Consider the following 57,671-nt stretch of genomic DNA (forward strand, 5'->3'; position numbering starts at 1 on the left):
GCGTGCATGTTCGGGATCGGAGTGCCGATCACGCTGCCGATCGTGGTCGTGTCGAGCGGCCGGTAGGTGACGTGCACGGTCGTCTCGGTGATGCCGTACATGTTCACCAGCCGCGGTTGCCGGTCACCGTGGCGTGCGTACCACCCGCTGAGCGTGCGTGGATCGAGCGCCTCCCCGCCGAAGACCACGAGCCGCAGCGCGAGATCGTCCGGGACATCCGCGTCCGCCTCGGCCAGCTGCTGGAATGCCGACGGTGTCTGGTTGAGCACGGTGACGCCTTCGGCGGCCAGCAGCCGCCGGAAGTCCCGGGGGGAGCGGCTGGTCTCGTGGGACACGACGACGAGCCGCCCGCCGTGCAGCAGCGGGCCCCAGATCTCCCAGACGGAGAAGTCGAAGGACGGTGAGTGGAACAACGTCCAGACGTCGTCCGGACCGAAGTGGAACCACGACTCGGTGGCGGCGAACAGGCGCGTCACGTTCGCGTGCGGAACGACTACGCCTTTGGGAGCCCCGGTCGACCCGGAGGTGTAGATGAGGTATGCGGGCTGGTCGCCGTGGCGGGGCGGGACCGCGACCCCTCCGCCGCGTTCGTCGGGCGATATCCGGGGGTGCCCGGTCGCGGGCAGGTCGGCCTCCGGGCGGGTGATCACCAGGACCGGGTCGGCGTCGTCGAGCATGAAGGCGATCCGCTCCGCCGGGTATCCGGGGTCCACAGGTACGTAGGCTGCCCCCGTCTTCAGCACCGCCAGCACCGAGACCACGAGGTCGATCGACCGTGGGAGCGCCACGGCCACGAACCGCTCCTCGCCCGCACCCCGTGCGGCCAGCGCCTGTGCGAGGCCGCTTGCGCGCCGGTCCAGTTCCGCGTACGAGACGGTGACGCCGTCGCACACCAGCGCCGTCGCATCGGGCGTCGCGCTCGCCTGCTCGGCGAACAACGACACGAGGGTGGCGTCCGGGACCGGTGCCGTCGTGTCCTCGCGCGCGGCCAGCCAGGACAGTTCCGCCGGGCTCAGGGTCTGTGCCACGTCCACCGGCGCGTGCGGGTCGGCCAGCACGGACCGCATGCACTCGATCAGCCGGGAACACAGTGCTGCGAGGTCGTCCCGGTCGTAGAGCGCCTCAGGGGCGTCGAACCGGATGCACAGGTCGCCCGTGACACTGGTGCCGTCGACATAGACGGAGATCATCAGTTCGTCGGTGACACCGAACGAGCTGCCCGCCAGGCGTGCCGGGCTTCCGTCGAAGTCGACCGGTTCGAGAAACGGGATGAGATTGAGAATCGCGCCGAACGGACTGCGCGGTTCGTGGCCCGAGCCGGCGTCACGCCGGATACTGGATATCTGCAATGACGAGTGGCGGTAGATCCTCCGGGTTTCGGTGGTGACCACCTCGGCCAGCTCCGCCAGTGAGATGCCGGGCCGGAACGCGACCCGTATCGGAAGGACGTTCTGGACCATCCCCGGGGTCGCCCTCGTCTCGCCGAACCGGTTGTTCACGCTGAGCGAGAACAGTGGTTCGGACTGCCGGCACATCCGCCGGAAGAACACCGCGACCGCGGCGGTGGTCAGCGATGTCATGGCAACGCCCAGGGACGCCGCGACCTCCTGCCATGCCGCGTACTCCGCGGCGGGAACGCATGCCTCGAATTCGCACATCCCGAGCCGTGCGGCTGTCGAGAGCCGAGGCGGTTCCAGTTCGGTGACGTCGGTCTTCGAGACGCCGTTCGGCAGCCGGACCACTTCGTCGGCGTCCGCTGTGTAATCCCGCCAGAACGCCGCATCGGCCGCGGAGCGGGCCGAGTCGCGATACCGCCGATCGGCCCGGTGGAAGGCTTCGGGTGCGGCGAAGGTACTCGGCGGGACCGGCAGGTTCTTGCGCAGTGCCGTGTAAATCTCGGCGATCCGCTGGGACAGGAGGTTCAGGATCCCGAAGCCGTCGGAGATCAGGTGCGGGCACACCACGACCAGCTGCAGCCGGTCGTCGGAGAGGACGATCACACCCGCGCGCAGCAGGAGGTCCGACTCGAAATCGAACGGTCGTCCCACCAGGTCCGACACGATCTCGCCCGCGGCGGCGTGCGGATCGGCGCGTCGGGAGAGGTCGATCGAGAACGGCTGCCAGTTGCCGAGTTCCCGGAACACTTGCCGCAGGCCGCCGTCGTCCTCGCGGAAGTTGACCAGCAGCGTGCGCGCTTCCGCCACGGCCCTGCGAATCGCGGAGGATAGTTCCGTGCGGGACACCTCGCCGTCGATCTGCCACAAAGCCAAACCGTTGTTCGGCACTTCGGGCGATATGGCGTGAGCCAGCCACATCCGTTCCTGGGCGGCCGAGAGGGCTAGCGATGGCATGTCCATTCACCTCAATGTGTGCTCATGGAGCGTGGGACGGCACGACATGACGTGCCGCCCGAGGACGCCGAGGTCGGCCGCCTGTTTCTGTCAGCGCTTGTCGGGCGGTCGCGACGGGGTTCAGGGCCGAAACGCCGAGCGACGGTACGGGCGTCGCGTTCCCAAAGCCGGAGTTCACCACATAACCGGCCTGTCAAAGGATCACTCTTTCCTGCTTCTTTCCGCCCGCGTTCCCGTAACGAGCCGGGTGCGTAGGTTCCACGTGGGAGATCTCGGTGGCGAGGAGGACCGGTGCCGGAGAGCGTGGTGTACGACGTCGTGGGTGTCGGCTTCGGGCCGGCCAACCTGTCGCTCGCCGTCGCGCTGACCGGATGGACGGGTGCTTCGCCCCCGACGAGGAGGGCCGGTACCGCGTCAGCCGCGACCACCGGCTGGTCACCGCCTCGGATCTGACCGGCGGCGTCTACCTGCAGGGCGGCACCGAGCACACACACGGCCTCAGTTCGTCGCTGCTGTCGAACATCGCGATCCGCAGCGGCGAGATCGCCGACTCGATCGCGGCGGCGAAACGAGCGCGGCGCTGAGGCGGCGAGGAGTCCGTCACCGCGCGGCCGGCCCCGATTCCCGCCGCCAGCGGCACATCAGGTCGGCGACCTTGCCGCGGCGGCCGGTCGGGTCGCCTCCGAAGGACTCCCGGACGCGTTCCCTGATCTCCGGTGGCTGCTCCTGGCTCAGCTTGAACATCGCCTCCGTGCGTCGGCCGTGGATGCGGAAGGCCCCGACCGCGGGCAGGATCTTGCGGAAGTAGCCCACCGACTCGGACATGTCCCAGCCCGTGCCGAACTCGGCCTCGTAGGCGCGCACGGTCGCCTGCACGACGGCCAGCGTGGGCTCGCTCTGCGCGAGTCGCTGCACCGGGCCACGCACGTGCACGGAGGTGAAGTCCCAGGTCGGTGCTGCGGGCGTGGTCTGGTAAATCGTGGGGGAGACGTAGGAATGCGGCCCGGTGAACACCACGAGCGCCTCGCCCGCGTCCACCGCCGCCCAATGCGGATTCGCGCGGTTCATATGGCCCAGCAGGACGATCTCCGCCGGATCGTCGGCTGTCGGATCGTCGGCTGTCGGATCGCCCGCCGCCGGGTCGAGGATGACCGGTACGTGGGTGGCGTGCACACCCGGCCCCTGAGGGTCCGCGGTGACCAGCAATGCCAGCGGGTTCGACCGGATCATGTCGATGGTCCAGCTCTGATCGGGCTGACGGTAGGCTGCGGGGACGAACACGTCCGCCCCTTCCGGGTCTCTCGACGTTCGACGGGTGTCGGCATGCATCACAAGCCGCGCGCCTGGGCGTGCAGCGCTTTCTTGTCGATCTTGCCCATCGCAGTCCGCGGCAGGTCGGCCAGCGTGATGATCCGGTCAGGGATCTTGTACGTGGCGAGGCCGCGCTCGCGCAGATGGGTCTTGACGGCAGCTGACGGGACGTCAGTCCGCAGCAGGAGGAAGGCGTATGTCCGCTCACCCAGGGTGCGATCCGGGACGCCGACCACGGCCGCGTCCCGCACCGCGGGATGCGCGCACAGATGCCGCTCCACCTCCTCCGGGGAGATCTTCTCGCCCGCCCGGTTGATGACGTCCTTGATCCTTCCGAGGATCACGAGGTTTCCGTCAGGACGTCGGCAGGCCAGGTCGCCGGTGCGGTAGAACCCGTCGGGAGTGAACGATCGCACGTTCTGCTCCGGCGCCCGGTAGTACCCGCGGATGGTGCTCGGCCCGCGCACAAGCAGCTCGCCGGCCTCCCCGTCGGGCAGTGGCTCTCCGGACGGCCCCACCACCAGCATCTCGTCGGCCTTGGAAAGCGGCCGGCCCTCGGTGTTCTCGATCACCTCGTCCGGGTCGTCCAGCCTGGTGTGGGCGAGGAACCCCTCGGTCGTGCCGAACCAGCGGGTCAGCCCGCACCCCAGCACCTTGCGAGCCCGTGTCGCCAGGGCGGAGTCGAGCGGGGCGCTGCCGATCTGCACCACCAGCCGGGAGAGGTCGTGGTGCTGCCGGCCGGAGTCGGCCCACAGCCGCAGCACCGCGGGCACGAGCGAGGTGACGGTGACTTTCTCGCGCTCGATCAGTGGAAACACTTCGTCGGGCCGCACACTCGAGGTGAGTACGGCCTTGCCGCCGAGCAGCAGGCTCCCCAGCACCCCCGGACAGGCCAGGGCCGCCAAGTGCGACACCGGGTTCACCGCGAGGTAGACCAGGTCCGGGCCCGCCCCCATCGCCCGGGCGGTCGCCCGCATCAGGTGAGCGAGTTCGTCATGGGTCCGTGGGATCAGCTTGGGCGGCCCCGTCGTCCCGCTGGACAGCAGGAACAGCGCCGGGTCGGACGGATTGACCGACGGCAGCTCCCGCGGGGCACCCGCGAGCGCGTCGAGAGCGACGAATTCCTCGGCGTCGCCGCTGACGAGCACATGCCCGGAGAAGGAGACCTCGCGGGCGAGCCGCCGGAAGTCGAAGCCGCCGAACGCGTCCTTGACCGCGTACGCGACGGCGCCACTGTGCGCGCCGACGTGCGCCATCTCGACGCGCCGGTACCCGGGCAGGGCCAGGACGGGAATGGCGCCGGCGCGCAGCAGCGCCAAGATCAGCACGACAAACTCCGGGATGTTCGGCATCTGCACCACGACCCGGTCCGACGGCTTGACGCCCAGCTCCATCAGCCCGTACGTCAGCCGTTGCGCGCTGTCCCACAGCTCGGCGTAGGTCAGTTCGCGTTCACCGCAGACGACGGCCACGCGATCGGCGTGCCGCGCGCAGGACTCCTCGAACAGATCGCCGAGTGGACGACCGAGCCAGTAGCCGGCCCGACGGTACTCCTGGGCGAGTCCGTCGGGCCACGGGACCAAGCCATCGATCATGATCACTTCCCTCGTCGCCGGGACCGGTCGGCGGTCTCGCCTCGGCCCGTCCTTACCCGATCGTCGCCGCGCCGTGCCTCGCGCGGGCCGATGTCTTGCCGAGGTCTTTCCTGAGCGGCCGGGACGCGACGGCCGACTGGCACGGTGAAGACACTCCGACCCCTGTGGCTCGCCTTCTGTCACGGACCACTGTGGCCCGCGTGTGGCGGACGCGGGGCCGACCACCGACAGGAGCGTCCAGTGACCGATGTCCCCGCAGCAGTCCCCAGCGGCACCGTCGTCGATATGCTGCGGGCCAACGCGGTTCGCGATCCGGACGCGGTCGCCTTCAGCCACCTGACGTTCCCGGTCGGCGGCCCCGAGCACGGGCAGCGTGTCTCGCTCAGCCGTGCCGAGCTGGACACCCGGTGCTCCGCGCTGGCCGACGCGCTGGCCGCACACGAGCTCGCGCGACACCGCGTACTGGTGCTCGCGCCGCCGGGCCTGGACTTCATCGTCGGTCTGTTCGGCACGCTCTACGCCGGCGCGGTCGCCGTGACCTGCCCGCCACCCGTGAGCGACGAGAGCGATCCGCGCACCGAACGGGCGGTCCGGATCGCGTCCGACGCGCAGGTGTCGGCGGTGGTGACGACCCGCGAGGTCCAGGACCGGCTCGGCGAGCTGCGCCGCCGGTTCGGCGACGTGCCATGGCTCGCGGTGGACGACGTGGAACCCGCGGCGGCCGGGCGTCCCGCCGTCCCCGCCGCCGACCGGAGCGATCTGGCCTTGCTGCAATACACCTCCGGGGCAACCGGAGGGCCCAAGGGCGTGATGATCAGCCACGACAACCTGGTGCACCAGCTGTCGCAGGCGGCGACGATCTTCCAGCTCCCGCCCGGCAGCAACGTGGTCAGCTGGATATCGCCTTACCACGCGCTCGGAATCGTCGTGCACCTCATGCTGTCGCAGTACCTCGGCGGTCAGGCGGTGTTCCTGGCGCCGGAGGACTTCGTAGGGCACCCGCTGCGCTGGTTGCGCGCTATTTCGGACACGCCGGGGCCCGTGCTGTCCTGTGCGCCGAACTTCGCCTTCGGCCTCTGCACCGATCACATCAGCGAGCGGGAGCGCACGGGGCTCGACCTGTCCGGCTGGCGCACCACGCTCAACACCGCCGAGCGCGTCCAGGCGCACAGCATGGCCCGGTTCATCGAGGCCTACCAGCCGCACGGCTTCCGGACGGCCGCCATGTGCCCCGGCTTCGGCATGACCGAGGCCATGGTGCTGACCGGGCAGCGCCGGGGCCGGCCGCTCGTGCTGGACGTGGACGCGGCCGAGCTGGAACGGGGCAGAGCGGTGGTGCTCGGCGAGCCGGACCCGGCCCCGGACCCGGCTCCGGACGCAGGCACCGGCGAGGGCGAACGCAGGCTGCGTCTGGTCGGGGTCGGCCAGCCGGGTCCGTACTCCGAAGTGATCGTGGTGGACCCGGAGCGCAGGCAGCGGCTCGGAGAGCACGAGGTCGGCGAGGTGTGGATCCGCGGCCCGGTGGTGTGCCAGGGCTACTGGCGGCGTGCGGAGCTGACCGAGGAGACGTTCGGCGCGCGGCTGTCCGACGGCGAGGGCCCGTACCTCCGTTCCGGCGACATGGCCTTCCTGCACAACGGCGAGCTGGTGCTGTGCGGCCGGCGCAAGGAGATGATCATCGTGCGGGGGCGCAACCTCTACCCCCAGGACATCGAGTCGGCCGGTGAGCGGGCGCACCCCGCGCTGCGCGGAGCGCCGGCGGCGGCGTTCTCCGTGAACAGCGAGGCCGGAGAGGAGCTGGTGCTCGTCCAGTCCGTGCCGGACGCGGACGCGCTCCCCCTCCCGTTGCCGGAGCTGGCCCGGCGTATCCGCTCCGCGGTGACCGGGGCCCACGAGGTGGAGGTGCACCACCTGGTGCTGGTGCCAACCGCTCAGATCCCCAAGACGATCAGCGGCAAAATCCAACGCGGCGAGTGCCGACGCCGCTATCTCGCCGACGAGCTCGAGACACTCCTCGAACCAATCCATGGCGGCCCGCCGCCCGCGTCCGCACCGGTTCCGCCGGTGAACGGTCGATCCACCGGCGGGAGTGCCACCCTGCCCGGTCTGCTCGCGGCCCTGGAGCCGTCCCTGCGGGCCGGTGTGATATCGGCTGAGCTGCGGCGACGTCTCGGCGCTCTGCTCGACGTACCCACCGACGACGTTCCCACCGACGTGCCGCTGGTCGCTCTGGGGCTCGAATCGATACGCGCCATGGAACTGCGCGCCCTGCTGGAACGGGACGTTCAGGTGGAGCTTCCGCTGGCCACCTTCTTACGTTCGTCCGTGGGTGGGCTCACCGAGCTGATGGTCCACGGGCTCGACGGCCGGCACGCGTCGGCGGCGGCCGAGACGTCCGAGCCGTTCCACGCCGACCCGGAGCACCGGCTCGAGCCCTTCCGGCTGACCGGTCTCCAGCAGGCCTACCTCGTCGGCAGGCGCGTCGGCGACGAACGGGGCGATGTCGCGACCCACCTGTACCTGGAGATCGAGGCGGGTGACCTGGATCTGCGCCGGTTGGAGACGGCGCTGACCGTGCTGGTGTCCCGGCATGACATGCTGCGCGCGGTGGTGGCGGAGGACGGCACCCAGCGGGTGCTCCCGGAGTCGGACGCCACACCGGTCCCGTTCTCGGTCATCGACTGCTCCGCGGGGTCCGGCACGCGGACCGCCGCCGTGCGCGAGGAACTGTCCCACGAGATCAGGCCGATCGGCCAGTGGCCGATGTGGGAGGTGCGGGCGCTGATCCTGCCGGGCGGCCGGATCCGTCTGCACATCAGTATCGACCTGCTGATCGCCGACGTTGCCAGCATCAGGCTGTTCTTCGACGACTGGCGGCGGCTCTACGCCGGCGAGCGGCTGCCACCGCTGCGGACCGCCTTTCGTGACTACGTCAACGCCTACGCCGTCGATCCGGAAGAACCGGAATATGCCGCCGCCCGTGACTATTGGCTGCGACGGGTGCCCGAACTCCCCGAGGGGCCGCAGCTGCCGTGGCGGCGAGGCGCGACGGCGCCCGCACGGTGGAGCAGAAGGGCTCACCGGCTGCCGGCCCGTTCCTGGTCCCGCATCAGGCAACTGGCGCTCCGGCACGAGGTCACCCCGACGTCGGTGTTGCTCGCGGCCTTCGCCACGGTGCTCGGGCGCTGGTCCACGACCGACCGGTTCCTGCTGAACCTGCCGCTGTTCAGCCGGAACCGGGTGCATCCGGACGTCGACGCTCTGATCGGCGACTTCACCAGCGTGGTCCTGCTCGAGGTCGACCTCCGTGACCGCCCCGGCATCGCCGAACTGGCCGACCGGCTGCACCGGCAGCTGTGGCGCGACCTGGAACACAGCGCGTTCGACGGGGTGGCGGTGCAGCGTGAGCTGGCCAAGGCGCGCCCGGCCACGGGCGTCCCGCACTGCCCGGTGGTCTTCGCCAGCGCCCGCGACCAGGGCTGGGACCAGCACGGCCAGGACGCCGGCACGTTGGGCCAGAACTGGCTCGGTCGGACCACGTTCAGCATTTCGCAGACCCCGCAGGTCCTGCTGGACCACCAGGTGTACGAGAACGCCGGGGCACTGGAGTTCAACTGGGACTCGCCGCACGACGCGCTCCTGCCCGGCGTGCGGGACGAGATGTTCGACGCCTACTGCCGCTTGCTCGACGGCCTGGTCGACGCCGGGGCGTGGTCGGGCGGCGTGGACGCGTGCGGTGCCGGCCTGGACGAGTTCGTGGCCCGGGCGGGCGCGACGGACGGTGCGGTGCCGTCGGCGTCGTTGGCCGACGGGGTGATGGGCTGGGCCGCGCGCGAGCCGGACCGAGTGGCGGTGGTGACGGCCGACGGCGGCGTCCTGCGGTACGGGGAACTGGGATGGTGGGCGTCCGGGGTCGCGGAAACCCTCCTGGGCTCGGACACCGACCCGGGCGCATTGATCGCCGTGGGGATGCCGAAGTCGGCGGAGCAAGTGGTGGCTGCGCTGGGCGTCCATCTGGCGGGCCGGGCCTATCTGCCGGTGGATGTGGACCTGCCTCCGCGGCGGCGTGCCGAACTGCTCGCGGCCGCGGGCTGTTCGGTGGTCCTCGTCCGCGCCGGCGACGACCACCGGCAGTGGCCCGACACGGTTCGGCTCGTGGCCGTGGAGGACTGCCGCGACCGGGCCCGACGGCTCGCCGAATCGCCGGCGAAGGCCACGGATGTGGCTTACGTGCTCTTCACCTCCGGCTCCACCGGTGCGCCCAAGGGTGTGGCGGTCTCGCATCAGGCGGCGCTGAACACCTGTACGGACGTCTGCGGCCGGTTCGGGATCGGGGCCGACGACGCGGTGCTGGGTCTGTCGTCGCTGAGTTTCGACCTGAGCGTGTTCGATGTGTTCGGGGTGCTGGGGGCTGGCGGCCGGCTGGTGTTGCCGCGTCCGGGTGCGCAGCGGGATCCGGAACACTGGCTGGAGCTGGTGGCCGAGCACGGGGTGACGGTGTGGAACAGCGTGCCCGCGGTCGCGGAGATGGTCGTCTCTCATCTGGGAGCCGACGGGCGGCAGGGCGCCGCGCTGTCCGGTATCCGGGTGGCGTTGTGGTCCGGCGACTGGATCCCCGTCGGCCTGCCCGACCGCTGGCGCGCGTGGTCGCCCGGGTGCCGGCTGATCTCGCTGGGCGGGGCCACCGAGGCCGCCATCTGGTCCATCTCTTACGAAATCGGCGAGGTCGACCCCGAATGGGACTCCATCCCGTATGGCCGGCCGCTGACGAATCAGCGCTTCCACGTCCTCGACGACCGGTTGGCGTACTGCCCGATCTGGGTGGCCGGCGAGTTGTACATCGGCGGCCTGGGGCTGGCCGAGGGGTACTGGGGCGACCCCGTACGCACGGCGGAGCGGTTCATCACCCACCCCGTGTCCGGAGAGCGGCTTTATCGCACCGGGGATCTGGGCCGGTGGCGGCCGGACGGCACGATCGAGTTTCTGGGACGGACGGACGGCCAGGTCAAGATCGGTGGTTTCCGGATCGAGCTGGGCGAGATCGACGCCACGCTCGCCCGGCATCCGGCGGTCGCCAGGGCGGTCACCACTGCCGCCGGGACCCGCCACCACCGCTACCTCACCACGTTCGTCGTTCCGGACCGTGCGCAACGGCCGGCCCTGGCCCAGGAAGTCGGTGACGACGGTGCCGAATACCAGAGCCTGCTCGGCGCCGTGATCACTGATGCCGCCCACCGCGCGGCCGTCACCGTGGCCCAGCGTGGCCGGCGTGCCGACCTGACCTCGCCGGCGGTCGGACTGCCCGACTTCCTCGACCCGGAGCGGGCCGACCGCCGGTGGAACCGGAGGCGCAGCCACCGGCGGTTCGCGGCGACCGAGGTTCCGCTGGCCGAACTCGCCCGTCTGCTCAACTGCCTGCGGGCCGTCGGCGCCGAACACCGCCCGGTGCCGAAGTACCGGTACGGTTCGGCCGGATCGCTGTACCCGGTGCGGACCTACGTCTACGTCCGCCCGGGGCGAGTGGGCGGGCTGCCCGGCGGCACCTACTACTACGACCCACTGGCACACCAGTTGTGCACCGTGCGCAGTGGTGTCGAGTTGCCGGCGTCCATACACCTCTCGATGAACCAGGACGCCTTCTCCTCGGCCGCGTTCCTCCTGCTCCTTGTCGGCCCGATGGCCGAGGTCGAGCAGATGTACGGGCGGCGCGCGCACGACTTCTGCCTCATCGAGGCGGGCGCGATGAGCCAGCTGCTGGCCGAGTCGGCCACCGAGGGCCCGCTCGGGTTGTGCCAGATCGGACTGCTGCGGGACGAGAAGCCGTTACGTACCCTCTTCGCCCTCGACGAGGACGAAGTGCCGCTGCACAGCCTGCTCGGCGGAGTGGGGCTTGCGGAAGCGGACGAGGCCACGGACGCCGGCGTCGCGTCGCCTCGGGCGGCGGGGCCGGCCGAACTGGTCGGCCAGGTACGCGAGCTCGCGATGAACGCGCTGCCCGCGCACATGGTGCCGAACAGGATCCGGGTGATCGACGAGCTACCGCTGACCGACCAGGGCAAAGTGGACCCTCGCCGGCTGGAGGAACTGGCCGGCGAACCCGAGACCGACGTCGAGGCGGTCGAGCCGGGATCCGATACGGAGGCGCGGGTCGCGGCTGTCGTCGCCAGGACGCTCGGGCGTGACCGCGTCAGCGTCACGGAGAATCTCTTCGGCCTTGGGGCCGACTCCGTGCAGCTCATCGCCATCCGGCAGCGGCTGTCCGACGAGTTCGGCCGCGAGCTGCCCCTGGCCCGGATGTTCGAGAACGCCTCGATCCGCACGGTGGCCGCCGCTCTTGTGGCCACGCCGGGGGCTGGCGTGGGCGGAGGCTGAGGTGCTCGTGCCGGTCGGGGTGTGATCGGTGGCGTGGCCCGGCTTTGAGGCAGCAGAGTTCGGCTTGACCGCGTACGGGTCTGCGCCTCCGGCAACGCCGCGTTCAGCCATATCGGGATCATCGCCAGCGGAGTCAACACGGCGAGCGGTACCGGGAGTGGGCGGGCGCCCAACTCGACCACCACGGCACCGACCTCCCGGCCGACGCCCGACGAGCCGTGACGGCGTCGGCGGACTACCGCGTGGCCGACGTCACGGACCCCGCGGACGTGGCCGCGGCCGTCGCCGGTGACGACCCCGTAGTCGTCTACCTCGCCCTTCCCCCGGCGCTCTTCCCGGCGACGGTGATCGCGCTGCACGAGGCGGGACTGCCCCGGGGCAGCCGCATCGTCCTGGAGAAGCCTTTCGGCGAGGACCTCGACGGCGCCCAGGAACTGAACCGGCTGCTCGCCGATCTCGTGCCGGAGCACGCCGTCTTCCGGGTCGACCACTTCCTAGCCATGACGACGGTTCAGAACGTCCTCGGCAGCAGGCCGGCCAACCGGGTGCTCGAACCGATCTGGAACAGCACACACATCGCCGAGATCGAGATCGTCTGGGACGAGACCCTCGCTCTGGAGGGAAGGGCCGGCTACTACGACCACGTAGGCGCGCTGAGGGACATGGTGCAGAACCATCTGTTGCAACTGCTGTGCCTGGTCGTCCGGCCGGGTCGGCGACCACGAAGTGCCCGCCTATACCGACGAGGTCGGGGTCGACGCGCGGCGCCGGACCGAGACCTTCGCCGAGATCGTGCTGAAACTCGACAGCTGGCGCTGGGCGGGCACCCGATTCCGTCTGCGGAGCGGCAAGGCTCTCGGCAAGGACCGCAAGGAGGTCGCGGTGCGCTTCCGTTCCGTTCCCCACCTGCCCTTCGGACAGGACAAGGACGTCCGGCGCAACGTGCTGCGTTTTGGACTGGAGCCCGAGAATCTGAGCATGGACCTGACCGCAACCGGCTCGCGTGCCGAGACCCTCACGCAGCTCTCGCTGACCGCCCGGATGGATGCCCCCGATCTGCCGGCCTACGGCCGTTTGCTGCTGGACGTTCTCAACGGCGACCCCGCCCTGTCCATCCGCAGCGACGAGGTCGAGGAGGCGTGGCGCGTCGTCGAGCCGGTCCTGTCTGCCCGGGAGAGGGATCTGGTGCCCCTGGAGGAGTATCCGGCCGGCTCGGACGGGCCGCCGCTACGCCACACCAGCCCTGGGCGGCGGGACGACCTGCTGCACGAGGCCGCGGTCATGCCGACCGACTGAGGGAACCCAGAACAGCCGTGCCGCACCGGTCGACTCGTACCGGTACGGGAGGAGAGCCGATGGCCCACTGTATGGAGAGCCGTCCTCCGTGTGTCGTGATCACCGGGGTGTCCGGGGCCGGGAAGTCGACGGTCGCCCGGCAGTTGGCCGAGCGCCTGGGGGTGCCCTTCGCCGAGGCGGACGACTTCCACTCACCTGACAGCGTCCGGAAGATGGCATCGGGAGTTCCGCTGGACGATCGAGACCGCAGGTCGTGGCTGGAGTCCGTCGGGCGCTGGCTGGGCGACCGCGACGCCAACGGCAGTGGAGGAGTAGCGGCCTGTTCCGCCCTGCGGCGACGCTACCGGGACACTCTGAGGTCGGCCTGCCCGCCGTGCTCTTCCTCCAACTCACGGCCGACCGCGAGGTGCTCGCGGAGCGGCTCCGCGGACGCAGCGGCCACTTCATGCCCGAGACCCTGCTCGACTCCCAGCTCGCGACGCTCGAACCTCTCGAACCGGACGAGAGAGGAGCCTTGCTGGACGCCGCACCGGCTCCCGAGGAGATCGTCCGGACGGCCATGAAGCTGCTCACGGGACTGTGACCCGAGTCCTCGGTCCGGCATCGGCCAAGGTCGTCACCGGGAGGTCTCCATCGAGCCCGTACGAGCCGTGGCCGCGGTGCGGATTGTCTCGATGATGCGGCTCTGGGCAATGCTCGTCGTCGTGTCCGTGGGGGTGCCTGTGCGGATGGCTGTGGCGAAGTGGGTGAGGGTGTTCGCGCACTGGTCGTCCGTCGGCAGGGTGCGCAGCTCCTGGTGGTTGTGGCGGTCGACGCGGATCACCGGGCGGTGGTCCGGTGGTGTGGTGAAGGCGTGGTCCACGGTGATCTGGCCGGTGCTGCCCAGGAGTTGGTAGCGGGAGACGTAGAAGTGCTCCATGCCGAAGCTGATGTGAGCGGTGACACCGTCGGGGTGGCGGAGCAGAGCGTCGCCCGCGATGTCCACGTCGTGGGTCTCGTGCGGCTTCAGGCTTGCTCCGAGCACGGTGAGGTCGTCGCCGAGGAAGAACTGCGCGGCCCGCACCGGGTAGCCCGCGCCGTCCAGCAGGGCCCCGCCGCCGAGGTCGGAGCGGAGACGGTGATCGGTGGCGGGGCGCGGTGGGATGGTGAACGCCGCCTGGAGCGTGCGGAGTTCGCCGATCGCGCCGTCGGCCACGAGCGTCCGTACGTACTGGTGCTGGGAGTGGTGGACGAACATGTAGTTCTCCATCAGCACCAGCCCGGCCGACTCGGCGAGCGCCGTGAGGGCGGCCGTCTCCTTCGGGTCGGTGGTCAGCGGCTTCTCCGCGAAGACGTGCTTCCCCGCGTCGAGCGCCGCCCGCACCCACGGCGCGCGCAGCGCGGGCGGAAGGGGGATGTACACCGCCTCGACCTCGGGATCCGTCAGGAGTTCCGGGTAGTCGGTGACCGCGCGGGCGCCGAAGCGGACGGCCACCTCCTTGGCCCTCTCGGGCGTACGGCTGGCTACCGCGGCCAGCCGCAGCCCGCTTCCGGGAGTCGCGGCCAGGGCGGGCAGCACCTTGCGGATCGCGATGTCGGCACAGCCGAGCAGCCCCAGGCCCACGGCGTCGGTTCTCGTCCCACCGGAAGACATCCGGGATCTCCCTAGTCCGTGAGGCACGCGAGCAGTGAGCGTGCGACCACGTTGACGTGGTTGCCGTAGCGGACGAATCCGGTCAGTTGACGGCGCGTCATCCAGATGTAGTCCTCGGGCACGTCGTCCGGGAAGTCGTCCGCGACCTCGACGAGGAGATAGCGGTTCTCCGCGTGGTGGAAACGGCCGCCCTCCTCCGAGAGCACGGTGTCGAAGTGGATCCGGGACGGCGGCGCGGACAACACATGGGCGAGGAACGGCGGGCGCTGTCCCTCGGGCAGATGCGCGTAGTTCTGCGGGACGCAGTTCACCGTCGGCGACATCTCGACCACGTCGGAGGTGCCCGCCTCGCTCTGGGCGTGCACGAGCAGTTGCCAGTCCGCGTCCGGGCCGGAGCGCCGGGCCAGGAACGCGACCACTCCGCGGTCCACCGGGGCGAGCAGCGGCTGCGACCAGCGGGCGACCTCCCGGCTGCTGGCCTCCACATCGACCCCGATCACGGTGAAGAAGGTGCCCCGCTCGTGCTCGATGCGCTCGGGGCCGCGGCTCCAGCCCTTCACCTGGTTCAGCGGAATGCGCCGGCGCTCCAGTACGTGGTTGCTGCGCGCCTCGGTGAACCAGCTGAGGATCTCCGCCGTCGTGTGCGGCGCCGGGCCGCCCCGGTCCGGTTCGTCGATCAGGAAGGGCAGACCGGACAGCACCGTCCTGGAGTCCATGTTGACGACGTTGTCGAGCCGCAGCAGGTCCTTCAGGAGGGTGAGGTTCACCCAGCGGAAGTTGTCGTGCTCGGGGACCTCGGCGTCCTCGGACACCTCGACGATCATGTTCCGGTTGCGTTTGGCGAGGAACCAGGACCCCTGCTCGGACTGGAGGGAGTCGAAGACCCGGCGGCCCCGCCGGGGGTCCACGAAGTACTCCAGGTACGGGACCGCGTTCCCGCGGTGCACGCGCGTGTAGTTGCTGCGCGTCGCCTGGACCGTCGGCGACAACTGGAGCGTGTTCACATTGCCCGGCTCCATCTTCGCCTGCATCAGGCAGTACGGGACGCCGCCGAACCGCTTGACCAGGATCCCCAGGATGCCGATCTCGTCCTGGATGATGATCGGCTGCGTCCAGGCGCCGACGTCCTCGCCCAGGGACGCCTCGATCCCCTCCACGGTGAAGAAGCCGCCGCTGCGGTGTCCGAGGTTCCCGGTCACGGGGTCGAAGTGCCAGCCGTCCAGCTCGTCGAGCGGCACCGGCGTCACCCGGTAGGTGTTCGCCGCCCGCCGCTCGGCGAACCACTGCTGGAACGCGACCGGGTCCTCCAGCGCCGTACTCCTGCTCACCGCCCCGCCCTGGCTTCCGCGTACGTCTTGGCGTGCCCCAGGGTGGCCCGGCTGTTGGTGCCCAGGGCGTTGCGGAGGAACACCCGGGCCTCGGGGACGCCCGCGTCCTCGCCCAGGATTGCGTGGATGTTCTCGGTGTTGACGATCACCGTGTGCTGGGAGGTGGCGGTGGTGACGCCCCGGTCGTCCTCGACCAGTTGCCAGTACCCGGTGTGCAGGGCCATGAGCGCGGGCAGCGTGGTCTGCTTGTAGACGATGCGGTGGTGCGGGAAGCACACGCGGACGGACTCGGTCGTGTGGGACGAGCCGTCCTTGGTCAGGGTGTCCATCCGCAGCACCTGGAGGCCGGGGGTCTCCTCGCGCAGGTCCACCGAGGCGACGTGCGGCAGCCGCTCGCGCCACTGGTCGGCCTCGTTGATGAAGTCGTAGACGTCCTTGGCCGAGCCGTCGATCTCGACGCTGTCCTCGAAGGACAGCAGCAGGTCCGGCTCGCCGGTGGCCAGCTCCACATTGGTCTTCAGCGAGGCGAGTTCCAGCCGGCTGTTGCGGTCCACGGCCTGGTCGATCCACTCCAGGCCGGCGGGGTCGTCGTCGACGGCCCGGTAGTCGTGCAGCAGCCGCAGCCTGGTGCGCTCCGGCGACACCGCCTCGGCGATCCAGGTGCCGCCCATCGCGGCCACCGGCGGCGCCGACACCTCCTGGCGGAAGGTGATCCGCAGCGCCTCGGGGTCCAGGACCCGGCGGGAGGTCCAGTTCTTCGCGGTGCCGTTGGCGGTGGCCCAGATCCGGATCCGCTCCTCGTTCCCGGAGTGCTCCACACGCTCGACGAGGACGGAGGGCGGGAAGATCAGCGGCCAGTTCTCCACGTCGGCGATCAGCCGGTACACCTCCGCTGCCGGAGCCTCGACGGTGATCTCGTGCTCGACTTCGCGTACGGTCATGATCGGTGTCACCTCTTTGACGGGGTCGGAAGATGCCGGGCGGGGATCAGAAGTTGCCGAGCCCGCCACAGACGTTGAGCGCCTGCGCGGTGATGGAGGCGGCGGCGTCGGTGACCAGATAGCCGACCAGCCCGGCGACCTCCTCGGGGGTGGAGTACCGGCCCAGCGGGATCTTGGACTGGAACTTCTGGAGGATCTGCTCCTCGGTGGTGTCGTACGCGGCGGCGTATCCCGAGCGCACCCGCTGGGCCATCGGCGTCTCCACATAGCCGGGGCAGACCGCGTTGACGGTGATCCCGGTGGGGGCCAGCTCGTTGCCGAGCGCCTTGGTGAAGCCGACCACGCCGTGCTTGGAGGCCGAGTACGGGGCGCCGAGCACCACGCCCTGCTTCCCGGCGGTCGAGGCGATGTTCACGATGCGGCCCCGGTCCTTGTGCCGCATCCCGCCCGTGTTCAGGACCTCACGGGTCATCAGGAACACGCTGTTGAGATTGGTGGCGATGACGTCCAGCCACAGCTCGTCGTCGATGTCCGCGGTGACCCCGCCACCGCTGCGGCCCGCGTTGTTGACCAGGACGTCGACGGTGCCGTACCGGTCGACGGCGGCGCGCACGAAGCGCTTGACGTCCTCGGCGGACCGCACGTCGCACGGCGCGCCGTCGACGTCGAGGCCCTCGTCGCGCAGTTCCTTGACCGTGCGCAGCACGCTGTCCTCGGTACGGGCGCAGATGAAGACCCGGTGGCCCTGCCGCGCCAGCAGACGAGTGGCGGCCAGGCCGATCCCGCTGGTCGCGCCGGTCACCACGGCGGTCCGTGACTCCTGCTCCGACATACATCCTCCTGGCGGTGCTCCGAAAGGTCCGAACGACGCGGGGATGCTCACAGCCCGGGCTGGAAGGGCGCTTGAAGGGACCTCAGGGCCCTGGACGACGGTCCGTCGCACCGGACGCCGCTGTGTCCCCGCACCACTGCCGCTCCATCTGTGGTCGAGGGGGTCTTCTCAGACTGACCGCCACCGTGACGACTCAAGAGGCGGCGATGACCCGTACTGCTCGGATCACGACACGCACGGCGGCACCCGAGCGGCCCGTGGGGGCGGGCCCAAAGCTGTTCTGTTTCCCGCACGCGGGCGCCGGCACCTCCGCGTTCGGCGGCTGGCCCGCACTGCTGGGCGCCTCGGCGCGTCCGGTGCCCGTACTGCTCCCCGGACGTGACAGCAGACGCCGGGAACCCCGCGTCACCGGTGTCCGCGGGCTCTTCGCCGACCTGCTGCGGCACCACGGACCGCCGCCCGAGGAGCCGTACATCCTCTACGGGCACAGCCTGGGCGGCCTGATCGCGTACTCCGTGACCCGTGCCCTGGAGAAGGCGGGCCGCCGCGGTCCTGAGCTCGTCGTGGTGGGCGCCTGTCCGCCGCCCGACACCCGCACCGCGCTCGCGGACGCCTGCGAGCTGCCCGACGACCGGCTGCTCGACCTGCTGGAGACGTTCGGCGCGGTGGAACCGGGCACCCCGCGCGGCGGCATCTGGCAGCGCACGGCTCTGGGCGTCATCCGTGACGACCTGCGGCTCGCCCGTGAGCTGCGCCGGGCCGCCGACGGACCGCTCGCCACACCCCTGCTGACGATCGCGGGCACCGACGACCCAGTGGCCGGTCCCGAGGTGATGGACGGCTGGCGGGCGTGGGCCGACAGCATCCACGGGCGGCGCACCGTCGCCGGTGACCACTACTTCGTACGGGGCCGGGCCCTGCCGGAGTTGCTGGGCCGGCTGTGCAAGGACGTACAACGCCTCTCTCACGCGGGCGCATCCATCAACGAAGGGCAGCCGTTACTCATGAAGGGCAGCCGATGAACCGTCGTGTCGCCATCACCGGGATCGGTGTGGTCGCTCCAGGAGGGGTGGGAACGAAGGAGTTCTGGTCCCTGCTCACCTCCGGCCGGACCGCCACCCGGTCCATCACCTCGTTCGACGCCTCACAGTTCAGGTCGCGGATCGCCGCCGAGGCCGACTTCGACCCGCTGGAGCACGGCTTCAGCGCCGACGAAGCCGAACGCCTCGACCGCGCCGCCCAGTTCGCCGTCGTCAGCGCCCGGGAGGCGGTGCGCGACAGCGGTGTGGAACAGGGCCTCGACCCACTGCGCACGGGCGTCACCCTCGGCAGCGCGGTCGGCTGCACCATGGGCCTGGACGCCGAGTACAACGTCGTCAGCCAGGGCGGCAGCCGGTGGGAGGTGGACCACACCCTCGCCGTACCGCATCTCTTCGACTACTTCGTGCCCAGTTCCATGGCCGCGGAGGTCGCCTGGCGCACCGGCGCCCAGGGTCCGGTGTCCATGGTGTCCACGGGCTGCACCTCCGGTCTTGACTCCCTCGGCCACGCCGTCGAACTGATCAGGGAGGGCAGCGCGGACGTGATGATCGCGGGTGCCACCGAGGCGCCCATCTCCCCGATCACCATCGCCTGCTTCGACGCCATCAAGGCCACCTCGCCGCGCAACGACGAACCGGAGACCGCCTCCAGGCCCTTCGACGCCTCCCGCAACGGCTTCGTGCTCGGTGAGGGGTCCGCCGTACTGGTCCTGGAGGACCTGGACCGGGCGCGTCGGCGCGGCGCGCACATCTATGCGGAGATCGCCGGCTTCGCCACCCGCTGCAACGCCTACCACATGACTGGTCTCACCAATGACGGCCGGGAGATGGCCGAGGCGATCCGGGTCGCCCTCGACGAGGCGCGGCTCGACCCCACCGACGTCGAGTACGTCAACGCCCACGGCTCGGGCACCAAGCAGAACGACCGGCACGAGACGGCCGCCTTCAAGCGCAGCCTGGGCAGCCACGCCCACGACATCCCGGTCAGCTCCATCAAGTCGATGATCGGTCACTCGCTCGGCGCCATCGGCTCCCTCGAGGTCGCGGCCAGTGCCCTCGTCATCGAGCACGGTGTCATCCCGCCCACCGCGAACCTGCACACCGCCGACCCGGCCTGCGACCTGGACTACACCCCGCTGACCGCGCGGGAGCAGCGCACCGACACCGTCCTCAGCGTGGGCAGCGGATTCGGCGGCTTCCAGAGCGCGACGGTCCTCATCCGCCCCGAGAAGGGAGACGCACGATGACAGCCCGCGCCGGACGTACGGCGGCGGACACCGCGTCCCAGCCTCAGCCCACCACCACGCCCCCGGTCGTCACCGGCATCGGAGTGGCCGCGCCCAACGGCTTCGGGCGGGAGGAGTGGTGGCGTGCGACCCTGGCCGGCGAGAGCGGGATCAGGGCGATCAGCCGGTTCGAGGCCGACCAGTACCCGGCCCGTCTCGCCGGGGAGATCAGGGACTTCGACCCCACGGGGCACACCCCCGGGCGGCTGATGCCGCAGACGGACCATGTCACACGGCTGGCGCTCGCCGTCGCGGACGAGGCCCTGGCCGACGCCGACGTCGACACCTCCGCCCTGCCCGACTACGCGGCGGGCGTGGTCACCGCCAGCTCCGCGGGCGGCTTCGAGTTCGGGCAGCGCGAGCTCCAGGCGCTGTGGAGCAAGGGCGGGAAGTACGTCAGCGCCTACCAGTCCTTCGCCTGGTTCTACGCCGTCAACACCGGCCAGATCTCCATCCGGCACGGGCTGCGCGGCCCCAGCGGTGTGCTGGTCACCGAGCAGGCCGGCGGGCTCGACGCGGTCGCCCAGGCCCGTCGGCAGGTGGTGCGCAAAGGGATCCGTCTCGTGGTCACGGGCGGAGTCGAGTCCGCGCTGTGCCCCTGGGGCTGGGCCGCCCAGCTCGCCGACGGCCGCCTGAGCACGGTCGACGATCCGGGGCGCGCCTATCTCCCGTTCTCCGCCGACGCCTCGGGGCATGTCGCCGGTGAGGGCGGAGCCCTGCTGGTCGTGGAGGACGCGGCGGCCGCCCGGGAACGGGGAGCCGACACGTACGGGACGATCGCCGGGTACGCGGCCACCTTCGACCCGGCACCGGGCCGGGAAGACGGCGGCTCGCGGCTGCGGGATGCCGCGGAACTCGCCCTGTCGGACGCGGGGTTGTCCGCCGCGGACGTGGACGTCGTGTTCGCGGACGCCGCGGGCGGCATCGCCGCGGACCGTTCGGAGGCCCGGACGCTTGCCGCGCTCTTCGGTCCGAACGCCGTTCCGGTCACCGCACCCAAGACGATGACCGGCCGGCTGTCCGCGGGCGCGGCCTCGCTCGATCTGGCCGCGGCCCTCCTCTCGCTGCGGGACCAGGTGATCCCGCCGACCGTCAACGTCGACGGTCCCGCACCGGGTCTCGCCATCGACCTGGTGACCGGGAAGCCCCGTCCGGCCACGCTGCGGACCGCGCTGGTGCTGGCCCGCGGCCGGGGCGGCTTCAACGCGGCGATGGTGGTGCGTGTCCCGGGCTGAGCCCGCACCACCCGACCCGCGACCCCACATGAGAACCCGACGTAGGAGACGGAGAAACCATGCCGACTGAACTCACTCTCGACGACCTGACCACTCTGCTGCGTGAGTGCGCCGGAGAGGACGAGACGGTCAACCTGGACGGGGATGTGCTCGACAAGACGTTCACCGAACTCAACTACGACTCGCTGGCCGTGCTCCAGACCACCGGCAAGATCGAGCGCGAGTACGGTCTCACGATCGACGAGGACGCCGTGAACGACGCCCAGACCCCTCGCCAGTACCTGGCCGTGGTCAACGCGGCGTTCTCGGACGACAGGGCGGCGAGCGCCTGATCCGTACAACGGCCGGCGCGCGACAGCGTCGGCCGTTGTGTGGATCGCCTTGGCCCGCCTACCAGTTGAGTCCGCCGTTCACCTCCAGCACATGCCCGTTCACATACGAGCTCTCCGCCCCCGCGAGGAACAGTGCCGCGGCGGTGACCTCGTCCGGGGAACCCAGGCGACCCATCGCCAGCTTCGGCTCGTACAGCGCCCAGACCCGTTCGTTGTCCTTGATGGAGCGGGTCATGCCCTCGTCGATCAGGCCCGGGCACAGCGCGTTGACGGTGATGCCCTTCGGCGCGAGCTCCACCGCCGTCACCCGGGTGAACATCTCCACCGCCGCCTTGGTCGCCGCGTAGGCGGACGCGCCCGGGGCGACGCGGGTGGCGAGCGCCGAGGACAGATTGACGATCCGTCCGCCGAACTCGCTGCGCTCCAGGTACGGCACGGCGGAACGGGTGCAGTGGAAGACCCCGCCGAGGTTCGTGGCCATGGTGTCCGCGAAGTCCGCCGGGTCGAGCAGGGCGGCCGGCCCCGGACGGCTGACCCCGGCGTTGGCGACCACCACGTCGAGGTGGCCGAAGTACTCGGCGGCGGCGCGCATCAGTTCGTCCACCGACTCGGGGTCCCGTACGTCCGCCTCGTGCACGACGATGTCGCCGCCGCTCTCCACGAGGTCCGCGCCGACGCTCTTGTCCCGGCCGGCCGCGACGACCTTGCAGCCCTCGCGCGCGAACGCCTCGACGATCCGCCGGCCGAGCCCCTTGGTGCCGCCCGTGACGACCGCGACCCTTCCGTCGAGCCTCATGAGTTGTCTCCCTCCCGAGGTGGGTTGTGGTGGGGGGAAGGGTCGGGGCAACCGCTGTGTGATGAATCGAGTTCACCTTGAGAGAGCGGTGTCAGTCTCTGCCCGCAGTCGAGAAAAGGAGAAAACCTCCATGACGGCCAGCCTGTTCCAGCAGATCCAGCAGTTCTACGCCCGCCAGATGCGGCTGCTCGACAATGGTGCCGTCGAGGAGTGGGCGGACACGTTCACCGAGGACGGCGTCTTCGACCAGAACGTCGCCGAACCGCTGACCGGCCGCGTGAACATCGCCGTGGCCTCCCGGAAGCGGGTGGACCAGCTCGTGGCCGAGGGCATCACCCGCCGCCACTGGCTGGGCATGCTCGAAGTGGATCCGCAGGACGAGCAGGGCGTCGTACGGACGCGCTACTACGCCTTCTCCATGGCCACCGAGCGCGGCGGCCGGCCGCAGATCATGGCGAGCACGTACGCCGAGGACACCCTGGTTCGGCACGAGGGCCACTGGCTCATCCGGTACCGGCGGGTCACTCACGACGGCACGGCCTGATTCGTACCCCTGAAGGAGGCACACCCATGTCAACGCAGCGGGTCGCCCTGGTGACCGGTTCGACGTCCGGGATCGGCGAGGCGACCGCGAAGACCCTGGCGGCCGCGGGCTACCGGGTCGCGGTCAACTCCCGCAACTCGCCCAAGGAGGGCAAGGAACTCGCGGACTCGCTGCCCGGTGCCGTCTATGTGCAGGGCGACATCGCGGTGGAGGAGCAGGCGGACCGGATCGTCTCTACGGTGGTCGAACGGCTCGGCAGGCTCGATCTGCTCGTCAACAACGCGGGCGCCACCCGGCTCATCCCGCACGCCGACCTCGCCGCCGCCACGCCCGCGGTCTGGCGGGAGATCCTGGACGTCAACGTGGTGGGCACCTGGCAGATGAGTGTGGCGGCCATGCCCCACCTCCAGGCCGACGGCGGCGGAGCCATCGTCAACATCTCCTCGATCGCCGGCGTCAAGCCGACGGGCAGCTCGATCCCGTACGCCGTCAGCAAGGCGGCGATCAACCACCTGACCCGGCTGCTGGCCAATGTCGCCGGGCCGGACGTCCGGGTCAACGCGGTGGCCCCCGGTCTCATCGACACCTCCTGGACCGCCGACTTCACCGGCCCGCGTGAGGCCGTCACCGCGGGCGCCCCGCTGCGCCGGATCGGCACGACGGAGGACGTGGCCCAGGCGGTGCTGACACTGGCCGAGGCCGCGTACTCCACCGGTGTGGTGCTGCTGGTGGACGGCGGTATCCACAACCTCTGAGCGACACGAGAGGGCCGGTATCGCTGTCGGCCCTCTTTCGCGAGCCGGTGTCAGGAGGCCGCGAACTCCTCCAGTTCACCGACCAGTTGGGCCGGTGACGGCTGCTCCTGGACCTCGTCGGCCACCCGCCGGGCCGCCGCCCGCAGCCCCTCGTCCGTCAGCACCCGGGCCAGCGTGTCGGTGGTGACCTCGTGCGGATCCACGGAGAGCCCGAGGCCCGCTCGGTCGATCACGTCCGCGTTGACGAAGTTGTCCGCCCCATGGGGCAGCAGCAGCTGGGGCAGGCCGAAGGTGAGCGCGGTCAGGGTGGAGCCGGAGCCGCCGTGGTGCACGGTGGCGTCGCACCGCTCCAGCAGCGCGTTCAGCGGCAGCCAGCGCACGACGCGTACGTTCGGCGGTACTTGGGGCAGGTCCTGCTCGTTCATCCCCGTGACGACGAAGTCGGCGTCGGTCTCGGCGGCGGCCCCCAGCAGCTTCTCCAGACCGCCCACGCCCAGCATCCTCGGCACGATGGTGCCCAGCGAGACGGCGACCCTGGCGCGTGGACGCGCGGTGGTGAGCCACTCGGGCAGTTCGCCGCCGGCGTTGTAGGGGACGTACCGCATGGTCCAGCCCTCGCCCTCGCCCCTCATCAGGCTCGGCGGGCCGACGTGCAGCACCGCGTGGGCGGGCAGTTCCACGGGCACGCCGTGGCGTTCGAAGGACGGGGCGAGATAGGGCAGGTAGCCCTGGGCGAAGCCGCCCTCGCGCAGCATCCCGAAGCCGTGCTCCACCGCGGGGACACCGAGCCGCCGCGCGGCGAGCAGCCCCGCGCCCTGGAGCCGGCCGTGGACGACCAGATCGGGCCGCCACTCCTCGGCGATCCTCAGCGTGCCGTCCGCCATGAGGTCGCTCACCGTCGCGAACCGCTCCAGCATGGCTGGGGTGGTCGATCCGCCCGCCTTCACGATCGCCTGGCCGCGCACCTTCATCTGCTGCGCCAGCTCTGCGGGCGAGAGCTGGGGGCCGCCGCCGAAGACCCGGTCGAAGTCGGTGCCGGGGGACACGTCGACGACGGGCAGGCCCGCCTTCACCGCCGCGTCCACCGCCGTGTCGGACGAGGCGACGAGCACCTCGTGGCCCGCGGAGCGCAGCGCCCAGGCCAGCGGGATGACCGGGAAGAGATGGCCGAGGGCGGGTGGGGAGGTGAACAGCACACGCATGGTCGGTACTCCGTTCGTCGGACGGTCGGGAGAACGACCGGTGCCCCGAGACGGGGCCGGGGCTCGCTGCTCGGGGCGCCGTATCGCAGGGCTGTTACGAGGTACGGGTGGCGACGACGTCCACGGTGAAGCTGCTCACGACGTTGCCCTGGAGGTCGAGGACCTTGGAGACGCCGTGCGAGGTCCAGTGGTCGTCGTCGCTCAGGACGGCGTCCTGGTGACCCTCGACCGAGCCGTCGACATTGCCGCCCGCGTCCTTGTGCGGGTGCTTGATGTCGTACGAGAACGTGGTCCGGCCCGTGCAGTACCAGGTGTCGGTGTCGTTGCCCATGGTCCCGTCGGCGAGGAACGTGAAACTGGTCGTGCCGGAGCTGGGGATCGAGGTGGTGACCTGGGCGCTCCAGGTGCCGACCGGCGAGTAGGACTTGGCCGCCGCGGCGGTGTCCGCCTGCGCGGCGCCGGAGGCCATGAGGAGCGAGGGGACGGCCAGCGCGGTGACGGCGAGCGAGCGCAGGACGCGGCGGCGGGTTCGGGGAGATCCGGCGGATACGGCGGACATGACGGCTCCTCTTGGTGCGTGCGGTGGGGTGAGGGCTCGGAAGTGGGTCTTGCGAGGCGCAGCCTTACGGCCGCCGCTCGAAATCCGCTGACGCGGGGCTTGAGCCGTCGTCCGTCTCCGGTGGGCCGGCGTTCTCGGTGTCGCGGGGGCGGCCGGGCAGGAACAGTGCCGGGACGAGGGCCACGGCGCTGAGGCCTGCGGTCCACCAGAACGTGGTGCTGAACGCGTCGGCGACCGCTGCGGCGGACGGCTCGCCCGCGCCGTCCGCCCGGCCGAGCTGCCCCTGGAGGAGCACGGCGAGAGCGGCGGTGCCGAGGGAGCCGCCGATGCGCTGGACGATGACGAGCGCGGGGGCGGCCCGGGGCACGGCGTCCTTGGTCAGTGAGCGGTACGCGGAGGCGGTCAGCGGTGTGGCGACGGCGCCGAGGCCCAGACCGCGCAGCACCAGAGCGCCGGTCAGCAGGGCGTCATTGGTGCCGGTACCGGCGCCGGTGAAGGCGAGGGTGCCCAGGACGGTCAGCGCGATGCCGGTCAGCACGATGTAGCGCGGGCCGAAGCGGTCCACCAGCGCGCCGGCGAGGGCGAGCGCGATCACCGTGCCGGCGCCCTGCGGGGCCAGCAGGAGCCCGGCCCGCAGCGCGTCGTGCCCCTGCACCTGCTGGTAATAGAGGGGCAGCAGGAACATGGCGCCGAACAGGGTGGCGCCGAGCAGGAACAGCAGCCCGGACGCGAGGGCGAACGCCCGGTTGCCGAACAGCCGGAGATCGACGACCGGCGGCATGGCCCGCTGCCGCAGCGCACGGACGACGAACACCGCCATCAGCACCGCCCCACCGCCGACGAAGGCGAGGACCTTCCCGGAGCCGAAGCCGTCCGGGGACTCCTCCAGCACGGACAGCCCGTACAGCAGCGCGGTCAGTCCGGGGGACAGCAGCAGCAGTCCGAGCACATCGAGCCGGCCCGACTCGCCGGGGGCGGGGGTGTCCTTCTCCAGGGCGAGCCAGGCGAAGAGGACGGCGATGCCACCGAGGGGGAGATTGATGTAGTAGATCCACCGCCAGCCCAGGTCGTGGACGAGCAGACCGCCCACGCTCGGCCCGACGATCGGCGCGAGTTGCGTGGGCACGCTCACCAGCGTCATCACCCGCCCGATCCGCCGCGGCCCGGCGGCCCGCACCAGCAGGATCTGGGCGAGCGGCGGGACGAGTCCGCCGCCGAGGCCCTGCAACAGCCGGAAGGCGATCAGGCTCTCCACCGACCAGGCCGCGCCGCACAGTGCCGAGGCCCCGACGAACAGCGAGAGCGCGAACAGCCACATGCGCCGGGCGCCGAAGCGCTCCGCCGCCCAGCCGGTCACCGGGACGACCATGGCGAGCGAGAGCAGATACCCGGCCGCGACCCACTGGAGCGAGGAGAGCGGGGCGCAGAACTCACGGCCGACGCTGTCCAGTGACACCGAGACTATGGTGGCGTCCATCGCCGAAAGAAATGCGCCGCACACGATGACCGCGCCGAGTTTCACCAGCCGCGCGTCCAGTTTTTCGGCGTTTTCAGCCATGGTTCTCTCCCGTTTTCAAGACGCGCCCCGAGCGTCTCAACTGCCCAGCATCGTAGGGTGTTTGAGGAGCGAAGGGTTCGTCCGAGAGCTTCTCAAGCACCTCTTGAAAAATGCTCGAACGTGTATCGGGAGGAAAACCACATGGCAATGGCAATCGCGTTCTCCGAATACGGAGGTCCCGAAGTTCTGAGCCCGCTGGAGATTGCCGAACCGGTCGCGGGACCCGGCGAGGTACGCGTCCGGGTGCGCGCCGCCGGGGTCAACCCGGTCGATGTGAAGCTGCGGCGCGGAGACTTCGCGGGCATGGTTCCCGTCACGTTCCCGCAGCGGCTCGGCAATGAGTTCGCCGGGGTGATCGACCAGGTCGGCGCGGACGTCAGCGCCTTCGCCGAGGGGGACGAGGTGCTCGGCTTCACGGCGATGGCGGCCTACGCCGAGGTCCTGACGGTCCCCGCCGACTCGGTCACCGCCAAACCGGACGCCCTGCCCTGGGAGGTGGCTGGCGCGCTCTCCGCCGTCGGCCAAACCGCCGCCAACGCGCTGCGGGAGCTGAAGGTCGGGGCCGGCGAGACCCTGCTGGTGCACGCCGCCGCCGGCGGAGTCGGCACCGTCGCGGTGCAGCTCGCCCGACGCCTCGGCGCGCGGGTCATCGGCACGGCGAGCGAGCGCAACCACGACTATCTGCGTTCCCTGGGAGCGGAACCCGTCCGCTACGGCGCCGGACTCGTCGAGCGGGTGCGGGCGCTGGCCCCCGGAGGCGTGGACGTCGTCCTCGACGCGGTCGGCGGTGAAGCCGTGGACGCGTCCCTGGAACTCGTCGCCGACCGCGCCCGGATCGGCACCACGGTGGACCAGAAGGCGGCCGACGAGCACGGCATCGTACGGCTGCGGGGCGCACGCTCCGCCGAGCTCCTCGCCGAGCTGGCCGGCCTCGCCGCCGGTGGCGAGCTGGTGCTGCCCATCGCCGCCGCCCATCCGCTCACAGCGGCCGCCGAGGCGCACCGCGAGGTCGAGACCGGCCATGTGCGCGGCAAGGTGGTGCTCACCACGGGCTGACCGCCCGACGGCGGGGAGGGCGCCGGGTTCCGGTGTCCTCACCCGCCGTGCCGTCGCCGCTCGGCGAACTCCTTCGCCCGCGCCAGCACTTCCCGGCTGCTGGTGCTCAGCGCCTGCTCGGTGAAGGCACGGGCCTGCGTCACGTCCGCACCTTCGCCCAGCACCTTCGCGATACCGGACTCCGAGAGGACCACGGTGTGCCGGGAGACGACGAGCGCCCCGTCCCCGTCCCCGGTCACGGTGTAACTGCCGGTGTGCACGGCGGCCAGCGGCGGCACGAGGAGATGCCGGTACACGATCCGGTCCGGCGGGAAGCACACGCGGACGACCTTGGAAGGGTGGTCCACACCGCGTTCGGTATGGGTGACCCAGTCCAGCAACTGCACATTGTCGCCGCCCTCGCGCGCGTCCACCGACACGATGTGCGCAATGCGCTCGGGCCAGGACGCGGCGTCGGCCAGGAACTCGTACACGTCCGCGACCGATCCGTCGACGCGCGCCGTGTCCTCTATCTCGGTCACCAACCGCTCGTCGGCGGCCTCCCGTTCGGCGGCCTCCTTGAGCGCGGCGAGCTCGGCGGTGCTGTTGCGGTCCAGGGTCTCGGCGATGAAGTCCAGGACGTCCGGCTCGGCGGAGGCCGGGCGGCAGTCGTGCAGCAGCCGTACCAGGCACGCTCGCTCCGAGACCGGCTCGACGATCCATGAGCCGCCCATGTCGGCGACCGGTGCCTGGGTGGTCTCCTGCCGGTAGTCGACCCGCAGGTCGTCGGGGCGCAGGGTGCGCAGCGCCACCCAGGGGAACACCCGGTCGCCCGAGGTCAGCCAGACGCCGACGCGTTCGTTCATGCCGTCGCCCGAGAAGCGTTCCATGTGGACGATGTTCGGGAAGAGCCGGGGCCCGTGGGTGACGTCGGAGAGCAGTCGGTACACCAGCTCGGCCGGCGCGGCGACCTCGGCCCGGTGCTCCACCTCGTGCACCTCGGTCTTCGCGGGGGCGCTCATGCGGGTGCTCCCTTCACGGCCTTCGCGTCCAGGGACGCGGTGAAGCGTCGGCACACGTCGTAGTCCGGCAACAGGCCTTCCTGGCCGAGCTGTTTCAGGGTCGGCGCACCGGCGTCGCGCTCGGACAGCAGCGGCTCGCCGAGCGCCGGCCAGTCGATGTCCAGGTCGGGGTCCATGGGGTGCACGGCGCGTTCCCGCTCGGGGGCGTAGACCGCGGAGCAGAGGTAGGCGACGGTGGCCGACTCGGTCAGCGCGCAGTAGCCGTGTCCCAGACCCTCCGAGATGTACACCGCCTTGCGGGTGTCACCGTCCAGCCGGACCGCCTCCCATCGCCCGAAGGTCGGTGAGCCCTCCCGCATGTCGACGATCACGTCGAGGACCGCTCCGGCCGGGCAGGTCACGAACTTGGCCTGGCCGGGCGGCACATCGGCGAAGTGGATGCCGCGCACCACGCCCAGCGAGGAGACCGCGAGGTTCGCCTGCCGCAGGTCCAGCGGATGCCCCACCGACTCGGCGAGCCGGTCGAAGCGGTACCACTCCATGAACCGGCCCCGGGCGTCCAGGTGCTGCTGGGGAGTCACCTCCCACAGACCCTCGATCGACAGAGCTCTGATCTGCACGGTGCCTCCTACTGGTCGGCTGTGGCAGGGGGAGCGGCGGCACCGGGGGCGTCGAACGGGGCGGTCGGCCGGAGGAGTTCGAGCAGATACGCGCCGTATCCGCTCTGCAGGAGCGGCTCGGCGAGCTCGGCGAGCCGCTCGTCGTCGATGAGCCCGGCACGCCAGGCGGCCTCCTCCACACAGCCGATCATCAGCCGCTGCCGCGCCTCCAGGACGCGGACGAACTCGCCCGCCTCCACGAGGGAGGTGAAGGTGCCCGTGTCAAGCCAGGCGGTGCCCCGCTCCAGCACGGTGACATGCAGTCGGCCGCGCCGGATGTACTCCGCGTTGACGTCGGAGATCTCCAGCTCGCCCCGGGCGGAGGGGCGCAGCTTGCGGGCGATGTCGACGACGTCGTTGTCGTAGAAGTACAACCCCGGTACCGCGTAAGGGGACTTGGGCTGCTTCGGCTTCTCCTCGATGGAGGTCACCCTGCCCTGGTCGTCGAACTCGATCACTCCGTACGCGGTGGGGTCCTTCACCTGGTGGGCGAAGATCCAGCCGCCCGTGATGTCCCGCCTGGCCCGCAACTGTGTGCCGAGTCCGACGCCGTGGAAGATGTTGTCGCCGAGGATCAGGGCGACCGGGTCGTCGCCGATGAACTCGGCCCCGATCAGGAAGGCCTGCGCGATCCCTTCGGGGCGGTCCTGAGTGGCGTACTCCAGCCGGAGCCCCCATTGCGAACCGTCGCCCAGAAGCCGCTGGAACTGTTCCTTCTCATGGGGCGTCGTGATGATCAGTATCTCCTGAACACCCGCATTGATGAGGGTGGTCAACGGGTAATAGATCATCGGTTTGTTGAACACTGGCATGAGCTGCTTGGAAACCGCTTGGGTGAGGGGCCTTAAACGCGATCCCGTACCACCGGCGAGAAGTATGCCGCGCATATTCGGCAGCATAAGCGCAAGCAACTGCCGCGGTACACAAGCCCACAGCAGATGTCCACTGCTGCCCGAGCCCAGCACCACTGCACATTGAGCCGGTGACAGCAGTCTCCGGACATGAGGATTCTCGTGACCGGCGGCGCCGGTTTCATCGGCTCCCATTTCGTGCGAAATTTGCTCTCGGGGCGATTTCCAAAGATCCCGGATCCGAAAGTCACCGTACTGGACGCGCTCACCTACTCGGGCACGCTCACCAATCTGAAGGCGGTGGCGGATCATCCCCGATTCACCTTCGTCCAGGGCGACATCCGGGACGTGGAACTGGTCGACTCCGTCCTGCCCGGCCATGACGCGGTGGTGCACTTCGCCGCCGAGTCCCACGTCGACCGCTCGATCCACGGGGCGCTGCCCTTCGTCACGACGAACGTGACCGGCACATCCGTCCTGCTCGACGCCGCGCGCACCCATCGGCTCGGCCGCTTCGTGCACGTCTCCACCGACGAGGTGTACGGCTCCATCCCGACCGGCTCCTGGAGCGAGGACCAGCCGCTGGCCCCCAACTCGCCCTACGCCGCGAGCAAGGCCGGCTCGGATCTGCTGGCGCTCGCCAACCATCGCACCCACGGTCTGGACGTCGTGGTGACCCGGTGCTCCAACAACTATGGGCCGCACCAGTTCCCGGAGAAGGTCATCCCCCTCTTCGTGACCCGGCTGCTGGCCGGGCAGGACGTTCCGCTCTACGGCGACGGCGGCAACGTACGCGACTGGCTGCACGTCGACGACCACTGCGCCGGCATCGAACTGGTGCTGCGCGGCGGCCGGGCCGGGGAGGTCTACCACATCGGCGGTGGCACCGAACTGACCAACCGTGAGCTGACCGGTCGGCTGCTTCAGGCCTGCGGCGTGAGCTGGGATCGGGTGCGCCCGGTCGAGGACCGCAAAGGGCACGACCGGCGGTACTCGCTCGGCATCGACAAGATCCAGGACGAGCTGGGCTACCGGCCCTCGATCCCCTTCGATCAGGGGCTGGCCGCCACTGTCACCTGGTACCGGGACAATCCGTCCTGGTGGGAGCCGCTGCTCGACCGCGCCGCGCTCACCGTGTGAGAGGGCCGTGCCGTCTCGGGAGGCCGCCGGGCCCGGGACGGCACGGCCCCGATCAGGCTGCCTGGAGCGGGAACAGCCCGGGCAGCACCTTCTCGGCGAGCAGACGCAGCGTGGTGGCCGCGTCCTCGTAGGACAGATGGCCCGAGTGGACGCCCAGGCTGAGGGTGACGTCGTCGCCGTACCACCCGGCGATGGTCTCCAACTGGTCCCGCACCGAGTCCGGCGTGCCGACCAGCAGCTTGTTCTCGTCCACCTTGGTCTCGAAGTCGGCGCCCTTGGACAGCTTCTCGGCCAGCTTGCCGTAGCCGGGATACGCCTCGCTCGACACCTTCCGCCAGGACTCGACCGCGGCCCGGAACGACACCGTGTTGGCCTCGTCGTCCGCCCGCCCGGCCTTGCGCGCCCGCTCGGCGTCCTCGCTCACCACGGTCGGATAGCTGAGGTGGATCCGCGGCGAATCCGTGCCCGCCCACTCCGCGCGGAACAGACCCAGCCGCTCCTCAAGTCCCTCCCGGGACATGGCGTTCGGCACCGTCTGCAGATGGTGGCCGCGGCGGGCGGCGTCGGCGACGGAGTCCAGGCTCTGCGCGGTGGTCACGAAGACGGGCGGATGCGGCTGCTGCACGGGCCTCGGCAGCAGGGTCACGGGGCCGAACTTGTGGAACTCCCCGTCCCACACCACGTTCTCCTCCGCCCACAGCTTCTGAATGGCCGCCACATTCTCGGTGAAGCGCCTGCGGCTTTCGTCGAGCGGAATGCCGAACGCCTCGAACTCGTCGGGCAGGAAAGCCCGGCCGAAAGCCGCGTCGAGCCGCCCCTGAGAGAGATTGTCCAGCATGGCGAGTTTCCCGGCCAGTTTCACCGGGTGCTGGAACGCCGGAATGGTGGCGCTGGTGCCGAGCCTGATCCGCCGGGTCCGGCCCGCCGCCGCGGCGAGGAATGTCGTGGCGTCGGGACTGTATCCGCCGTAGGTGAAGAAGTAGTGCTCGACTATCTTGACGTGGTCGTAGCCCAGTTCCTCCGCCAGGTCGACGAGCCGCAGGCATTCGTCGAAATACTGGTCGGCCGGCTTGTCGGCCGGACCCACTGTGGGGAAGAAGACGATTCCGATACGCATGTCCACTCCTGTCGCATGAGACCGGCCGGAGCCGGGCCGGGCCACGAATTCAGTGTTCCAACGCGTCGATACCGATGTGCCGGTGGCGGATGAGCCAGTGGTCGCCCTCCCGTACCAGCACATCCCGGCAGACCACGTGGGCGAAGATGTCCGGCCGCTGTCCCCGGGGCGCCCGCATCGCCAGTGAGTAGTACTGGGCGCGCAGCGTTCCGTCCGGCAGCGGGGTGACGGCCAGGTTGCTCATCCAGTGCCGCATGACGGTGCCCGCCTCGGCGAGCTCCGCCGTGCGCTTGGTGATCGAGGCGCGAATGGCCTCCCGGCCGCGCAGTGCGTCGGTGCGCCCCGGCTCCTCGAAGACCGCGTCCTCGGTGTAGGCGTCGGCCCAGGCGTCCGGCTCACGGTCGTCCATCAGCGCCATGTGCCAGGCGTAGAACTGGGTGATCTCCGCGTACAGACCGGGATCGGCGAACGGACCCGTACGCGGCGGAGTGGTCTCTCCCTGCAACTCGGTCACCTCTTCTGTTGGGTTCGGTGGTGGTGCTCGGGAAGTTCGTCGCCCGCCCGCAGCAGTTGACCGCCGTAGGCGCTGCCCGCGGTCTCGAAGCGCAGGGCGGCATGGCTCGCCACGCAGTGCACGTCGCGCCAGATGCGCTGGAGCGGATCGTCCTGGGCCTGTGCGCCGGAGCCGGCCGAGCGGAACAGCCGTTCCACCGCGTCGACCAGTTGGTCCGCGGCCAGCGCGCAGTCCCTCGGCGCCCGGGCCCGCTCGCCCTCGCCGCCGAAACCCTCGTCGCCCGTACGCGCCGCCCGGCGCAGCAGCAGGGCCGCGCTCTCGATCTCCCCCTCGGCCCGGGCCAGCACGCCTTGCACCGACGGGTTGTCCCTGGGCGCGCCCTTGCCGTTCTGGCCGGGCTTGCCCGCCATCCGCGCCGACCAGGTCCGCACGGCCGCCCGCGCCGCGCCGAGTGCGGGGGCGGCGAACAGCGGGCCGCTGACCGCGCGCAGCGGGGCGGTGTGGCACCTCGCGTCGGAGCCGACGGCACGCCCCCGCAGGATGTCGTCCCGCGCGACGGACCGGTGCTCGGGGACGAACACCCCTTCCGCGATCAGCGTGTTGCTGCCGGTTGCCCGCATCCCGACGTTGAACCAGGTGTCCGCCACCCGGTAGTCGCGGCGCGGCACGGCGAGGAACAGTGCGGTCTCCCGCTCCCGCAGCGGCGCGAGCGCGCACACCAGCGTCCAGTCGGCGAAGTCCACGCCGCTGACCAGCGGCCACTCGCCGGTGAGCCGCCAGCCGCCGGGGACGGGAGCCGCCCGCCCGGTGGGGTTGAGCGCTCCCACGACGACGGTGTCGGCGCCGCCGGACCACAGCTCGCCCTGTCCTTCCTCCGGCAGACAGACGCCCATCCGGGCGGCGCCGGAGGTGACCGTGGCGATCCAGGCGGCCGAGGTGCAGCCCTCGCCCACCGTGGACACCGTGTCCAGCAGCTCCTCGAAACCGCCGGCCCGCCCGCCCCAGCGGACCGGCACGAAATGCCGGGCGAACCCCGCCGCGACCAGGGCCTCCACCACCTCGCCCGGCAGCCTTCGGGCGAGGTCCGCGTCCGCGGCGTGCCTGGCGGCCAGTTCGGCGGCCTCCCTGACCTCGGCGGACGTGTCGGTGGGGGTGAGTAACGAGCCGGACATGGACGCTGCCTCCTCGCCGCGGGACGTTGGCGTGCCGCGACTCAACCTTGTTCAACGGGCTGGAGGGGGCCTTGAGGATCGGTGACGTCGAGAGTGCGCCTCGATGACCCGCCACCGGCCGAGGGCCCAACTCGCCCAGGTTTCAAGGTGGTTGAAGTGGCAAGGGTATGGGTCCCGAACGCGGTTCGGGCCCCTGAGCGCTGTCCGCCGGGCCCGTGCTGAAGCGCGGCTCGGTCGGATCTCGGCCCCGCCCTGCCCCTCGATGGAGATCGAAGAGGGGTTCGATCGCGGCCGAGTTGCGAGTTTCGGGAATCTGTTCTGATCCGGACGGCAGGGCTCCGAGCGATACTTGCCAAGTTCAGCGCGGGTGCGGTGGCCGATCGCGGACAGGATCCGACCGGATCGGTTCCTCAACACATCATGAATTACCGGTACCGCGACGCCATCTTCCCTCGTTAGGATGCAGTCGCAGGCACCCGGCACCCGTCTGGGGGTCGAGGAGAGGTCATGCGTTCCTTGAGCGTCGGCCGTTAGCTTCGCGCCATTGAGTCGAACGGGGGCGGTTCGAAATGGGTGGTTTTCTTGGCGCATTACGGCGTCGCATGGAGGCGGCGGATCCCAGCCGTGATGCCTTCGGCTTCGTCGGCGCCGAGTCAACCCCGCGCCGTGACGGAGGGTCGGGATCGGCGGTCCGGACCCTGACGTACGGCGAACTCGACCGCCAGGCACGGCAGTTGGCAGCCTGGGTCCAGTCGCGGGGCGGGGCGGGACAGCGCGTCCTGCTGCCGAGCTGCGAGGGACCGCTGCAGATCGCCGCGTTGCTCGGCTGCTTCTACGCCGGGGCCACCGCGGTGCCCTGTCCGTCCCCGCTGGACGGCGGGCGCAATGTGCGCCGGCTGACCGCCATCGCCAAGGACGCCGATGTGGGCCTCGCCCTTGCCGACTCCGCGGTGGCGGCCGAGCTGTCCCGGCTCTTCGCGGGCAGCGACCTGGTCTGCCTCGCGGCGGACCGGGCGGCCCTGCCGGACCCGGAGGACTGGCGGCCGACCGTGTCGGCCGAGGACGACATCGCTCTCATCCAGTACACGTCCGGCTCCGTGACCCAGGTGAAGGGCGTCCTGATCAGCCAGCGGAACCTGCTGGCAGGACAGGAGGCCATCACCCGGGCGCTCGGGACCGACGAGCACTCGGTGATCGGCGGCTGGCTGCCGCCGTACCACGACATGGGCCTGGTGGGGCAGTTGCTGCACCCGCTCCACCTCGGCGCCCGAGGCGTGCTCATGCCCGCCACCACCTTCGCCGCGCGGCCGCTCAGCTGGCTGCGGATGATCCAGAGGTACGGCGTCACCGTGTCCGGAGGCCCGGACTACGCGTACGACATGTGCGTTCGGGAGGCGACGGACGAGGAGGTCGGGCGGCTCGACCTGTCCTCCTGGAAGGTCGCCGTCAACGGCGCCGAACCCGTACGGGAGGCCACCATGGCAGCCTTCGCCGAGCGGTTCGCCCCGGCCCGGTTCCGGCCCGAGGCGTTCTACCCGGCGTACGGGCTCGCCGAGGCGACCCTGCTGGTGACCGGCGGCACCCCGGGGCAGCGGCCCGTGGAGCGCGCGGCGGACCCCGCCGCACTCGCCGCCGGCCGGATGACCGCGCCGCGCGGCGGCTCCCGCAGCCGGACCCTGGTCGGGGTCGGACGGCCCTGCGGGGTGGAGATACGTATCGTCGACCCGGAGACCCGGCAGGTGCTGGAGCCGGGGCGGGTGGGCGAGATATGGATCCGGGGCGAGAGCGTCGCCCTGGGTTACTGGCGGCGCCGAGCCGAGACCGAGGAGTGTTTCGGAGCGGTCACGTCCGCTCATGACGGATCGTTTTTGCGTAGCGGCGACCTGGGAGCCGTGGACGAACACGGCGAGCTGTTCGTGATCGGGCGGCTCAAGGAAGGTGTCGTCGTCAACGGGGTCGATGTCGCGCCGGAGGACATCGAGACCTCGGTCCAGGGCCTCAACCCCTTGTTCGGGGTGACCGCGGCCGTCACCACGGGGCCGGAACGCGACCGGCTCATCGTGATCCAGGAAGTGCGCGAGAACGGCCTCCTCGACGGTGAACTGCCGTCGCTCGTCGAGGCCGTACAGACCCATCTCGACGGGGAGTTCGGGATCCCCGACGCCGTCATCCTGCTCGTCCGGCCGGGCGTGGTACGGCGCACCACCAGTGGCAAGCTCCAGCGCTCGGCCATGCGCGGGCTGCTGCGGAGCGGCGGGATCCGACCGCTGTATCCGCGAGTACCCGTGTTCCAGGCCGACTTGAGTCCGAGTTGAGTTCATATCCAGGCTCTCACCGGACCATCGCGTGACCATCACATCACCGAGCGGAACCCATGCTGCGGAACCGCAGTAGCGGAGTGCAGGCAACAGAGAGGATGCCGATGGACATCGAAGTGCTCGGCGCATGCAGAGTGATGCAGACCGGCAAGTCTGTGGTGCCTTCCGCGGTCAAGCCACGCAAGGTTCTCGCAGTACTGGCCCTCAACCCTGACCGTCCCGTCTCTGTCGGGATGCTGGTGGAGGAGGTCTGGGGTGAGACCCCACCGCCCAGCGTCGCAACGACCCTGCAGACGTACATACTTCAACTACGGAACCTTATCACCTCCGCCATCGGAGGCCCATCGCCTGATATGCCTTTGGGCGCGAAAAGCGTGCTCGTGACCCAGCCCGGGGGGTATCTGCTCGACACCCAGGGCGGTTCTGTCGACGTCCGGGAGTACGAGCGGCTCTCCGGCGGCGGTCATCGGGCCCTGGAGAAGGGGGACTACGAGGCGGCGGCGGACCTGTTCCGCAAGGCTCTGTCGCTGTGGCGCGGTCCCGCGCTCGCCGACGTGGAGTGCGGGCGGGTGCTGGATGTCGAGGTGACCCGCCTCGAGGAGTCCCGGATGGGCATACTGTGCCGCCGGATCGAGGCGGACCTGCTCCTCGGGCGCCACCACGAGATCATCGGCGAGCTGTTCGGGCTCGCGGCGCGGCACCCGCTGCACGAGGGCATCCACCTGCAGTTGATGCTCGCGCTGTACCGGGCCGGGCGGCGCACCACGGCGCTGGAGGTCTACCAGCGGCTGCGGGACGTGCTCGCCGGGGAGCTCGGGCTCGATCCGAGCTATGAACTGCAGTCGCTCCAGGGGGCGTTGCTCGACTCCTCCTCCGAACTACGGCTGGACCAGCCGCTCTCGCTCTTCAGAGTGCGAGCGCCGGGCCGGTACTGACGCACCGGTGCCGCCGGTCGCGCTGCTCCTGCCCGGCGCGGGAGCTCAGTACCCCGCCATGGCCTATGGCCTGTACCGGTACGAGCCCGCCTTCACCACGGCGATGGACACGGTGTTGGAGATGTTGGGCTCGGCCGGGGAACGGTTGTACCGACTGTGGTCCTCCGGTGAGCGGTTGCGCACCGTGGCCGAGGTGCATCCCCTGCTGTTCGCGGTCTGCCACGCGCTCAGCGAGACGGTTCGGGATCGAGGGCTGCGCCCCGGTGCGGTCCTCGGCCAAAGTGTCGGCGAGCTGGTGGCCGCTGTCCAGACGGGGGTGCTGCCGTTGTCGGACGCGGTGCGTCTGGTCGCCGTGCAGGCCGACGCCCTGGCCGAGGCGCCGGCGGGCGGGGCGCTCGCGGTCGCGGCGGCGCCGCCCGCGGTGACGTCCTTCCTGCGGGGCGGGGCGGTGGTCGCCGCGTCCAACGGGCCCGGGCAGACCGTGGTGTCCGGGTCGGAGTTCGCGCTCGCGGCCACCCGGCGGGCGCTGGAGGTCGCCGGGTTGACGTGGATGCGGGTGCAGGTGCCCGCGGGGCTGCACGGACCGCTGGTCGCGGAGGCGTGCCGGGAGACGTTGCCGGCGTTTCAGGCGTCCGTGTTCGCCGTTCCGCATACGCCTTTGCTGTCCGGGACCGCGGGTGGCCGGCCCGAGCCCGAGCGGGCGGTCGATCCCGAGTTCTGGGCGCTGCAGCCGTCCCGGCCGGTGCTGCTGGACGCGGCGCTCGGTCAACTCGCCACCGTGGGCGCGCTGTTGTGCGCCGAGGTGGGACCCGGCCATGGGCTCGCGGTGCAGGCCCGGCGGCACGGCCACCGGGCGGTGTCGCTGCTCGACGGATGTGTCGGCGCGCCGCACGAGGAGCGGGAGCGGCTGCGGCAGGCCCTCGACTGTCTGGTGCTCGGGGATCCCGAGGAACGGACGGCCGATACGCCGAGCGCGAGGGTGGCGTGGTTACGGCCGCCGGGCGGGGGGTCCGTATAGGTCCTGCCGTCCGGGCGCGCCGCGGTGAACTGGGCATATGCCGTCACATAGGCACTTGGTGCGGTCCACCAGGGCTTGAGCGGTGCGGCGGAGGCTTGGTTCGTTCTCGTGCGGGTGGGTGCGACAGCCGGTCGTACGGGGACGGATCGGACCCTACGGACCGCGAGGAGTGACACCCGGTGGAGCGATCTGTGCGTGCGACCACGGCCGAGGCGCGGCTCCGGAGCCGTACGGACGAACTGGAGCGCGTGCTCGCTCCGTTACCGACCGGTGCGCTCGCCGGCGAGTCGCTCGCGCGGGCCGAAAGGCTGCTGGACGACTGCCAGTTCGGCGCCGAGTTCGTGCCGGTGGAGTTCGGGGGCCGGCTGGAGCGGATCGACGGGCTTGGGCGGGTGGTGCGGCCCGCTTGCCGGCGGGATCTCTCGCTCGGCTTCGGATACGGGCTCAACTGCTACTTCGCCTCCACTCCCGTGTGGGTCGCCGGTGACCTGGCGCAGCGTGAATGGACCGCTGCCCTGTTGCTGGGCGGTGGCCGGATGGCCGTCGCCCGCCCCGCCGTCGCGCACGCCAACGACTTCGTGCGCGACGAGTTCGCGCTCGTCAAGGACGACGGCCGGCGGCGCCTGGACGGAGCCAAGACCGCCGTACTGAACTACGCCCGGGCCCGCGGCCTCACCGTCATCGCCAGCGCCGAGGACGGCACGCACGAAGTCCTGCTGATCGACCGCGAGATCCTGCCCGAGGGCGCCCTGCGCATCCTCCACCGGTATCGCACGGTGGGCCTGGACGGCTGCGAGTTCGGCGGCCTTGAGTTCGCCGGCTGCCCCGTGCCGGACGAGGCCGTGGTGGGCGAGGCGGGCCAGGGCATGGGCCTGGCCGTCCGCTGCTCGGTCGTCACCCGCGCCCTGCTGCCCTCGGCGCTGATCGCCGCCGCCGACACCGTGCTGCGCACGGCCATCCGGTTCGCCGTCGAGACCCGCGGCGAGGACCCCTACGGTCCGCTCAGGTCGCCGTACGGACGTGAGGTGCTGACCGGCGCCCTGCTGGACCTGCTGATCAGCGACAGCATCGCGCTCGCGGCCGCGCGCGGCATCCATCTGCTGCCCGACCGGGTGAGCGCCTGCGCCGCGGCCGCCGCCTACACCGTGCCCAAGCTCCTCCAGGACTCCGCGCACGATCTGTCCACCGTGCTGGGCGAGGCGTACTTCGACGCCAAGGGCCGCTACGGCGCCTTCGGCCGGATGGTGCGCGACCTGCCGCTGCTGGCCCAGGGCCACGCGGGCACCGCCGCCCGTCAGGCCATGCTGGTCGCCCAACTCCCGCAGCTGGCCCGCGAGTCCTGGCTGGTGGACGACGAGCCGCCGGCCGCGCTGCTGCGCCCCTGGGAGGATCTGCCGCCCGCCGATCTCGCCGCGCTGACGCCCGCGGGCAGCTCCGACCCCATCGTCCCGGTGCTGAGCGCCTGCGCCGGACTCGGCGGCGAACTGGGCGAGCTGGTCACCGCCTTCCTCGGTGAACTGCGCAAACTGCGCGGACGGTTCGCGAAGATCACCCCCGGCGACGGCCTCTCCACCCCGGACACCCTGGCCCTCACCGACCGCTACGCGCTGGTCTGCGCCGCAGCGGCCAGCCTCGGCGTCTGGCGCGAGCACCGCGACGCCCGGCCCGGGACCTTCCTCGCCGACCCGGCGTGGATCACCGGGGCGCTGCACCGGCTGGGCGCCCTGCTGGGACTCGACATACCGAAGGCCCCGCAGGAGGACGTCGAGCGGCGTCTGTTCGACGCGGTCCTCGAACGTTACGAGCAGAGGCGCTCCTACGACCTGTACGAGACGACCCTCGCAGAGTCCTGACCGGAAGGAAACGGCTCATGAGCGCGCACGCCGACGACACACACGCCGACAACACACACGCCGACAACCAGTCCGGCGACCTGATCTCCGCGGTGGTCCAGGCGGTGCGGCGGGTCATCGACGACCCGGTGGCCGAGGTGGGCACGGACTCCCTGCTGCGCGAGGACCTGGGCTTCGACTCGGTTCTCATCATGCAGCTGAAGTACCGCGTCGAGCAGGCCGTCCCGGAGCTCGGTGAACTCTCCCTGCCCGACATGGTCGACAGCATGACTTCCGTGGGTTCCCTGGTCGCCTACCTGCGCGACCGTCTGGTGAAGGCGGCTGTCTGATGGCCGCTCCCACCGCCGGAGCCCCCGTGCTCGTGTCCGGTCCCGAGGGCCAGTGGGACGAGGTGCTGCGGCCACTGGCCGCGCGCGGCACCGTCGTGACCTACGGCAGAGTCGCCGACTGGCTTCCCGAGGAGACTGAAGAAAGGGTTCTGCGCCCGCTGCTCGGCCCCCGTGACTGGGGCCGCTTCCAGCGGCTGAGCCATCGCCGGGTACGGGAGGGCTTCCTCGCCTCCCGGCTGCTGCTGAAGCACACCGCGGCCCGGGTGCTGGCCAGCAGCCCCGAGTCGGTGGACCTGGCGTACAAGCCGGGCGGCCGGCCCTACCTGCGCGGCTGCGACCAGATCGACATCAGCCTCAGCCACACCGAGGAGGTCATGGTCGTCGGGGTCACCCGGCGCGGCCTGCTCGGCGTCGACGTGGAGCGCGCCGAGCGCCCCATGGTGGGCACCGGTGTGGAGTTCCAGGCCTGCACGCCGCACGAGCGCGAGCTGCTGGAATCGCTGCCCGAACGGACCCGCAACAGCGCCCTGGTCCGGCTCTGGACGCTCAAGGAGGCGTACAGCAAGGCCATCGGCCAGGGGCTGCGCTTCCGGTTCACCGAGTTCGGCTTCACGCTCGACGACGCGCGTATCCGCCTCCAGCGGCCGGACGGCTCCCCGGGCACCGGCCCGGAGTGGAGCTTCGGCACCTACGCCCTGGAGTCCGACTACGTGGTGAGCGCCGCCCTGCGCGACGAGGGCTTCGGCGCCGCGGCGGACACGGCCGCCGACACCACGCTGGACCAGAGCCTGCTCGGCGTGCTCCTCGGCCGGCTCTGAGCCGCCGGCCCCCTTCGTTCCACCCCTCTTCCGACCTTCCTCTCGCTGTACCGGTTCCCACACCTCCAGGAGGCACCCATGGCCATGTCCGAATCCCCCGACCGCTTCACCCTCGCCGATCTGCTCCGGCTGCTGAGCGAGAGCGCCGGCATCCCCGAGGGCATCGACCTGGAGGCGGAGGACGTCGTCGACACGCCCTTCTACCGGCTCGGCTACGACTCGCTCGCGCTGCTCCAGGTCACCGGCCGGCTCAAGCGGGAGTACGGGCTGCTGCTGCCCGACACGATCGTCGCCGACGCCCCGACCCCCCGGGCCCTGCTCACCGTCATCGCGCACGCGCGTGCCGCCTGACGACCCGCGCGGCGGGCGCCGAAAACGGTGCCGGCCGCGTACCTTCCCGGAGATTCCGGAGAAGGTACGCGGCCGGTTTTTGCGCTCCAGCTCTGCCGCTCTCCCGGCTGGGGGAGGGCCGGGGTCGATCAGAAGCTGGGCGCGGCGGTGGGGGACCTCAGCTGACCCAGGTACGGGTGCCACAGGTGGGTCGGGTCGCTCTCCACGGCCTCGATGATCTCCCACATCGCGGAGAGCGCCTTCGGCTCCTCGTCGTCGTAGACGTCGCCCTGGAGCATCTTGAGGATGTCCAGACGGTAGCGGTCGTCCTGGACGAAGGCGGTGAACAGGATGTTGAGGCGGTAGTAGGCCTCGATGAAGCGGTGCCAGTAGCCCACCGCCTTGCGGAGCTTGTTCTCGTAGGCGGCGAAGCGCTCATGCTTGAAGTCGCCGGCCTCGGCGGCGGCGATGATGTCCTTCGCCGCGAGCCGGGCGCTGTTGAGCGCGACGGAGACACCGGAGGAGAAGATCGGGTCCACGAAGCGGGCGGCGTCGCCGATGAGGACGTAGTTGTCGCCGGCGATCTGCTTCATGCCGTAGCTGTAGTCGCCCTCGGTCTTCATGGGCTTGACCTGCTTGCAGTTCTTCAGCACGTCGAGCAGCTCGGGGCGGGAGGCCACGGTCTCCCAGAAGTACTTCTCGCGGTCGCCGCCGTACTCCTGGAACCGCTTCTTCTGGCTGACGACACCGATCGAGGTGATGGTGTCGGTGATCGGGATCTGCCACACCCAGGTGTCGATCACCGGGAGGAAGTGGATGAAGATGTAGTCGGCCTGGTCCTTGTTGACGGCGAGGGCCTTGCGGTCCAGGCCGTCGAACCACGTGTGGACGGCGTACTGGTTGAAGACCGGGTCCGGGATCTTGGTCTTGAGCTGGTTGCCCAGACGGGTCTGCCGGCCACTCGCGTCGACGACCATCTTCACCGGGATGTGCGTCGACGAGGAGCCGACCTTCACCTCCACGACCGGCAGTTCGCCGTCGAAGTCGACCTTGCCGACCCGGACGCCCTGGAACACCTTGGCGCCCAGCTCCTCGGCGTGCTTGAGGAGGATGTGGTCGAACTTGCTGCGGTCGACGTGGAAGGTGTGGTCGCGGTCCACGCCGTCCTGGTCGCGCTCGCTGAACAGGACCTCGGCGGCACGGAAGTCGTGGTTCAGACCGCGGAAACCGTTGTGGTTGATGTCGCGGTCCTCGGCGGAGGTCCAGGCGGCACCGAACTTCTTCGGGAAGCCGGCGGCCTCGACCTTGTCCATGGCCCCTATCTCCAGGAGCACCGGGGTGGTGGCCGGGACCAGGGACTCGCCGACGTGCTCACGAGGAAAGTTCTCCGCCTCGAACACGGCCACGGACAGCCCGGCCTTGGCCAGGTACGAGGCCACGGTCGATCCCGCGGGGCCGCCGCCGATGACTGCGACGTCGAATTGTGCGTCCACGATGCTCTCTCTTCCTTCGGTCGGTTCAGGCAGCGGGCTGCGGGGCCAGGGAATGGACCATGTCCGTGATGGCCGCCAGGTTCGCGAAGTTCCGGCCGGTGATGTGGGTCGGGGGCACGACGACCCCCAGCTCGGTACGGATGAACGAGAGCAGGAGGGAGGTGTTCATGGAGGTGAGGACGCTCCACTCCAGCAGCGGGGTGTCGTCCGTCAGCTCCGAAACCTCGCTCTCGCCGAGGAACTGCTGCTCGATGTACTCGCTGATCCTCTGACGGATCTCTTCATGGGACAGCGCCGCCACTGGGGCCTCCTGTTGGTCTCGGGCTTGGGCGTGGGGGGAGAGCCGTACAGCCGGTGATGCTGGGTGTTCGCGGTTGAGGTTCACTCGGCAACCGCTCGGGCGACCGCCCCACGGGCCGCCGGAACACGGCTCGCGGTGGCCGCGAACCGGGTCAGCCGGGCGGCCAGCGCGGCCCTGAACTCCGGTTCCTGGAGGAAGAAATGACCGCCGGAGACCAGCGTGAGATCGAAGACGCCGGTGGTGATCCTCGACCACGCGGCCATCGACGAGGCGTCGGTCAGGACGTCCTTGCGGCCGGCGAAGGCGGTCACCGGGATCGTCAGCCGGGGGCCCGGGGCGTGCGTGTAGGTCTCGACGACCTTCAGGTCGGTCCGGATGGCCGGAAGGTAGAACTTCAGCAGCTCCGGCTCGGCGAGCAGCGCCTCGGGCAGACCGCCGATCCGCTGCAGCCCCTGCACGAAGCCGTCGTCGGGCAGATGGTGGAAGGGGCGGTGCGACAGCGGCTCGGTGGGCCCGTTGCGCCCGGAGACCAGCAGCAGCTGCGGCGGGCTGCCCTGCGCGGTCAGCACCCGGGCGGCCTCGTAGCCGACGAGCGAGCCGAAGCTGTGCCCGAACAGCGCGTACGGCTCGTGCCGGCGCTCGCCGATCTGCCGTACCGCCTCCTCGGTCAGCGCGGACAGGCCGTGCAGCAAGGGTTCTCGTACCCGGGTTCCGTGCCCGGGCAGTTCGAGGGGGACGACGGTGATGTGATCGGGCAGATCGGCGGCGAGCCGGATGTACGGATGCGCGCTGCCGCCCGCGTGCGCGAGGCAGAACAGCGTCAGTCCTGGGTCGGTGGTCAAGGGAGGGTTTCCTTCCGGACTCGGAGGGTGGCGAGGGACTTGTTCGACGGGGATCGCAACAGGACTCGCTCAAGTCGCCGTCGACAGGGGTTCGAGAGGGGGAAGGGATACGTCCGCTCGCCGCCGGGCGGAATGCAACGCCCGGACCCGGCCGCTCAGAGGCAGGCCAGACGGCTGTGTTCGAGGGGACGGACGGCTTCAACTGTCCGCTTTGTGACGCCCGTTCGCCCTGCCGCGCGTTCCCGCGAGGGGCGAACATCGGCCACACTTCCGCTCTCTCAAGGGCGTCTTGAGTCCGTCTCCCTACCGTCGCTTTCGGCCGCACTTGAGGGAGAGAGGTGCCACGGTGAGCGGACCTGCGAGGGAGATCACCCCCGAAGCGGTGGAGAACTGGCTGGTGGAGCAGATTGCCCAAAGGACCTTGCTGCCCCCGGCGATGGTGTCGGTCCACCTGTGCTTCGACGAGTTCGACATCGACTCCGCGGACAGCCTGGTGATCACCACGGCCCTGGCGGACTGGCTCGGCGACGAGGTGGACCCGCGTGCGCTCGTACGTCATCCGACGATCCGGTCGCTCGCCGGATACCTGGCGGGCCGACGCCACCAGGCCACAACGGGAGGAACTCCGGTCCATGGCTGAGAACCGACGGTACGAGCCGCGCCCCGACGACATCGCCGTCGTCGGGGCCGGTTGCCGCTTCCCCGGGGGCGTACGCGACCTCGACGGGCTGTGGCGGGTGCTGATGGACGGCGTGGACGTCGTCACGCCGGTGCCCGCCGACCGTTGGAGCGACGACTTCCACCACCCCGACCGGCACAACCCCGGCACCACCTACTGCCGTGAGGGCGGATTCCTCGACGAGATCGACCGGTTCGACGCCGACTACTTCGGCGTCTCCCCGCGCGAGGCCAGGGGCATGGACCCCCAGCAGCGACTGCTGCTCGAGGTGTGCTCGGAGGCCATGGAGGACGCGGGCCTGCCGCGCGACAGGTGGGAGGGCAGCCGGACCTCCGTCCACATGGGCATCCTCGGCTCCGACTATCTGCTGCTGCACGCGCGGACCTCGGGGATCCGCGCCATCGACCCGTACTTCGCCTCCGGCAAGGAGTTCAGCTTCGCCGCCGGACGCATCGCCTACACCTTCGGGCTGCACGGTCCCGCGATGACCGTCAACACCGCCTGCTCCTCCTCGCTGGTCGCCGTCCACCTCGCCTGCCAGGCCCTGCGCAGCGGCGAGGCCGACACCGCGCTCGCGGGCGGCGTGAACGTGATCGTCGCGCCCGAACTCTCCGTTTTCATGGGCAAGGTGCAAGCGCTGTCCCCGACCGGACGGTGCCGCCCCTTCGACGCCCGCGCCGACGGCATCGTCCGCGGCGAGGGCTGCGGGGTCGTCGTACTCAAGCGCTACGCCGACGCGGTACGCGACCACGACCGCATCCACGGGCTGATCCGGGGCTCGGCCGTCAACCAGGACGGACGCAGCGCCGGACTGACCGCCCCCAACGCCGTCGCGCAGCAGGATCTGCTGCGCGCGGCGCTGGCGTCGGCGTCGGTCGCGCCCGAGGAGCCGGTGTTCGTGGAGGCGCACGGCACCGGCACCCCGCTCGGGGACCCGCTGGAGATCTCCGCCCTCACCGAGGTGCTCGGCCGCACCCGGCCCCCGGAGGAGCCCCTCCTGGTCGGCTCCCACAAGGCGCACTTCGGGCACATGGACTCCGCCGCCGGTATCGCGGGCCTGCTCAAGACGCTGCTGGTGCTCAGGCACCGCACGGTCCCGGGGCAGATCCACCATGTCTACCCGGCCCCGATGATCGACTGGGAGTCCTCCGGGACGCTCGTCCCGGTCGAGCACGTCCGGCTGCCCGGCGAGGACCTGCCGCTGACCGCGGGCGTGAGCGCCTTCGGGCTCTCCGGTACCAACGCGCACATCGTGCTCGGCAGCGCGCCGCAGCCCGCCGCCACCGAACTCCCGGACGGACCGCACACCCTGCTCATCTCCGCGACCACCGCCGAGGGGCTGCGCCGGCTGGCCGCCGACTACGGCGCCCGGCTCGCCGACCCGGTCGGTCCGTTCGCCGCCGCCTCCGCCGTACGGCGCACCCACCTCAAGCACCGGATCGCCGTCGTCGGCAAGGACGCCGCCGAACTCACCGCCGCGCTCGCCGACGCCGAGGGCGGCCGGGCGGCCGACACCCCGCCCAAGCTCGTCCATGTCTTCTCCGGGCAGGGCTCGCAGTGGCCCCGCATGGGCCTGGACCTCGCCGAGACCGAACCCGTGGTCCGCGACATCCTCGACGACTGCGACGAACTGCTGCGCGCCGAGGCCGGCTGGTCCCTGTACGACGTCCTGCGCGACGCCGACCCGGCCCGGGTCAAGGCCACCGACGTGGCCCAGCCCGCCGTGTTCGCGGTCCAGGTCGCGCTCGCCCGGCTCTGGCAGTCCTGGGGCGTGCGCCCCGACGCGGTGATCGGGCACAGCATGGGCGAGGTCGCCGCCGCACACATGTCCGGGGCGCTCGAACTGGAGGACGCCGTACGGCTCGTGGCGCACCGCGGGCGGCTGATGCACCGCGCCGCCGGCACCGGCCGGATGGCCAACGTCGAGCTCGGCGCGGACCAGGTGCGCGAGCGGCTCGCCGCCCGCCACCCCGAGGTGGTCGTCGCCACCGAGAACGGGCCCGCCTCCGTCGTCATCGCCGGGCCCAAGGAGGCCGTGGAGGGCGCGGTCCGTGAACTCGCCGACGACGGCGTGAACGTGGTCGCGCTCCCCGTCGACTACGCCTTCCACTCCCCGCTGATGCAGCCCTACGCCGACGAACTAGCCGAGCTGCTCGGGGACTTGACGCCCAAGGCGCCGACGGTGCCGTTCCTGTCCACCGCCCTGCCGGGCCAGGACGTCCCGCTCGACGCCGCCTACTGGAGCGCCAACCTCCGGGAGCCGGTGCGGCTGTGGCCCGTCGTCGACGCGCTGCTCGCCGAGGGTGAGACGGCGTTCGTCGAGATCGGCGCCCACCCGGTTCTCTCCCGCCCGCTCCAGTCCGCCCTCGCCCATCGCGAGCGGCGCGGGCCGGTCGTCTCCTCGCTGTACCGGGGCCAGGACGGGCCGACCATGCTGGCCCGCTCCCGGGCCAAGCTGCACGAGGCCGGCATCGACATCGACTGGGCCGAGGCGCACGGTGCGCCGGTGCGCCCGGTGACCCTGCCGCCGCACCGCTGGGCCGACGAGCGGTTCTGGCTGGACGGTGTGGAGCGCGGCGAACAGGGCTCGGGCCCGGCCGACCTGGACGGACTGCGGGCCGAGGTACGGCTGGTGGACGCGCAGGGTCGGGTGGTCGCGGAGCTCGGGGCCGACGCGGTTGCCGCGGCTGCGGCGCCGGTCGCTTCTGCGGCGCCGGCGGCCCCGGAGGCTGCGGCTCCGGTTCCCGTGGAGGAGCCCGCGGAGGCGGCGGCACCCGCGCCGGTCGCCCACGACCGGGAGCATGTGGCGTCCACGGTTCATGCCCAGCTCGTGAAGGTTCTCGGCCACGGGCCGCGCAAGCGGCTGCCGCGTACTCGGGGGTTCTTCGAGTTGGGTATCGACTCGATCTCCGTTGCGGAGTTCGCCCGGCGGGTGGCGGAGGAGCTGCGGGTTCCGGTGGACGGCGCGGATGCGCTGGCGCACGGCACGATCGATGGTTTTACGGACTACATCATGACGCTGGTTCCGGAGAGCGCCGGTGAGATTGCCGACGAGAGCGCCTCCGAGAGTGCCGCTTCGGGTAGTGAGGCGGCTGCGGCGCCGTCGGGGCCGGTCGCGCAGTTCCCCGCGCCCCTTGAGGGTGCTGGTGAACCGGCCGTTTCCGAGGAGCCGTTGGCCGGTCGTATCGAACCTGTCCCTGTTCCCGAACCCGCCGACGCCCTCGACTCCGACGCCGTCGAACCCATTGCCGTCGTCGGCATCGGGTGCCGCCTGCCCGGCGGTGTCGCGGGCCCCGAGGACTTCTGGCGGCTGCTCGATCAGCGGGTCGACGCCAGTGGTGACGTGCCCGCCGAGCGGTGGGATGCCGCGGCCCTCGACGGTGTGCCGAAGCGGGGATCCTTCCTCGGCGAGGTCGACGGGTTCGACAACTCCTTCTTCCGGATCTCGCCCCGCGAGGCCCGCACCATGGACCCGCAGCAGCGGCTGTTCCTGGAGGTGGCCTGGGAGGCGCTGGAGGACGCCGGGGTCCGGGCCGACCGGATCGGCGGCACCCGTACCGGCGTGTTCGTCGGCCTCAACACCACCGACTACCAGCAGTTGGTGACCCGTCGCGAGTCCGATGTCGACCTGTACTACGGCACCGGCAACTCCTTCAGCGCGACCGCGGGCCGTATCTCCTACTTCCTGGGACTGCGCGGTCCGAGCCTCGCCGTGGACACCGCCTGCTCCTCCTCCCTGACCGCCGTGCACCTGGCCTGCCAGAGCCTGCGCTCGGGGGAGAGCCGGCTGGCGCTGGCCGGCGGGGTCAACGTCATGGCCACCCCGACGGTCTTCCTCTCCATGGGGGCGGCCGGGGCGCTCGCCCCCGACGGACGGTGCAAGACCTTCGACGACTCCGCCGACGGCTACGGCCGGGGCGAGGGCGCGGGTGTGGTCATCCTCAAGAAACTCTCGACCGCGCTGAGCGACGGTGACCGCGTGTACGCGATCATCCGCGGCAGCGCGGTCAACCAGGACGGGGCCAGCGGCGGGTTCACCGTGCCCAGCGGCACCGCCCAGGAAGAGGTCATCCTCTCCGCGCTCGACCAGGCCGGAATCGAACCGCACGAGGTCTCCTACGTCGAGGCGCACGGCACCGGCACCCGGCTCGGCGACGCGGTCGAACTGCGCGCCCTGGCCGGGGCGCTCGGAACGGGACGTCCCGCCGACCGCCCGCTGGTCGTGGGCTCGGTGAAGACCAACGTCGGCCATCTGGAGGCCGCCGCCGGAGTCACCGGGCTGATCAAGACGGTGCTGGCGCTCGGCCGGGAGCGCATCCCCGCCCAGCTCCACCTGTCCGAGCCGACCCGCCAACTGGACTGGGCGAAGCTGCCGTTGAACGTGGCGGGCGACCCCGTGGCCTGGCCGCGCGGTGAACGGCCCCGGATCGCGGGCATCAGCGCGTTCGGCTTCACCGGCACCAACGCCCACGTCCTGGTCCAGGAGGCCCCGGCCGTGCCCGAACCCCCGGCCGCACCCCGGCCCGTACGGCCCTGTGTGCTGACCGTGTCCGCAGCGACACCCGACGCCCTGACCGCCGCCGTGGCCCTGATGCGCGAGCGTGTCGCCGCCGCCGACGACAGCGAACTCGCCGACCTGTGCTGGACGTCGGGCGCCCGCCGCGCCCACCTCGCGCACCGGATCACCGCCGTCGGACGCACCCGCGACGAACTCCTCTCCGCCCTGGACCGGGCCCGCCCGGTGCAGGCCCGCGACGAGGCGTCGGTGCTGTTCGTCTACGGCCGCACCCCCGCCGACCTGTCGGGTTACGAGGAGGCGCTGGCCGGGGACCCGGAGGCCGTCGAGACCTACCGCGCCGCCCTCGCCGAGGCCCGCGAGGCCCTGCGCGCCGAACTCGGCGAGCCCGAGGGCCCGGCGCACCCGGGCAGCGTGGAGCACGCCGGCGAGGTGTTCGCGGGCCAGCTCGCGACGACCGCGCTGTGGAAGGTGCTCGGCGTGGAACCCGACGCGGTCGTCGGCTGGGACATCGGGGAGTACGCGGCCGCCGTGGTCGCGGGCGACCTCACGCTCGTCAACGCCGTACGGCTGCTCGCGGCCGGTGTGCCCGTGCCCGCGCAGCCCGACGGGGCGCGGGTGGCCCGCCACTCCGCCGCCGACGGCTGGAACGCGCTGGCGGGCGGGGTCATGACGGCCGGCCTCGACGTCCTGCTGGACATCGGCACCGGAAGCCGCGCCATCCGTATGCTGGGCGCCGCCCTGGACGCGGCGGTGGAACCCGACGAGACCCTCCCGGTCCAGCTCACCGCGCCGCGCCGGCGCCAGCCCAGCGGGGTCGAGAAGGCCTACCTCGGCCCGGTCGAACTGCTGGAACTGGCGGGCGCACTGCACGCCCACGGGGTGAGCGTCGATTGGGACCGGCTGGTGCCCGGAGCGCACCGCCCGGTAGCGCTGCCCGCCTACCCCTGGCAGCGCAAGGCCTATTGGGTGGACACTCCCTACGCGGTGGAACCCCGCCCGCAGTCCGAGCCGCAGCCCGCGGCCCAGGCCCCACCGGAGCCCGCAGGCGGTCTCGCCGCCGAACTGCTCGCGCTGTCGCCCGACCGGCGTCAGGAGCAACTGGTCGACCTGCTGCTCAAGCTGGTCGCGCAGGTGCTCGGCGAGGAGGCCGATGTCTCGCCCGACCAGGGCTTCTTCGACCTCGGCATGGACTCGGTGCTCTCCCAGGACCTCAAGCAGCGCGCCGAGCGCGAGCTGGGCCTCGAACTGCCCGGCACCGTCATGTTCGAGTGCCCCAACGTCACGTCCTTCGCCCGCTTCGTCCTCGACGAGGTGCTCACCGAACCGCAGGACCAGGCCGAACCCGCCGAGGCAGTCGCCCCGCAGGAGCCGGCCGAGGACCTTGATGACCTCGACGACGACTCCCTGCTGAGCCGTCTCGACGACGCGCTGGCGTCGTCCGAAGCCCTGTTGACCGAGGGAGACTGACCATGACGACCCCGGACTACCGGGCCAAACTCGTCGAAGCCGTCCGCACCATCGAGAAGCTCCAGGGCGAGCTGGCGAAGAACCGCAGCCGGCCGCTGGACGAGCCGATCGCCGTCATCGGGCTCGGCTGCCGGCTGCCGGGCGGCGCCGACGGCCCCGACTCGCTGTGGCGGATGCTGGTGGACGGCACCGACACCATCCGGGAGTTCCCGGCCGAACGCGGCGACGCGCAGGCGGTGTTCGACGACGACCCCGATCAGCCCGGCAAGGCGTATGTCACCCAGGGCGGCTTCCTCGACGAGCGCGTGGACCTGTTCGAGCCCGGAGTGTTCGGCATCTCGCCGCGCGAGGCGGTCGGCATGGACCCGCAGCAGCGGCTCGTGCTGGAGGTGGCCTGGGAGGCGCTGGAGCGGGCCGGTTACGCGCCGGACCGGCTCACCGGCAGCCCCACCGGCGTCTACTTCGGCGTGTCCACCACCGACTACGCCCGGCTCAGGCAGAGCGAGGGCGACATCCGGGACGTCGACGCCTACCAGCTCGTCGGCGAGCCCAGCTTCGTCGCGGGCCGGATCTCCTACACCCTCGGCCTGATGGGACCGAGCAAGGTCGTCGACACGACCTGCTCCTCCTCCCTGGTCGCCCTGCACGAGGCCTGCCAGGACCTGCGCACCGGCGAGTGCGACATGGCGCTCGCGGGCGGCGTCAACCTGATGCTCTCGCCGTACGGCTTCGTCATGATGAGCAAGTTCGGCGGGCTCTCCCCGGACGGGCGCTGCAAGACCTTCGACGCGAGCGCGAACGGCTATGTGCGCGGTGAGGGCGCCGGTGTGGTCGTCCTCAAGCGCTACTCCGACGCGCTGCGCGACGGCGACCCGGTGCTGGCCCTGGTACGCGGCTCGGCCGTCAACCACGACGGACGCAGCAGCGGGCTCACGGTGCCCAACCCGGCCGCCCAGCAGGGCGTCATCCGCGGCGCCCTGGAGCAGGCGGGCATCGCCCCCGGCGACGTCGACTACATCGAGGCGCACGGCACCGGCACCGCGCTCGGCGACCCGATCGAACTGCGGGCCCTGCAGGCCGTGATCGGCCGTAACCGCCCCTCGGACAGCCCGCTGAAGGTCGGCTCGATCAAGACCAACATCGGTCATCTGGAGTCGGCGGCCGGCATCGCCGGTGTGCTGAAGCTGGTCCTCGCCCTCCAGCACGGTCACATCCCGCCGCACCTGCACTTCAACGACCCCAACCCGAACGTCGACTGGAGCAAGCTGAACGTCGAGGTCACCAAGGACGGCGGCCCCTGGGACGCCACCGGCGACCGGCCCCGCGTCGGCGGCATCAGCAGCTTCGGCGCGAGCGGCACCAACGCGCACGCCGTGATCAGCGCGGCGCCCGTCAAGGCCGAGCCCCCGGCGTCCCCCGGACCCGAGGTGCTGACCCTGTCCGCGCACTCCGCCGAGGGCCTCGCCGAACTGGCCGGACGCTATGCCGGTCACCTCCGCGACAACCCCGACGTCCCGCTCGCCGACATCAGCTGGACCAGCCAGGTCGGCCGGTCCCGGCAGCGGCACGGGCTCGCCGTCACCGGCTCCATGTCAGGCGAACTCGCGGGCGCGCTGGAGGCGTTCGCGCGCGGGGAGCGGGCTTCCGGCACCGTCACCGCCGAACTGCCGGTCCACAAGCACCGCAAGACGGCCTGGCTGTTCACCGGACAGGGTTCGCAGTACGCCGGAATGGCCCGCGGCCTGGCCGACGAACCCGCCTTCCGCGCCCCCTTCGACGAGGCCGCGGCCCTGTTCGACACGCATCTGGACCGCCCGCTGGCGTCCGTGGTGTGGCCGGAGCCCAGCCAGGAATCGCCGGTCGACGACACCCGCTACACGCAGCCCGCGCTGTTCGCCGTCGAGTACGCGCTCGCCCGGATGTGGCAGTCCTGGGGTCTGAAGCCCAGCGGTCTGCTCGGGCACAGCATCGGCGGCATCGTCGCCGCCTGTGTCGCGGGCGTCTTCGAGCTGCCGGACGCCGTCCGACTGGTCGCGGCGCGCGCGGCCCTGATGGCCGAGCTGCCCGCGGGCGGCGCCATGGCCGCCCTGGACTGCGACGAGGCCACGGCCCGCGCGGCCATCGCCGGGTACCGCGACACGGTGTCGCTGGCCGGGGTCAACGGCCCCTCCAGCGTGGTGATCTCGGGCGCCGCCGCCGACGTGGACGCGGTGCGCACGGCGCTGGAGGCGCGCGGGATGCGTACCACCCGGCTCACCGTCAGCCATGCCTTCCACTCGCCGCTGCTGGCGCCGATGCTCGCGGAGTTCCGTGCGGTCGCCGAGTCGCTGACCTACCGGATGCCGAGCCTGCCGCTGATCTCCGACCACACCGGACGCCCCTGGACCGCCGAGGACAGCGGCCCGGAGTACTGGGTGCGGCACGCGGCCGGCACGGTCCGTTTCCACGACGGGCTCACCGCGCTGCACGCGGAAGGGGCCCGCACCTTCCTGGAGATCGGCCCCGCCCCGGTGCTCAGCGGCATCGGGGAGCGCACCGGGCTTGACGGCGACTGCCTGTACGTGCCGTCCCTGTACAAGCCGAGGGCCGGCGCACCCGAGGACCGCACCGCCGTCCAGCGGGCGCTGGGTCTGCTGCACCTGCGCGGTGAGACCGTGGACTGGACGGCGGTGCACTCGGGTTCGGGCCGCACTCCGCGTCGGGTGGCCCTGCCGGTCACCCCCTGGAACGGCGAGCGCTACTGGTACGAGGAGCGCCGTGAGACGCCCCGGGCCTCCGCGGGCACTCCGGTGCCGCAGGCCGGGATCCGGCTCTACAGCGCCGTACCGACCTATGAGCTCCAGCTGGACGAGCCGGACTGGGACCGTTACGCGCGCACCGGTTCGGACGGCTTCCGGTTCCTGCCCGTCGGCTCGCTGGGCCGGGCGGCTCGGGCGGCGGCCGCGGACGCGCTCGGCGGAGTGTGGTCCTGCGTCGAGAAGCTCGACGTGTTCCAGCCCCCGCCGATGGACCGGGCGGGCCGGGTCCTCCAGATCACCGTCAACACCGACGACGACGGCTGCGCGATCGTCGAACTGCACAGCCAGACCCCGGCCGAGGCGGCCGCCGGAGCCCCCTGGACCCGGCATGCCCGCGCGGTCCTGCGGCGCCGGGCGAGCACCCGCTCGCGGCACTCCGGCAGCAACGCCCCGACGCTGGCCGGACAGGAGTACAGCGACGAACTCCACTACGAGACCGCCTCGTTGTCCGACGCCCTGATCGGTGCCGTCGTCTCGGCCCACCGCGGCGACGAGGGTGTGCTGGTGGCCCTCGGTCTGGACAGCGGCGAGACCGCCGACCACGCCGTGCAGGTGTTCGACGCGGCCGTCGCGGCCGTGTCCTGGGACGCGGGGCTCAGCGAGGCGGGCTTCGCCGGGCGGGTCGTCGAGGCGACGCTCGAATCGCTGGACCGCGCCCGGTACGTACGGGCCATCGCCCAGAGCGGCAAGGAGCCCGGCACCATCTCCGGCAGCGTCGACCTGTTCGCCGAGGACGGCGCCTACCTGGGCGGCATCCGCGAACTGACGGTCGTCAGCGAGCCGGTGTCCGCCGCGGCGGCCCCCGCCCGGGCGCCCTGGCGGCACCCGGAGGAGCTGCTCACCCGGCTCGAATGGCACGAGATCGAACCGGCCGCCGCCGAACCGGACCTGTCCGGACAGGGCTGGCTGCTGGTGCCCGACCGCACCGGCACCGCCCGAAGGCTGGCCACGGCGCTGCGGGCCCGCGGCGCGCACTGCCGGATCGAGGAGTCCGGCGCCCCCGACCTGGACGACTGGCTGCGCGAACTGCCCGACGGGGTCACCCCGCACCGGGTCGTGCTGCTGACCGGCCTGGACGCGCCGCGTCCGGACGCCGCCGACGCGGAGTCGCTCACCACCTTCCGGGACCGCGCCGAACTGGCCGCCGTCGCCCTGGTCCAGGGCATGACGGCCCGCGCGGCCTGCACGAAGACCGGGATCAGCCTGGTCACCCGGGGCGCCGTGCCCGCGCTGGCGGAACAGGGCGTCACCGCGCCCTTCGCCGGGACGCTCTGGGGTCTTGGCCGGGCGATCGCGCTGGAGCACCCCGAGCACTGGGCCGGCGCGGTCGACCTGGACCCGGAGGCGGGGGAGAGTGACGAGGGCGCGGCGCTGGCCGCGGCGCTCGCCGACACCGCCGCCGAGGACCAGCAGGCGCTGCGCGGCGAGAGCCGCCGGGTGGCACGACTGGTGAAGTTCCCGCTGACCGCCGAGGAGCTCAGGCGCCGGCCGCGCATCGACCGACTGGGCACCTATCTGATCACCGGCGCGTTCGGCGGTATCGGCCAGGCCCTCGCCCGCAACCTCGCCGACAGCGGCGCGGGCAAGCTCGTCCTGCTCGGCCGCACCCCGCTGCCGCCCCGGCACAAGTGGAACGACCCCACGCTCACCGGCTCCGTCCGTGAACGCGTCGACTTCGTGGCCGGGTTGGAGGAGACCGGGGTACTGGTCGACGTGGTCGCGGCCGACGTCACCGACATCGAGGACATGCTGCCGGTGATCCAGGGCCTGGCGACCGGCCTGATGCCGCTGCGCGGCGTGATCCACGCGGCCGGCACCTCCGTACCGCAGTTCCTGCGGGACATCCCGGTGTCGGAGCCGAGCGACTATGACGCCGTGTGGCGGCCCAAGGTGGTCGGCGGCTGGCTGCTGCACCAGCTGACGGAGGGCCTCGAACTCGACTTCTTCCTCGGCTTCTCCTCGATCGCCGCGACCTGGGGCTCGCAGCACGTGACCAGCTACGCCGCCGCCAACTCCTTCCTCGACGCGCTCGCCGAGTACCGGCACGGCCAGGGCCTGACCGCGCTCACCGTGAGCTGGGGACCGTGGGAGCTGACGTCCAACCTCTTCGGCGCCGACGTCCTGGAGTTCCTGACCTCCACCGGTCTGCGTACGCTCTCGGCACCGCAGTGTCTGCGGCTGCTGGACGCGCTGCTCGCCGGGGACGCGCCGCAGGCCGTGGTCTGCGCCGCCGACTGGTCGGTGTACAAGCCGGTCATGGAGGCCCGCGCCGACCGTCCGGTGCTGCGCACCGTGGAGATCGACGAGGGCACCGGCGGCGGTACCTCCACGGCCGTGCTCCAGGCCCTGGAGGGGGCCGACGCGGCAGGCCGTACGACCGTGCTGACCGGCTATCTCCAGCAGGTGCTCGGCGAGGTGCTGGCGGTGCCGCCGGAGTCGGTGCTCCCGGAGGCCGACGTGATGTCGCACGGCCTGGACTCGCTGATGGTCATGGAGGTCGTCAAGCGGTGCAAGGGCGATCTGGGCATCAGCGTGCGCCCGAGCCAGTTCTTCGAGCGGACCGCGCTGGAGGACTGGGTGCGGCTGCTCGACACCGAGCTCGGCGGCGAGGGCGAGGCCGCGCCTGAGCCGGCCGCGGACTGGACGGAGCCGGCGCTCATCGCCGCCGACGTCGCCCTGGACCCGGCGATCGTGCCGGCCGGAGCAGTCGGCGACGGCTACACGAACCCGACCGACGTCCTGCTCACCGGGGCCACCGGCTTCCTCGGGGCCTACCTCCTCGACGAACTGCTGGCCACCACCGACGCCACCGTCCACTGCCTGGTGCGCTGTGACGCACCGGAGTCGGGCCTGGCCCGGATCCGGCAGAACCTGGAGCAGTACCTGCCCTGGCGCGAGGGGGCCGACGACCGCGTCAAGGTCGTCCCCGGCGACCTCGCCAAGCCCCGACTCGGCCTGACGGACGAGAAGTTCACCCGGCTCGCGGGCACCCTGGACGCGATCTATCACAACGGCGCCTGGGTCAACTTCTCCTACACCTACGAGCAGTTGCGCCCGGCCAACCTGATCGGCACCCAGGAGATCCTGCGGCTCTCCTGCGCGGGCCCGGAGCAGATCCCGGTCTCGTACGTGTCGACGTACGGCATCTGGGGCATCCCCGCCGACGGCCGCACGGTGATCGCCGAGGGCGATGACATCCTCGGCGCCGGCAAGCTGGTCACCGGGTACGTCCAGACCAAGTGGGCGGCCGAGCTGCTGGTCCGCCAGGCGCAGGAGCGCGGTATCCCGGTCGATATGCACCGGCCCGGGCGCGTGCTCGGCGACTCGCGCACCGGAGCCTGTCTGACCACGCACTTCACCACCCGCGTGATCAAGGGCTGTGTGCAACTGGGAATGGCTCCCGATCTCGATCTGGAGATCGAGATGACCCCGGTCGACTACGTCACCTCGGCCCTGGTGCGGATCTCCCGCGGGGCGCACGAGTGGGGTCTGACG

The 57,671-nt window shown here is 71.2% G+C and carries 41 protein-coding genes and 2 pseudogenes (1 of these 43 running past the window's edge); 23 read left to right on the forward strand and 20 right to left on the reverse strand.

The window, feature by feature from the left end; all coding sequences use genetic code 11:
* Positions 1-2,351: non-ribosomal peptide synthetase (locus tag H4N64_RS32955; protein ID WP_186286185.1), on the reverse strand; the 2,351-nt coding region annotated here is incomplete at its 3' end.
* Between the two features lie 306 nt (positions 2,352-2,657).
* Between H4N64_RS32955 and H4N64_RS46935 the strand changes: the two genes are divergently transcribed.
* On the forward strand, positions 2,658-2,804 hold the full coding sequence (locus H4N64_RS46935; RefSeq protein ID WP_418896312.1) for a SidA/IucD/PvdA family monooxygenase: 147 nt from the start codon (positions 2,658-2,660) through the stop codon (positions 2,802-2,804).
* Positions 2,744-2,935, forward strand: a pseudogene (locus H4N64_RS32965) (L-lysine 6-monooxygenase); the annotation flags it as partial. The gene H4N64_RS46935 and the pseudogene H4N64_RS32965, both read left to right, overlap by 61 nt.
* Positions 2,936-2,951: 16 nt before the next feature.
* Here H4N64_RS32965 and H4N64_RS32970 read toward each other — a convergent pair.
* Both H4N64_RS32970 and H4N64_RS32975 read right to left on the reverse strand, forming a co-directional pair.
* Positions 2,952-3,632, reverse strand: coding sequence for an FMN-binding negative transcriptional regulator (locus H4N64_RS32970; protein ID WP_336246863.1), 681 nt, complete (start codon positions 3,630-3,632; stop codon positions 2,952-2,954).
* Between the two features lie 47 nt (positions 3,633-3,679).
* Complete coding sequence (locus tag H4N64_RS32975; protein WP_186286188.1) at positions 3,680-5,257, reverse strand: (2,3-dihydroxybenzoyl)adenylate synthase; 1,578 nt, start codon at positions 5,255-5,257, stop codon at positions 3,680-3,682.
* 240 nt (positions 5,258-5,497) lie between these two features.
* Here H4N64_RS32975 and H4N64_RS32980 point away from each other — a divergent pair, with 240 nt between their 5' ends.
* From H4N64_RS32980 to H4N64_RS46495, 3 genes and pseudogenes are all read left to right on the forward strand, one after another.
* The gene (locus H4N64_RS32980; RefSeq protein WP_186286189.1) at positions 5,498-11,629 is read left to right on the forward strand and encodes a non-ribosomal peptide synthetase; all 6,132 of its coding nucleotides are present in this window, start codon (positions 5,498-5,500) and stop codon (positions 11,627-11,629) included.
* Positions 11,630-11,973: 344 nt separating this feature from the next.
* A pseudogene (locus H4N64_RS32985) lies at positions 11,974-12,925 on the forward strand (hypothetical protein).
* A gap of 373 nt (positions 12,926-13,298) precedes the next feature.
* Positions 13,299-13,508, forward strand: coding sequence for a hypothetical protein (locus tag H4N64_RS46495; protein WP_336246870.1), 210 nt, complete (start codon positions 13,299-13,301; stop codon positions 13,506-13,508).
* Positions 13,509-13,541: 33 nt separating this feature from the next.
* On the opposite strand, the gene H4N64_RS32995 is transcribed toward H4N64_RS46495, so the two are convergent.
* Genes H4N64_RS32995 through fabG form a run of 4 tightly spaced genes read right to left on the reverse strand, consistent with a single transcriptional unit; the run spans position 13,542 to position 17,659 of the window.
* Positions 13,542-14,558, reverse strand: a complete 1,017-nt coding sequence (locus H4N64_RS32995) for a Gfo/Idh/MocA family protein (RefSeq protein WP_186286190.1) — start codon at positions 14,556-14,558, stop codon at positions 13,542-13,544.
* A gap of 11 nt (positions 14,559-14,569) precedes the next feature.
* Positions 14,570-15,886 carry an NDP-hexose 2,3-dehydratase family protein gene (locus H4N64_RS33000; protein ID WP_336246864.1) on the reverse strand — a complete coding sequence of 439 codons (1,317 nt, stop codon included), beginning with the start codon at positions 15,884-15,886 and terminating at the stop codon, positions 14,570-14,572.
* A complete protein-coding gene (locus tag H4N64_RS33005; protein WP_186286191.1) occupies positions 15,883-16,827 on the reverse strand; it encodes an aromatase/cyclase in 945 nt (314 codons plus the stop codon). The genes H4N64_RS33000 and H4N64_RS33005 overlap by 4 nt, the downstream gene beginning before the upstream one ends.
* Before the next feature lie 46 nt (positions 16,828-16,873).
* Complete coding sequence (gene fabG, locus H4N64_RS33010) at positions 16,874-17,659, reverse strand: 3-oxoacyl-ACP reductase FabG (RefSeq protein WP_186286193.1); 786 nt, start codon at positions 17,657-17,659, stop codon at positions 16,874-16,876.
* A gap of 185 nt (positions 17,660-17,844) precedes the next feature.
* Between fabG and H4N64_RS33015 the strand changes: the two genes are divergently transcribed.
* Genes H4N64_RS33015 through H4N64_RS33030 form a run of 4 tightly spaced genes read left to right on the forward strand, consistent with a single transcriptional unit; the run spans position 17,845 to position 21,552 of the window.
* Positions 17,845-18,681: a thioesterase II family protein gene (locus H4N64_RS33015; RefSeq protein ID WP_336246865.1), complete on the forward strand. Its 837-nt coding sequence runs from the start codon at positions 17,845-17,847 to the stop codon at positions 18,679-18,681.
* Positions 18,678-19,946: a beta-ketoacyl-[acyl-carrier-protein] synthase family protein gene (locus H4N64_RS33020; protein ID WP_186286195.1), complete on the forward strand. Its 1,269-nt coding sequence runs from the start codon at positions 18,678-18,680 to the stop codon at positions 19,944-19,946. The genes H4N64_RS33015 and H4N64_RS33020 overlap by 4 nt, the downstream gene beginning before the upstream one ends.
* Positions 19,943-21,220, forward strand: coding sequence for a ketosynthase chain-length factor (locus H4N64_RS33025; RefSeq protein ID WP_222109694.1), 1,278 nt, complete (start codon positions 19,943-19,945; stop codon positions 21,218-21,220). Before H4N64_RS33020 ends, H4N64_RS33025 begins: the two co-directional genes overlap by 4 nt.
* A gap of 59 nt (positions 21,221-21,279) precedes the next feature.
* Positions 21,280-21,552, forward strand: coding sequence for an acyl carrier protein (locus H4N64_RS33030; protein WP_186286197.1), 273 nt, complete (start codon positions 21,280-21,282; stop codon positions 21,550-21,552).
* A gap of 58 nt (positions 21,553-21,610) precedes the next feature.
* Here the strand turns inward: H4N64_RS33030 and H4N64_RS33035 are convergent, their stop codons facing one another.
* Positions 21,611-22,348 (reverse strand): SDR family NAD(P)-dependent oxidoreductase, encoded by a 738-nt coding sequence (locus H4N64_RS33035; RefSeq protein WP_186286199.1) that lies wholly within the window; start codon positions 22,346-22,348, stop codon positions 21,611-21,613.
* A gap of 130 nt (positions 22,349-22,478) precedes the next feature.
* Between H4N64_RS33035 and H4N64_RS33040 the strand changes: the two genes are divergently transcribed.
* Together H4N64_RS33040 and H4N64_RS33045 are read left to right on the forward strand one after the other, a co-directional pair.
* Positions 22,479-22,892, forward strand: a complete 414-nt coding sequence (locus H4N64_RS33040) for a nuclear transport factor 2 family protein (protein ID WP_186286200.1) — start codon at positions 22,479-22,481, stop codon at positions 22,890-22,892.
* Between the two features lie 26 nt (positions 22,893-22,918).
* Positions 22,919-23,647 (forward strand): SDR family NAD(P)-dependent oxidoreductase, encoded by a 729-nt coding sequence (locus tag H4N64_RS33045; RefSeq protein ID WP_186286201.1) that lies wholly within the window; start codon positions 22,919-22,921, stop codon positions 23,645-23,647.
* Positions 23,648-23,697: 50 nt separating this feature from the next.
* Here H4N64_RS33045 and H4N64_RS33050 read toward each other — a convergent pair whose 3' ends face one another.
* From H4N64_RS33050 to H4N64_RS33060, 3 genes are all read right to left on the reverse strand, one after another.
* Entirely contained in the window at positions 23,698-24,849 is a 1,152-nt protein-coding gene (locus tag H4N64_RS33050; RefSeq protein ID WP_186286202.1) for a nucleotide disphospho-sugar-binding domain-containing protein, read from the reverse strand.
* 94 nt (positions 24,850-24,943) lie between these two features.
* Positions 24,944-25,408, reverse strand: coding sequence for a hypothetical protein (locus H4N64_RS33055; protein WP_186286203.1), 465 nt, complete (start codon positions 25,406-25,408; stop codon positions 24,944-24,946).
* Positions 25,409-25,472: 64 nt separating this feature from the next.
* The gene (locus H4N64_RS33060; protein ID WP_186286204.1) at positions 25,473-26,966 is read right to left on the reverse strand and encodes an MDR family MFS transporter; all 1,494 of its coding nucleotides are present in this window, start codon (positions 26,964-26,966) and stop codon (positions 25,473-25,475) included.
* 141 nt (positions 26,967-27,107) lie between these two features.
* Between H4N64_RS33060 and H4N64_RS33065 the strand changes: the two genes are divergently transcribed.
* Positions 27,108-28,022, forward strand: a complete 915-nt coding sequence (locus H4N64_RS33065) for an NADP-dependent oxidoreductase (RefSeq protein WP_186286205.1) — start codon at positions 27,108-27,110, stop codon at positions 28,020-28,022.
* 38 nt (positions 28,023-28,060) lie between these two features.
* On the opposite strand, the gene H4N64_RS33070 is transcribed toward H4N64_RS33065, so the two are convergent.
* Genes H4N64_RS33070 through rfbA form a run of 3 tightly spaced genes read right to left on the reverse strand, consistent with a single transcriptional unit; the run spans position 28,061 to position 30,569 of the window.
* The gene (locus H4N64_RS33070; protein WP_186286206.1) at positions 28,061-29,023 is read right to left on the reverse strand and encodes an aromatase/cyclase; all 963 of its coding nucleotides are present in this window, start codon (positions 29,021-29,023) and stop codon (positions 28,061-28,063) included.
* Positions 29,020-29,637, reverse strand: coding sequence for a dTDP-4-dehydrorhamnose 3,5-epimerase family protein (locus H4N64_RS33075; RefSeq protein WP_336246869.1), 618 nt, complete (start codon positions 29,635-29,637; stop codon positions 29,020-29,022). Before H4N64_RS33075 ends, H4N64_RS33070 begins: the two co-directional genes overlap by 4 nt.
* Positions 29,638-29,651: 14 nt before the next feature.
* Positions 29,652-30,569, reverse strand: coding sequence for a glucose-1-phosphate thymidylyltransferase RfbA (gene rfbA / locus H4N64_RS33080; RefSeq protein WP_186286208.1), 918 nt, complete (start codon positions 30,567-30,569; stop codon positions 29,652-29,654).
* Positions 30,570-30,683: 114 nt separating this feature from the next.
* Here rfbA and rfbB point away from each other — a divergent pair, with 114 nt between their 5' ends.
* Positions 30,684-31,673, forward strand: a complete 990-nt coding sequence (gene rfbB / locus H4N64_RS33085) for a dTDP-glucose 4,6-dehydratase (protein ID WP_186286209.1) — start codon at positions 30,684-30,686, stop codon at positions 31,671-31,673.
* Between the two features lie 52 nt (positions 31,674-31,725).
* Here the strand turns inward: rfbB and H4N64_RS33090 are convergent, their stop codons facing one another.
* From H4N64_RS33090 to H4N64_RS33100, 3 genes are read right to left on the reverse strand one after another with little or no spacing between them, the layout of a single operon-like run.
* Entirely contained in the window at positions 31,726-32,790 is a 1,065-nt protein-coding gene (locus H4N64_RS33090) for an LLM class flavin-dependent oxidoreductase (RefSeq protein ID WP_186286210.1), read from the reverse strand.
* Positions 32,791-32,839: 49 nt separating this feature from the next.
* Positions 32,840-33,304 carry a nuclear transport factor 2 family protein gene (locus tag H4N64_RS33095; RefSeq protein WP_222109695.1) on the reverse strand — a complete coding sequence of 155 codons (465 nt, stop codon included), beginning with the start codon at positions 33,302-33,304 and terminating at the stop codon, positions 32,840-32,842.
* On the reverse strand, positions 33,301-34,476 hold the full coding sequence (locus tag H4N64_RS33100; protein ID WP_186286211.1) for an acyl-CoA dehydrogenase family protein: 1,176 nt from the start codon (positions 34,474-34,476) through the stop codon (positions 33,301-33,303). Before H4N64_RS33100 ends, H4N64_RS33095 begins: the two co-directional genes overlap by 4 nt.
* Before the next feature lie 602 nt (positions 34,477-35,078).
* Here H4N64_RS33100 and H4N64_RS33105 point away from each other — a divergent pair.
* The 7 genes from H4N64_RS33105 (at position 35,079) to H4N64_RS33135 (ending at position 42,098) form a co-directional block, all read left to right on the forward strand.
* Positions 35,079-36,791 carry a fatty acyl-AMP ligase gene (locus H4N64_RS33105; protein WP_186286212.1) on the forward strand — a complete coding sequence of 571 codons (1,713 nt, stop codon included), beginning with the start codon at positions 35,079-35,081 and terminating at the stop codon, positions 36,789-36,791.
* Between the two features lie 107 nt (positions 36,792-36,898).
* Positions 36,899-37,729, forward strand: coding sequence for an AfsR/SARP family transcriptional regulator (locus H4N64_RS33110; protein ID WP_015657270.1), 831 nt, complete (start codon positions 36,899-36,901; stop codon positions 37,727-37,729).
* 7 nt (positions 37,730-37,736) lie between these two features.
* On the forward strand, positions 37,737-38,747 hold the full coding sequence (locus H4N64_RS33115; RefSeq protein ID WP_186286213.1) for an acyltransferase domain-containing protein: 1,011 nt from the start codon (positions 37,737-37,739) through the stop codon (positions 38,745-38,747).
* Between the two features lie 191 nt (positions 38,748-38,938).
* Positions 38,939-40,600: an acyl-CoA dehydrogenase family protein gene (locus H4N64_RS33120; protein WP_186286214.1), complete on the forward strand. Its 1,662-nt coding sequence runs from the start codon at positions 38,939-38,941 to the stop codon at positions 40,598-40,600.
* A gap of 17 nt (positions 40,601-40,617) precedes the next feature.
* Positions 40,618-40,929 (forward strand): acyl carrier protein, encoded by a 312-nt coding sequence (locus H4N64_RS33125; RefSeq protein WP_186286215.1) that lies wholly within the window; start codon positions 40,618-40,620, stop codon positions 40,927-40,929.
* Positions 40,929-41,747, forward strand: coding sequence for a 4'-phosphopantetheinyl transferase family protein (locus H4N64_RS33130; RefSeq protein WP_186286216.1), 819 nt, complete (start codon positions 40,929-40,931; stop codon positions 41,745-41,747). Before H4N64_RS33125 ends, H4N64_RS33130 begins: the two co-directional genes overlap by 1 nt.
* A gap of 78 nt (positions 41,748-41,825) precedes the next feature.
* Positions 41,826-42,098 carry an acyl carrier protein gene (locus H4N64_RS33135; RefSeq protein ID WP_186286217.1) on the forward strand — a complete coding sequence of 91 codons (273 nt, stop codon included), beginning with the start codon at positions 41,826-41,828 and terminating at the stop codon, positions 42,096-42,098.
* A gap of 128 nt (positions 42,099-42,226) precedes the next feature.
* Here H4N64_RS33135 and H4N64_RS33140 read toward each other — a convergent pair whose 3' ends face one another.
* From H4N64_RS33140 to H4N64_RS33150, 3 genes are all read right to left on the reverse strand, one after another.
* Entirely contained in the window at positions 42,227-43,570 is a 1,344-nt protein-coding gene (locus H4N64_RS33140) for an NAD(P)/FAD-dependent oxidoreductase (RefSeq protein WP_336246867.1), read from the reverse strand.
* 25 nt (positions 43,571-43,595) lie between these two features.
* Complete coding sequence (locus H4N64_RS33145) at positions 43,596-43,871, reverse strand: acyl carrier protein (protein ID WP_186286218.1); 276 nt, start codon at positions 43,869-43,871, stop codon at positions 43,596-43,598.
* A gap of 80 nt (positions 43,872-43,951) precedes the next feature.
* Positions 43,952-44,713, reverse strand: coding sequence for a thioesterase II family protein (locus tag H4N64_RS33150; protein WP_186286219.1), 762 nt, complete (start codon positions 44,711-44,713; stop codon positions 43,952-43,954).
* Positions 44,714-45,059: 346 nt separating this feature from the next.
* On the opposite strand from H4N64_RS33150, the gene H4N64_RS33155 reads away from it, so the two are divergent.
* The 3 genes in view from H4N64_RS33155 to H4N64_RS33165 are tightly spaced (at most 2 nt apart) and all read left to right on the forward strand, a layout consistent with a single transcriptional unit that may run on beyond the window.
* The gene (locus H4N64_RS33155) at positions 45,060-45,353 is read left to right on the forward strand and encodes a phosphopantetheine-binding protein (RefSeq protein WP_186286220.1); all 294 of its coding nucleotides are present in this window, start codon (positions 45,060-45,062) and stop codon (positions 45,351-45,353) included.
* Entirely contained in the window at positions 45,346-51,378 is a 6,033-nt protein-coding gene (locus H4N64_RS33160) for a type I polyketide synthase (protein WP_186286221.1), read from the forward strand. The genes H4N64_RS33155 and H4N64_RS33160 overlap by 8 nt, the downstream gene beginning before the upstream one ends.
* A 2-nt stretch (positions 51,379-51,380) precedes the next feature.
* A protein-coding gene (locus tag H4N64_RS33165) for a type I polyketide synthase (RefSeq protein ID WP_186286222.1) crosses the window boundary here: on the forward strand, positions 51,381-57,671 show its 5' portion. Its footprint extends 372 nt past the window's final position; 6,291 of the gene's 6,663 nt are visible here — the first part of the coding sequence; the start codon lies at positions 51,381-51,383; the stop codon falls past the right edge of the window.

Source organism: Streptomyces cupreus (assembly GCF_014257025.1).
Taxonomy (GTDB): domain Bacteria; phylum Actinomycetota; class Actinomycetes; order Streptomycetales; family Streptomycetaceae; genus Streptomyces; species Streptomyces cupreus.

Excerpts from the sequence above, each read along its gene's own strand:
- H4N64_RS32975 (WP_186286188.1), bottom strand. The coding sequence starts at position 5,257 with ATGATCGATGGCTTGGTCCCGTGGCCCGACGGACTCGCCCAGGAGTAC.
- H4N64_RS32995 (WP_186286190.1), bottom strand. The coding sequence starts at position 14,558 with ATGTCTTCCGGTGGGACGAGAACCGACGCCGTGGGCCTGGGGCTGCTC.
- H4N64_RS33005 (WP_186286191.1), bottom strand. The coding sequence starts at position 16,827 with ATGACCGTACGCGAAGTCGAGCACGAGATCACCGTCGAGGCTCCGGCA.
- fabG (WP_186286193.1), bottom strand. The coding sequence starts at position 17,659 with ATGTCGGAGCAGGAGTCACGGACCGCCGTGGTGACCGGCGCGACCAGC.
- H4N64_RS33020 (WP_186286195.1), top strand. The coding sequence starts at position 18,678 with ATGAACCGTCGTGTCGCCATCACCGGGATCGGTGTGGTCGCTCCAGGA.
- H4N64_RS33025 (WP_222109694.1), top strand. The coding sequence starts at position 19,943 with ATGACAGCCCGCGCCGGACGTACGGCGGCGGACACCGCGTCCCAGCCT.
- H4N64_RS33030 (WP_186286197.1), top strand. The coding sequence starts at position 21,280 with ATGCCGACTGAACTCACTCTCGACGACCTGACCACTCTGCTGCGTGAG.
- H4N64_RS33035 (WP_186286199.1), bottom strand. The coding sequence starts at position 22,348 with ATGAGGCTCGACGGAAGGGTCGCGGTCGTCACGGGCGGCACCAAGGGG.
- H4N64_RS33040 (WP_186286200.1), top strand. The coding sequence starts at position 22,479 with ATGACGGCCAGCCTGTTCCAGCAGATCCAGCAGTTCTACGCCCGCCAG.
- H4N64_RS33045 (WP_186286201.1), top strand. The coding sequence starts at position 22,919 with ATGTCAACGCAGCGGGTCGCCCTGGTGACCGGTTCGACGTCCGGGATC.
- H4N64_RS33050 (WP_186286202.1), bottom strand. The coding sequence starts at position 24,849 with ATGCGTGTGCTGTTCACCTCCCCACCCGCCCTCGGCCATCTCTTCCCG.
- H4N64_RS33055 (WP_186286203.1), bottom strand. The coding sequence starts at position 25,408 with ATGTCCGCCGTATCCGCCGGATCTCCCCGAACCCGCCGCCGCGTCCTG.
- H4N64_RS33060 (WP_186286204.1), bottom strand. The coding sequence starts at position 26,966 with ATGGCTGAAAACGCCGAAAAACTGGACGCGCGGCTGGTGAAACTCGGC.
- H4N64_RS33065 (WP_186286205.1), top strand. The coding sequence starts at position 27,108 with ATGGCAATGGCAATCGCGTTCTCCGAATACGGAGGTCCCGAAGTTCTG.
- H4N64_RS33070 (WP_186286206.1), bottom strand. The coding sequence starts at position 29,023 with ATGAGCGCCCCCGCGAAGACCGAGGTGCACGAGGTGGAGCACCGGGCC.
- rfbA (WP_186286208.1), bottom strand. The coding sequence starts at position 30,569 with ATGCGCGGCATACTTCTCGCCGGTGGTACGGGATCGCGTTTAAGGCCC.
- rfbB (WP_186286209.1), top strand. The coding sequence starts at position 30,684 with ATGAGGATTCTCGTGACCGGCGGCGCCGGTTTCATCGGCTCCCATTTC.
- H4N64_RS33090 (WP_186286210.1), bottom strand. The coding sequence starts at position 32,790 with ATGCGTATCGGAATCGTCTTCTTCCCCACAGTGGGTCCGGCCGACAAG.
- H4N64_RS33100 (WP_186286211.1), bottom strand. The coding sequence starts at position 34,476 with ATGTCCGGCTCGTTACTCACCCCCACCGACACGTCCGCCGAGGTCAGG.
- H4N64_RS33105 (WP_186286212.1), top strand. The coding sequence starts at position 35,079 with ATGGAGGCGGCGGATCCCAGCCGTGATGCCTTCGGCTTCGTCGGCGCC.
- H4N64_RS33110 (WP_015657270.1), top strand. The coding sequence starts at position 36,899 with ATGGACATCGAAGTGCTCGGCGCATGCAGAGTGATGCAGACCGGCAAG.
- H4N64_RS33125 (WP_186286215.1), top strand. The coding sequence starts at position 40,618 with ATGAGCGCGCACGCCGACGACACACACGCCGACAACACACACGCCGAC.
- H4N64_RS33130 (WP_186286216.1), top strand. The coding sequence starts at position 40,929 with ATGGCCGCTCCCACCGCCGGAGCCCCCGTGCTCGTGTCCGGTCCCGAG.
- H4N64_RS33135 (WP_186286217.1), top strand. The coding sequence starts at position 41,826 with ATGGCCATGTCCGAATCCCCCGACCGCTTCACCCTCGCCGATCTGCTC.
- H4N64_RS33160 (WP_186286221.1), top strand. The coding sequence starts at position 45,346 with ATGGCTGAGAACCGACGGTACGAGCCGCGCCCCGACGACATCGCCGTC.